We start from the raw sequence: 57,671 nt of genomic DNA, 5'->3' as shown, positions 1-57,671 counted from the left end.
CGGATTCAACGAGTCGGGGTTGTAGGCAATCCAGACCGCACCGTGCTCGAGTGAATGCACCGCATTCTCAGTGCGTATCGGCTCCGGGTAGACGATGCCTGTGCATGTCGCCCAGTACTGATCGTGCGCTCCTCCCAAGGGGGGAGTTTGATCGTATGCAACGCGCTGAGGCGCTTGAATATGATTGCCGGCCGCGTATTCGATTTCGGTTACCCCTTCGATGGACAGCGAGGGGTCCGGGTTGTCCGCGCTCGGAGCGTATTTTTGTGCTTCGGTCCTCTCGATGGCCTTGGGCACCATGTTGTAGGCGATGACCGAGACCAGGCCGGCGATAATCAGGACTGCGATCGATATCGACCACGGAAAACTTCGGCCACCGGGCACCCCACCGCCGCGGGGGCGGGGTGTGTTCTTCTTGCGGTTCTTCGACATTGGTGGACTCGTTCCCTTGCGCGCTGGCACCGACACTGAATTACTATCAATCATAGTAATTCATGGTTTCGTTCTTCTGCCGAGACAGAAGCGGTACGCGCCCCCGAAGAGAGATGCGGCAGCGAGAGAAAGGACGATCACCGCCAGGGCGATCTCGGGAACCGCGCCCAGACGTGTTGCCGGTGTGAGATCGGAACGCAGGGCGATCTCGTCGGTCAATGCCTGTGCTGTGAAGATCTCGCTCTGTTGGCGTACCTCTCCCGTCGGCGTGATGATCGCACTGACACCGCTGGTCGCGGCGATCAACACAGTGCGACCGTGCTCGACTGCCCGCACCCGCGACATGGCCAATTGCTGAAAGGTCATCTCCGTCCGGCCGAAGGTCGCATTGTTGGTGGGAACCGCGATGACGGTGGCTCCCGCCTGGACCGACTCGGTCACCAGATCGTCGAAGGCCACCTCGTAACACGTGGCAACAGCTACCTGAACTCCGTTGAGGTCGACGACACCGTTCCCATTCCCGGCAACGAAATTGCCCGCAGAATCGGCGTACGACGACACTGCACGAATGATCGGTCGGAGCGGCAGGTACTCCCCGAACGGCACGAGTTGTCGTTTGATGTGTTGCTGGCCAGGGCCATCCGTGGGATCCCACACCATGACACTGTTGATCGATGTGCTCGCTTCACCTACGAGAACCGTACCGACCAGGATTGGTGCCCCGATCGAACGGGCTGCTCGGTCCAGTCGCTCTGCCGCATCCCGATTCACCAAAGGATCTATATCCGAAGCATTTTCGGGCCAGATAACAAGCCGTGGCCGGGCTGCGCGACCCGCCGCGACATCGGCAGCGAGCTGCTCGGTGCGGGCAACATGATTATCGAGCACCGCTCGGCGTTGGGCGTTGAAATCGAGGCCGAGTCGCGGCACGTTGCCCTGAACGACGGCAGCAGTGACGACCTCGTCAGGGGCGGCACCGGGAGAACTTGTCACCAATGCACTCACAAAGATGAGGACGACGGCAACGCCACCCTTCGCCAATGCTTGCCATCGAACACGGGAGGGTCCGGCCAGTGACCAGGCGATGAGAGTTCCGGTCAGTGCAGTCACGAAGGAAAGACCTGGCGCCCCTGCGATCGAAGCCAACGGCAGCAGCGGACTGTCCGCCTGCCCGAAGGCCAAACGCCCCCACGGGAAACCGCCGAACGGAATTCGGCTACGAAGTGCTTCGGCGGTGACCCATGCACCCGCAATCCACACCGGGGAAAGGGGAGCGCGACCGACGGCCACTGCCAGTACGCCGAACACGCCGAACGCGAGCGCTTCAATCGCCGCCAACGCCAACCAAGGCGTTGCACCGACATACGCTCCGACCCACGGCAGCAAGGGAACGAAGAATCCCAGTCCCGCGGCATAGCCGAATCCGAAACCCGCACGGAGACTGCGACCCTGGAGAACGGCGGTCAGCAGGGCGATGGCGACAGGGGCCAGAAACCACAGCGTGCGCGGCGGAAAACTGAGAAATAGCAGCCACCCAGCGCCCACCGAAAGCGCGAGACGCAAAGCGTTCCCACCGTAAAGCCGTTTGGGGCGACCACTCTTCAGGCATGCATCGAGTTCACCGTCGGCAGTGAGTGCACGTTCGGACGAAGGGACCCTCACAGGCCCGCTCCCGTAGAAGGAGAACTGTGCTGGTCCGTCCACAATTTCTCACAAAGATCGTCGAATTCGCCGCCCCACCCTGCATGATCGGTCCTCGCGAGGCCTCCGAGTTCGAGATCGACCTGCTCCGGTGCTGCCCCCGGGCGTAAACGGATCCACACGCGCCGCCTCCTGATCACGAGCGAGGTCAGAAGTCCGAGCATCATCGTGATCGCAAAGACGAGAACCCACTGTTGCGCAGGGTCGTACGACACCTGTAGATTGGCGAATTCCTTGGCCCCGTCGAACCGAACCTGTGTTCCGTCAGAGAGAGTCCGCGTCTCTCCCGGTCGAAGGTTCACACGATCTTGTTTGACCAGCCTTCCTTGGTTGATCATCTCCGTATTCAACGAGAAGATCGATTGCGGAATGCCGGTATCCAGACCCGTATCGCCCTTGTAGATGTCGATCGCGACCGCAGGATCACGTGCGTCGGGAAACGACGAAGTCAGGAGCGTCCCACTGAAGGCCGCGGTCGGCGCGAAGAGTCCCTCGATGGCAATCTGATTCTTCCGGCGCTCGTTCGGATCGGGGAACGAACCGCCGGGTGGATCGAAACGCAACGCCCCACTGCTGAGAAACGTCACCGCGTCGTCCGGTTGAAACTGCATTGTCTCGGTACGGGACTGGCCATCGGGGAAAGTGACGGTGAACTGCGGCGCGTACCCGTGGCCGGTCAGATAGACGCGGGCGCCATCGGTACGCAACGGTTCGTTGACTCGAAGACGGTAGTCCTTCCACGTATTGGTCGCGATGTCCTGCCCGCTCTGGTATGAGATGTTGGAGGTGAACATTTCGGCCTGACCAGTATCGAGATAGTCCGCGGAAAAATCGTTGACCTTGATGCAGAACGGTGCGAGACCAGTTCCGTCAGTTGCACTTCCAGCGCGAAATGAGTCGTACACAGCGGGTGAGGTGTTGCAGAATCCAGGACCACCGTCGGCAATGACGATGACCGAACCCTCGTACCCCACCAGCTTGCCGATGGCGACGGTGACGAGCAACCCGATCAACGAGAAGTGGAAAACCAGATTCCCGGCCTCGCGCAGATATCCCTTCTCCGCCGAAACCGATACTCCGGAATCATTTTCGGGATTGACTGCGATGCGCCAACCCTTGAGAGACCGGCGCACTCTCGTCAAGGCCTCGTCGTGAGAGATATCTACCTCGCCGCGGAAATGGTGCGGCAACCGGGACAGATTCCGAGGTGCCCGCACAGGCTGGCTCCTGAGTGCGCCGAGATGCGCCCGCAAGCGTGGAAACAGGCAGCCGATGAGAGAGAGAAACAGGAGAACGTAGATTGCGGTGAACCAGAAACTGGAAAAGACGTCGAACAACTCCAGCTTGTCGAACAGTGGGCCAAGGGTTGGTTGGGCCGCAATGTACTGGGACACTTTCTGCACGTTGAGATTTCGCTGAGGCAGCATTGCTCCGGGGAGTGCTGCCAGCGCCAAGAGGAACAGGAGCACGAGCGCGGTACTCATCGACGTCAATCTGCGCCAGTACTGGCGCAGCATTCGAATGCTTTCTCGGATAATCAGTCTCGGGAGGCGACGGATGCGAGCTCCCGTGGGGACACTCTCTGTCATATCGGCAACACGACCGAACTGACAAACTCGTTGCGCAACCAGCCGATGAACACGCCCCACACACCGGTGACCAGTGCCAGACCGACAGCGACGAGCATTATTCCGCCGACGATCTGAATCGTTCGTGAATGGCGTTTGAGCCATCCGACGCCTCGGAGCGCTTTCACCGACCCGAACGCCAGCACGATAAACGGTAATCCAAGTCCTAGACAGTAGGCGACGATCAGCAGCACCCCGCGCGCTGCCGTCGTGCCTTGAGTTCCGGCCGCCACCGAAAGAACCCCTGCGAGAGTGGGGCCGAGACATGGTGTCCAGCCCAACGCGAACACGCCCCCCAACAAAGGTGCGCCGGCAAGGGAGGAGATTCGTCGCGGCGCGAATCGTGCGTCTTTCTGCAGGGCAGGAATAAGGCCGATGAATGTCAACCCCATCACGATGGTGATCACCCCGCCCACACGTTGGAGCAGCGCTTCGTTGATGCGCAGGGTGCTGATCACGCCGAATACCGATGCGGTGGCGAAAACGAACACCACCGTGAATCCCGCGACGAACATCGTTGCCGCGCCTGTCACCCGCCATCTGCCTGCTGCGGGTCTCGTGGTCGCGTCTTCAGGGGTCACCGCCGGAGAATCAGCTCCGGAAATGCCGGCTAGATACGACAGGTATCCGGGAACCAGTGGCACCACGCACGGTGAGGCGAAAGAGACCAGACCGGCCAAAACGCACGCCGCTACGGCGAGCAGCAACGGACCGCTCGAGGCGGCGGTCTGGAAGCTGGACCCGATGCCTTGGGCAAAGTCGTTCACCGTTCGGCCGCCACACGCTCGATGACAGGCTGTAGATCCTCAGTGAGAAGTGCACGAAGGAACACTGCGGCGACGCGATGCTGACGATCCAACACCAACGTGGAGGGAATCACGCTCGTCGGATAGTTTCCGCCGAGCGCTATCAAGGTCCTCATCGACGGGTCGTAGATCGAGGGGTAGCTCACGTTGTTGTCGACGACGAAGTCCTGAGCTTTGTCACGTTGAGGATCTCGAACATTGATCCCGAGAAACTGAACGCCGAGGTCTTTGGTTGCTTCGTAGGCGCGTTCGAGATCGTCGGCCTCGGAGCGGCATGGGGCGCACCATTGTCCCCACAGATTGATCACGACGATCTGATCTGCGTAGTCAGTCAGTGAGATATCGTTACCGTCGGTCATAAGGTCAGGCCCGGCCAATGCGCCGATTCTATTTCGCGACTCGGGTGGGTCGTACAAGATATCGGTTTGCCCCCCAGGCGAGACGAAATCGAAGTTCGCACCCGAAGCGACCGCGTCGGTACCGCTCGCGCACCCACTTGCGGCGACGACCACCGCGGTGAGGATAGCAATGAGTGAGAGGGGATGGGCATGCGCTCGGGGGGTGCGGTGCATCCGTTGTCGCGTGGGTGTGGGGACTGTCATTTCATCAACTCACTTACGGCGGAGCGTATTTGGTCCGTGTTTTCGAAAACCATGGGGGCTGTGACCTGGTCGACGGACCCGTCACGTTGGACGAGGAAGCTCAGCGGCAGAACTGGCGGCGCCGACAGTGCAATTCCGACGTCGTCGATGGCGGCGAACGAGGGATAGCGCACGCCGGCGTCCGTGAGAAGTGCTAGTGCTGCTGACATGTCGTCCTGGACATTGACGCCGACCACACGGATGGCGCCGGGGCTGCCTGCGTAATCGTTCAGAACCGGGATCTCCGATCGACACGGCCCACACCACGAAGCCCAGAGATTGATCAAGGTGGGTTCCCCGGACAGCGCTGCGCCGAGGTCGACTTCAGTGCTCTCGCCAAGACACGTCGCTTTGATTCCCCGGAGTTTTCCGTTCACGGGCGGTGCCGCCGGGGCCGCAGGGCAGGAAACCTTCGCTGCTGCGGTCGCAGATGTGAAGCTCGGGTCGAGAGCTTCGCCGTCGTCTTGGGATGCGGCCGGGGGCATTTGCGGTCGGGTTGGGGAGTGGGATTCGGTTGGTTCGGATCGAGGCCAGATTGCCACGACAAGGAGGGCGATCACGGCCAAGAAGAACATGAGCCATCGCGACCGTGCCTGCATACACTTCCTCCAAGTATGGTGCGGCGAATCGGGGAACAACACTGAACTACTATTGTGCATAGTAGCTATATTGGTTCTTCCACCGGCCCTCGCTCAGCAGCGGCAGGGGCCCGAGTCCAACTATTGAATCGAGCACTGTGAAACGTCAATCCGCCCCGGAGGGTCGTCCCAGCTCGTCGGCCCGCCCCGAAATTCCAGCACTGGATTCACATCAAGGGCCGCCGACGCGAATGACACGAATCGCACGGTCGAAGCTTGTGCGATTGATGGTGTACTACACCGCAGCTCGACTCGCCCTGATCGCTGGGCTCGCAGTGATCGTCATGGGAATCAACGCCGTATTCGACCTCGAAATCCCCGGCGCTTTGTCACTGTTCGGGGCCTTGCTGCTCGGATTCGCCATCTCTGCGATCGCATTCCGATCGTTGCGACGCCGGATCAACGACGAGGTGATGGTCGTAGATGAGAGGCGTCGCGCGTCGCGCACCGCGTGAAGAAGTTTCCCGCGGCCACGCCGGCATAGATGAAGCCTCCTTCATCCCCCGGTGTCACCCGGGAAGGGGCTAGGTCGCGGCGATCGCTGCTGCCGAAGCCGAATTCGGAGCAGCAGTCAACGACTGTCCACGTTGGTCAATCCATTCCGAATGCTCTCCTCAGCGCCGACACAGTAGGAGCGCCGTCGACAGCGCCCGCGGCATCGCGATAGAGCCTGCAGGACACGCTCGGGATCTGATTTGACTCGGCTAAGGGATCGTGGCCGTCGACGAGCAACGTCGGAGACCCGGCCATACCCGCGAGTGCTGCTGATTGGGAATCCTCGATGACCAGGTGGCGCAGTTCCCATTCGATCGATACACCCGCGAGAGCTTGCTCGATTCGTTGTTCGAGGAGCGGCACGTTGGGGCAGTCCAGGACTTGCAAAATTTCGAGTTGAATCATGGTGTTCCTTCGTCGGTGTGCAATGTCTGGAGCATGGGGCAGTGCCGGTCAGCTCGCGGTAGTGCACAGGTGGAAGCGAATTCGGTCAATGAGGCCCGCATGCATTGCAGATCTCGGATCTTTTCGTCGAGCTCGGCGATCTTCTTCTGGGCGAGTCTCCGCGCTGCGTCGCAATCGTCCGGTCCGCCACCGTAGAGGTGGAGAAGTTCGTTGATCTCCTCGAGGCTGAAGCCGTGTTCCTGGGTGCGTTTGACGAACCGGATAATCTCGACCGCCTCATCCCGGATATGAGCGGTATCCCGAGGCGGATCGTGGAGGCTGCTGCAGGAGTCCGCGCCGTTCGTAGTACCGCAACGTCTGCACATTCACCCGTGAGGGTGGCCAGTTCACTGCTACGCATGTTGCCATTGTGAACCCTGTACCCGGCTACGGAGTCAAGTTGTTCTGCCCGGCGGCAGGACATCGTCGACGGTGACCACGCCGACGACTGGGATTGTCGCGAGTTTATAGTCGGCCATCAGTACCACGACCACGACGAGGAAGCGCAGCATCCGAACCCGCGAGCCCTGCGATCGGTGCTGAATCTCCGACTACCACCGCACGCAGGCAAACCTGCTGCAGCGTCCGCGGGACGTTCCGGTCCGCACCGCGATCGGCGCGATGGTCATCGCGTTCTACCTGGTCTGACGATCCCCTGCGTCAACGACATCATTGCGTACAAGTTCAACATCTCGCTGAACGCGATGATGTGGATCGGCCGAATCGGCATGGTGCTGCTGCCCCCCGATCGCGTTCTTCGTCACCTACCGGTTCTGCCTGGGTCTGCGGCGCAGCGACCGTGAGGTTCTCGAGCACGGCATCGAGACCGGCATCCCGCGTGGTGGTGACTCCCGAGCTGCTGGTACTCGCACTCTCATTTGGCTGCGGCTCGGCATCCTATCGGCTGCCGAGTTGAATAGCCTTGACCACGAGAAGTATCGCGCCGATGACGAGGTAGCCCCGCAAGGCCAGCATGCCCAGTTTCGTTCCGGAGGACCACACGACCGGTTCGAGCAGCGTCAGCGGCGGCATCCGCCACTGCATCTTTGCCTCTCGCCCGACGTCAGGGGGCAGAGCGGTGACTACGCCGCGGCGCCGGTCGAGCCACCGCACGCCAACTGTTGCGACGATGCCAGCGACGACCAACGCTATCCCTAGGTATATTGAGGCGGTCACCACGTTGAGGTCGGGAAAAACGGTGGTGGCCATGAGGATTCCCGAGAGCATCAGCAGGACCGCGACGATCAGCCCGGCGACGAGGTTGAGCCAGCGCGGATTAATCCAGGGTCCGAGTACTTGCCGGTCGTTGCACAGCAGCAACAGGAACACGCTCGCGCTGGGCAGGAGCAGTCCGGCAAGAGCCTGCACGGCGGTAGTGATCAGTCCAAGCGGTGCGCCGGGGATCAGCACGATCCCCGCGGCAAGGAGGACCATGGCACCGTATGAGAGGTAGAAGGGTTTGGCCTCCTTGAACCCTCGGTGTAGCGAGTGGCTGATCCCGAACACGTCACCGAAGGCGTAGCTGGTCGACAGAGTGACCGCAGCGGCACCGATGATCGAGGCGTCGAGAAGCACGATCGCGAAGATCGGGCCGAGGACGGAACCATTCGCGCTGAGTAGGCGCGCGATGTCGCCGGCGTCCACGAATTCTCCGACACTGCCAGTTGAGCGGGCGGCGTAGTCGGCGGTCATCATCAATGCCGCTGCGCCGGCGACGACGACCAGCGCCCCGAGGACGGTGTCGGCTCGTTCGTAGCTGATGAACCGCGGGGTGATCCGTTTGTCGATGATGTTGGACTGTTGGAAGAACAGTTGCCACGGCGCGACAGTGGTGCCGACGATTGCGATAATCAACAACACCGCGTCCGAGGTGATCCCGCCTCGGACGCCCGGAATCGCGAAGTCTCGGGCAGCGCGACCCCAGTCTGGGTGTGAGAGCAGCAGCATCGGGATCTGTACCGCCGTGACGGCGATGAAGACGAACATCGCACGTTCCCAGCGGCGGAAGCTGCCGGTGGCCATGATCGCGATCAACGCGACCGCAGCGGTCGGCACGACGATGTACCGTGAGACGCCGAAGTAGCTGGCGGCCAGTGAAACTCCGATGAACTCGGCGACGATGGTCAGGAAGTTCAATACGAACAGATCGCCGACCGAGAACCAGCCCCACCCGCGGCCGAAGCGCTCGTTTATCAGCCGGGCATGCCCCACCCCGGTCACCGCCCCGAGTCGGACAACCATCTCCTGGTTGACGATCAGCACTGGAATCAACAATAGCAACACCCAAAGCAGCGAGTACCCGTAGTTCTGGCCGGCCTGCGCGTAGGTGGCAACACCGCCGGCGTCGTTGTCACCGACCATGACGATGAGGCCAGGCCCGACGATCGCCAACATGGTCAGCATCCGAGCCTTGAAAGTGCGGCGAGATTCCTTGTCGGACAAACTGATTCTTCCGAGCGCCCCCTCGATGTCGCCGAGGTGCGCGGAATCGAGGACTGCGGACGGTCGCGGTTCAGGCATACCGACAGGCGTATGTGCCGGGGTGGCGTCGGTGATCTCGGGTTCAGCCACGGTCATCACCGCCTGGATCTGTGGAGGTGGTGTTGGTCGTAGGGTGGTCGGTGGCGCGCTCGACGATGGGCCTCGGTGCAGGTTCTCGCCGTCGCCAGTCGTCGGGGATGGAGGCCTCGAGGACATCGTCGACGGTGACCACGCCGACGACGTGGTCGGCATCGTCGACGACTGGGATCGTCGCGAGGTTATAGTCGGCCATCAGCACCGCCACCTCGGTTAGGTCCGCCACGGGGGTCACGCGCACAGGGTCGGTGTCCATGATGTCGACGATCGGGGTCACCGACTCCGATTGCAGCAGCCGGATGACCGACGCCACCCCGATCAGCCGGCCGGCGTCGGTGAGCACGTGCACCTTCAGCAGAGCCTCGGGCTGCATGGACCGTGCTGCTGAGATTGCCGACAGGGCCTGCGCCGCAGTGGCGGTGGCGGCGCAGGAGATGACGTCGACGCTCATCAGGCCGCCGGCGCTGGACGAATTGAACCCCATTAGTGTGATCACCTTCGTGCGTTGGCCGGCCGGCATCAGATCGAGCACTCGTCGACGGCGGGACTGTCGTAACTCTGCGACTGCGTCGGCGGCGTCGTCTGCGCGCATGAGACCAAGCACACCGGCCACCTCGACGTCGCTCATGTCGGCGAGCAGCTTGTTGGCCTTGCCCGGGTCGAGCTCTTCGAAAACGTCCGCCTCAAGCTCGGGGTCGGTGTGGACGCGGTCAAGGATTTCCCCACCCTCGCGCTTGTCTGCGCCCTCGAGCAGATCTGCAATCTGCGCCGGTTTAAGGGTGCCGACTCGCCCGCCGACCCGCCGCACTACCATGCTGTGTTTGTGGCCGATCAAGGGTTCGAACGCTTTCCAATCCCGACTGGCGTGTCCTCCATGGGATTTGATTAAGCCGAAGAACCGGGCCGGGCGGCGAGTGTCGAGCCGTGCGAGTACCCACCCGTGACCGGGGTTCTCGAGTTCGATGTCGTAGGCGTGCACCAGCTCCGCGGCCGGGACGTCGATCAGCCGATGGCCAAGGACGTCGGAACGCAGCAGTACCTCGCCCTCGCGGCGCTCGAACCCGCGCAGGTCCACCTTGTTCTGCGCCAGCATCACCCGGTCCCCGTCGAGGTGCTCGATCCGTTCGACAGAAACGTACACTCGCCGACCACCGACATTGACTACCAGCCCGGATACCGTCGGGTAGGTGTCCACGCCGAGCAATCGCACGATCAGATCGTCTAGGGCGCCGACGATGTCCCCATTCCGTGCGATCACTGGTCGCTTCAGTAGCTGTGAGAGATGGATCACCGGATGCGTGGGGGCTCCGTCGGTCGCTGACTCGGTCATCGGCACTCCTCGCGTCGGTGGGTGGTGGGACGAGCCACGCAGGATGCGCACACTCGCGCGACGGCTATTGATGTCCGATTGAAAGGTCGGTGGACGGACAAGCGTGGCCTAAGTTCGGCGCGGCTCGGTCAGTTGCGACTCAGTTCGCCGGTGACGACGCATCTGCATGGTTGAAACTCGCGACCAAAACTTCAAGCACGCCACCTTCTCGCTTCGCGGACAAGCCTTCCCGCTCCGGTATTGTTACATGCGCACCTATGCATGTAAAGTCCGGTTTGGGAGCCGTTTGGGGCGACTCTCAAGCTCGGCGACTTCTGGCGTAGCGGTTCGGGTTGTGAGGTTGTCGGAGCAGAGGCTCAATGCGGATGCACGGTCGACCCCGCCTTTGGTGAGCGTATTCATACATCCGCCCATCTATCGCGCACGTGGTCCAGTGCACCTAGAAGCGTTGCCGTGAGCGCGAAGTCGCGTCCCCGGAGGGTCGGTCAGCAGATCAATGCGTCAACGTGTTCGCTCGGTGACATGGCAATGTTCGTTGCGTCAGCGAGCCCTTGCGCCCTGAGGGGTTTGGCATATCACTCAGCGCCGCGGAACGCGGTATCCGACGGCAGCCTCATTTTCCGGGTGACTCCCCGTTGAGCCACACAACATTGACTACTATCGGGCATAGTAGTCAATATGTGCCCTCGCCGACCTCTACGGGCATGCTGATCTGAACGGACGACTGATCGAAACCGCAGTGCGCCGAGGTCGGGCAATGACGCGTACGGCGGGTCCGGCGCATCCCAGACGGAATTGTAGGTTGTGCGATTCTGCCAAGTCTGCGGCACGGATTAATGGACCACGAATGACGTACGAGTAGTAGAAACTCGCTGGACGGGTGCGGCCGCATCTGATCTGAGAACCCGGATGGCTCAGGAGAGGACCCACCGTGCCCATCAACCAAACCATTGCCAGGCTGAGTGACCTGTCGTTCCAGTCGGCCTTCGCCGTGTATCTGTTAGCCCTCGTGTTGCTGATCTGGCACTACGCCGCGACACGCACCGACCACGTCCACCGGTTCGAGTTGGGGAGCAGGAAGCTTGTGGCGGCAGGGGGAGTCTCGGCGCCGTCGCCGGAAGTGCCCGGACGGATCGTTTCGGCTCCGCCGAAGCCAGTGCCCGAGCGTCTCGGCAACATGGGTGCCGCGGTTCTCGTCGTGGGCTTGGGACTGCACCTTGTGTCGATCGTGTTGCGTGGCTTCGCAACCGGACGTTTCCCGTTGGGCAACATGTACGAGTTCGTCACCATGGCCACCGCGGCCGCAACGGCGACTGGCATCGTGTTTCTGCGTGGGCAGACATACCGCGCGATGTGGGTTTTTCTTCTGGCGCCGGTCCTAATCCTGATGTTCGTTGCGGCAACCCTGCTCTACGCCGACGCAGCGCCTGTCGTTCCGGCTCTGCAGTCCTACTGGCTTCCGATCCATGTCACAATCGTCAGCATCGGCAGCGGCGTCTTCCTGGTTTCCGGCGTGGCCAGCCTCGCGTTCCTACTACGGATCCGACAGCCCGCCGGCGCGGAGCGCCGCGGGCCTGTAGGTTCGATGGCTCGTCGTTTGCCCGACGCCCAGACACTCGACCGGTTGGCCTACAGAACCGTCATCGTCGGCTTCCCTCTCTTTGGTATCGGAGTCATCCTCGGCGCGATCTGGGCGGAGGCAGCCTGGGGTCGGTTCTGGGGGTGGGATCCCAAAGAGACGATGTCGTTTATCGCCTGGGTGATTTACGCCGCCTACCTCCACGCCCGAGCGACCGCAGGTTGGCGCGAGACCAAAGCCGCTTGGATAAACATCGCAGGATTCGTCTCGATGCTGTTCAATCTGTTCATCATCAACATGGTCGTGTCCGGATTGCACTCCTACGCCGGTCTGAGCTGAGCGATTCGTGATCGAATTGAAGCTCGACGGGCACGTCCACGGTGGCGTTCGAAGCGAAGACAACGTATGAGTGCCCAAAGAATGATCTTCGTAGGCTACGTCGCGGGGCGCGACTGGTGCGTTCGAGGCGGCGGGGGGTTCCTTCGTGTCTTGCCTTCCTGCTGCTTGTTTGAATGCAGTCACGGGTTTGGTTATAGGTTATTCGGGTGAGGGCGTGACGGAAGGCGAGGTTCGAGTGCCGGTGGAGGGTGGTCTTACTGCTGGAAGCCGGTGGGATTCGCCGACTCGGCGGATTTGTCAGAACTGCCCCTGCTCGGTAGTTGTCGCGAGTATGCCCTGGGTGCTGGTGAGCCGTACGGAACCTGGGGTGGCATGACCGAAGCCGATCGAAAGCTGGGATCATCCTTTGACCCCGTCGGAGACAGGTGTGTAATTGTCCCGTGGGTCAACCGCAAATCCACGTTGCGAAGTCCGCTCGGCCGGGGAATGGTCTTCGAGATTCTCTTGCGGCGCCGCTGTATCAAGGAGGCGATTCGATGACGAATGACGAGGCGCCTCTGTCGGTTTACCGAATGACGGGCGATGACCTGGTCGCGGAGTACCAATACTTGTACGACAGGTTTGATCGCCACACCCCGAATCAAAAGGCGCGGTTCTACTATGTGAACGGGGAAATGAAAGCTCGTGGGCTCGAACATGGCATGCCAACTCCCGCTGCGCGCGATCACGACGATGCCTGGGATGGAGAGATCCGAGATTCGCGTGTTACGCGAATAACTGCACTGCATGGCTTCCCGGTCGATTTTACGGTGTCGAATCGGTGCGCAATACACACTCATCAAGGGCCTGGGATCAACGAGCACTGAGGCGGTCGCTGAAACCACTCACGCCCGCGGACTCAGGCGTTTGACGGATCACGGTGATGCTCCCTCTTCGGGTGTGGTGTCATCAGGTTCTCCTGACTGTATTGCGTAGAGGTTCGGCTTGCACTGGACTGCTTTTCGGCGGCTAGCGCACAGATAATCGAAGTTACAGATTGGAAAACTTGCGCTGCAGGCGTAGCACCGACCGTCTTGACTTTGCGACACGGCGAAAAATGCTGTGGTGGCATGGAGTTCGCTTTCGGACTGATCTCGTGAGGTCCTCCGTGCCGTTCGTGGTTCTCTGGCCGAGATCGACGAGTGAGAGCGAGCTTTCGGTGCAACTGCGAGATTGGGCCGTGCATCATTGCAGGACCATATGTGCTCTACCCAACCGATGGGGCGCTGACGCCGGGAGGGCAGTCTCGACGACCATACAAGGCAGAGGACCGATGAGACCGGTAGATGCCGGCGCCCGCTCCCGGACGTGTACGACTAGGCCGTACGCTTCGCGGGCGGTCGAGGTGAGGTTTGTCCTGTTTGCCGTGGTGCTTTGCCCCACTCTCCTCATTTCGGAAAATGCTGCCATGCACTCGCGAGTGAAACGCGACGCGATCGCACGGGTACGTGCTGAGCACACGTCGACACCATCAATCCATGTCTGCCACCATGGGGGTCGCGTAGACGAGTGTGTGTTCTAGGCGTTGCCCCCGGCCAGGCGTTGCGGCAAGATCGAAGGTTCCTAGGCGCTGTCCGGGGTGAAATTCTTCTGTACCCATGTTTTCGGCGGCCGAGCGAGGGTATGTGTTTTCGCCAGTTGGGGGGACACAGTTCCACCGTGGTTCACCAGGTCAGGGTGAGACGTCCGACCTGATGGGCCGTGCGGCCCGGTGTCAGGGTCGACGGGCGCGCAGTCAGAGGCGGCCCACCGAATTTTCGGCCTGCGCGACATCGCGTTCGGTGGGCCGAGTGCAACGCCACGTCGGGATGGTGCTGCATTGATCGACTGTAGCGAAAGCATTGTCTGCGTTCGACTCCTGACGTTTCCGCTCGGACAGATCCGCCCTGTGAAGATGCAGTCCGCGAAGGTGGGTGTGGTGGCGTAGCGGAGAGTATTGGGGGAGGGGTGATGTCGGAGGTGCTGGGCGTATTCGGGTGATGCGCCGGGTCCGCTTTCTTGCTGTTGAAGTTCGGTGTTGATGCGGCGGGCTTCCGCGAGTTGGTCTTCGAGGAAGATAATGCCTCACGCCTCGTAGAGGGCGGTGCCGGCGGCGACCAGTTTGGGCCGTTCAGTAGTAGACATCGCATCGTCGACACAAATGGTGTGACGAGATCGGTGAATCGTGGTGGGCGACAGCATCCTCGGCGGCAACGACGAAGTAATCGGTAGTGCCGGTCTTTACATAGACGTCACCGAAACGCTCGACCGCATGGGTCAGGGAGTCGGTCGACGAGTTGGTCGATGAGATCAGTAGCTCCCGTGGAGCGATCGAGCAGGCCAAAGTGATGCTGATGATCGTGTACGGAATTTCCGCGGAGCGGGCCTTCGACATTCTCATCTGGCGCTTGGAGCAGAAGAACGTCAAACTCCGCCAGGTGTCCGAGCAGTTGAGCGCCCGTGTTCGCGCAGACTTCGCTCTACTCGGTGGGTTGCGTTCGCAATTCGATCAGCTGCTGCTCGGTTTGTGACCGATGACAGACTGAATCGCGTTGTGGTCGGCACCTGCGGCTGACTGCTTAACCACAGGCACCTCGCCGACAGCACCCATTACGGCTGTCGGCTTCAATCCATTTCTACCCGTCACCGGCGGGCACAGAAACGGTATTGCCCGGACGGAGGCCGAGAAGAGGCGCAATGGACCCGATGCCCCGGATCGAACTGAAGACGAAACAACCGCTGGGTACACATCTAGGGTGATGAGATGCGCACACATTTCGCCGACAGCCTCGACGACCTCTCGTGTGGCCTGGCGTCGATGTGCGGGCTCACCGTGACAGCGATGTCGGAGGCAACGGCAGCCCTCCTCGATGCCGACCTTCGCACCGCCGAGCGAGTACTCGACGCGAACACCGACCTCGAGCGGGCCGCCTCCGACTGGGAACACAAGTCATTCTCACTTCTCGCCTTACAAGCCCCTGTGGCACATGACCTCCGATTTACCGTTGGCGGTTTGCACATCGCCGCAAGTCTGCAACGTATGGGCGCACTGGCCGTCCACATCGCCAAGATCGCGCGCCTGCGCCACCCGACGTCGGCCGTACCGCCCGAAGCGCGGGCAGTCGTAGCGGACATGGGAAGGACAGCAGTGGCTCGGGCGACCGAAACCCAGGTAATACTGCGGCACGTCGATTCTGCTCACGCGCAAGAGCTTGTGGCCGCCGACACGGTCATGGACGAACTGCACCGGCGCCTGTTCACCGTCACCCAAGCCCAACAATGGCCGCACGGAGTGCAAGCTGCTGTCGACATCACCCTGCTCGGACGGTTCTACGAACGATTCTGCGACCACACTGTGGAAATCGGACGACGCATCATCTTCCTCGAAACCGGTCGACTCCCCGCCCGACCCGACGCGCTCCTTCCGTAGGTTGAAGCTTGCCGGGATGTCAGGAGGGGAGATGACGCATTCCGGCCCCGATGTGGAAGCCGGCTGTCTGGTCAGTCGGAAGACGTGGACAGTGTGATGAGATCCGATTTGGTGTTGCGTTGGGAGTTCGATTCTCGCGCCCGACCTTGGCTGCACGACGTCGCCTCTCCCGAGGAAGGATCTTGACCCCACGTCCGTGGTCCCGCTCGTGGTTGCGAGATGAGATGCAGCACGAGTGTATCGGCGGTGAGCATGGTCGATGCCGTGCCGGGCTACTGTGCGGCGTTCTCCGAATTGAGTCGACTGATCTCCGCGCGCATGCGTCGCATCGGTCGGTCAACTCGGCTCTTTCTCTCGTTGCCCGCGGTCATCAGTCCAATTATGGCGGCCATTCCTGCTGGAATTCCGAGAACTACGACGAGGAACGGCGCCAAGCTCATGGAGTTCTCCTATGCTCGGATCGAGCGGTCTGGGACAGTGTCGATCAACAACCTACTATCGTCAATAGTAGATTGCTCATGGCGGGTGGTCCATTGACGGCGTCCCGCGGCAAAACTCGCGGGTTCCCTTCGCCACTACGTAGCGCGCAGGCAATCGAAGGCGGACGACCTTTGCTTGGGAGATGTACCTCTTCTCTAGATGGATCGAGCCCGGCGCCACCCGAGGTTGCCTGTCTCGTAGCGCCACGCGCGTTGGGAAAGTAGTCGCATTCCGTTGAGTCCGACGATGACGGTGGAGCCTTCGTGTCCGGCGACGCCGAGGGGTAACGGTAAGTGCCCGAACAGGTCCCACAGGACGAGGGTGGTGATGAAGGTGGCGGCGATCGCGAGGTTGGCGATCACGATGCGCCGGGCACGGCGTGAGAGGGCGATCACGCGCGCGATGGTGGCGAGTTCGTCACGGACGATGACGGCGTCGGCGGTGTCGAGTGCGAGGTCGGATCCGGCGCGGCCCATGGCGATGCCGGTGTGCGCGGCGGCGAGTGCGGGGGCGTCGTTGACACCGTCACCGACCAGTAGCACTTTCGCGCCGCTGCGTTCGAGGTCGGCGACGGCGGTGACCTTGTCCTCGGGGAGGAGTCCGGCTCGCATGTCGGTGATCCCGACCTGTGCGGCGAGCGCAGCGGCGGCGCGGGGATTGTCGCCGGTCAGTAGAACCGGAGTGTGTCCGGTGAGGGTGGTCAGTTCGTCGACGACGTCGCGGGCGCCGTCGCGGAGTTGATCGGCCAGTCCGAGTACTCCGATCGGTGCGGCGTCGACAATCACCACGATCGCGGTCTTTCCGCCGGCTTCCATTTCGGCGGCCGCAGACATCGCTTGCGCCGTGGCACGGTCCGCGATCGCGGCCGACGCCGCTGGAAGCAGGTGTGCGGGGCTGCCGACCTGAATCCGGCGACCGTTCAGGCGTGCTCGCACTCCCCGGCCGGGGGCGGAGTCGAACTCTTCGACAGGGGGCACCTGCAACCCGCGTTGGCGGGCAGCGGCGACGACCGCGTCAGCGAGCGGGTGCTCACTGGGATGCTCGGCCGCGGCGGCGAACGTGAGCAGCTCGTCGGCGGCGAGGTTCGCCCCGCTCATCGGCCGGATGTCCGTCAGGGCCGGGGACCCCTTGGTGAGGGTTCCGGTTTTGTCGAATGCGACGGTGGTGACCGAACCGAGCTGCTCCATCACGACGGCGGATTTGACCAACACGCCGTTGCGGCCGGCGTTGGCCATCGCCGCCAGTAGCGGCGGCATCGTGGCCAGCACGACTGCGCACGGGGAGGCGACGATCATGAACGTCATCGCTCGCAGCAGCGACGGTTGCAGGGCGCCGCCGAGCGCGAACGGGATGAAGAACACTGCGAGGGTCGCGGCCACGACTCCGACCGAGTAGTACTGCTCGACCTTCTCGATGAACAGCTGCGACTTCGCTTTGGTGGCGGACGCTTCTTCGACCATCGCCACGATCCGCGCGACGACCGTCTCCGATGCCGCGTGATCGATCCGGATTCGCAGAGTGCCGGTCCCGTTGAGGGTTCCGGCGAACACCTCGTCATCGCGATGTTTTGCCACTGGTAGGGGTTCTCCTGTGATCGAGGCCTGATCGACATCGCTGCTTCCGGAGATGATCCGGCCGTCGCCGCCGATCCGCTCGCCCGGCCGGACGACGATCACATCACCTGCCGTCAACGACGCCGCATCCACCATGGTTTCGTGCCCGTCAGGGCCGATGACGGTGGCACGTTCGGGAGCAAGATCGAGCAGGCTGCGCACCGAGTCGGCGGTGCGCTGGGTCAGGAATGCTTCCAACGCGCCGGAGGTGGCGAAGATGACGATCAGCAGGCCGCCGTCGAGGACCTGGCCGATCGCCGCGGCGCCGATCGCGGCGACGATCATGAGCAGGTCGACGTCGAGGGTTTTCTCTCGAAGCGCCTGCAAGCCCGCCAGTGCGGGCTCCCACCCGCCGGTGACGTAGCAGCCCAGATACAGCGTCCACCACAGCCAGGTCGGGGCACCGCCGAACTGAGCGGCAAGCCCGAGGACGAACAGCCCGGTCGCGATGGCTGCCCACCGCACTTCCGGGAGTGCGAACGGCCGGGTGCGGACGGCGGTTGCGGCCCGGGGCGCCGCGGGCTCGGTGTGTGGATCGCTGCGTACAGGGGTGGTCATGGCACGGCTTCCGGCTGGGGGCAGGGGGGTAGGAACGAACGCCACGATACAGGAAAACATGAAGACCTCTTCATGTAATCATGATGGGTAAGATGCTTCACATGGGTCACGGAGTCGAAGGCACGTCCACACCGCCCGCGCAGCTCGATGCGGAGTCGGCCGCGACGGTGGCTGCCACGTTGCAGGCGTTGGCGACGCCGAGTCGACTGCGGATGTTGACTCGGCTGCGGCACGGGGCGTGTTCTGTGGGTGACCTGGTGGAGGCGGTGGGGATGGAGCAGTCCGCTGTCTCGCATCAACTGCGACTGCTGCGTGCGATGGGGTTGGTGACGGGGACGCGGCAGGGCCGCAACGTCGTGTACAGCCTGTACGACAATCATGTGGCGATGCTTCTCGACGAAGCGGTCTATCACATCGAACATCTCGGGCTCGGAATCGCCGACGACCCGATCCCTGCCCTGTAAAGAGCTCACCCCATATGTGGCCAATCGACGCCGGAGTCCCTCGGCGGCGCGTCCGACGACCAGGTGATCAGTGCGTGCGGCGACACACTCGCTGAAGCTCATGCTGCAGTGGTGTTACCAACCTCGATCTACTCGCTGGGGCGAGATGAATGTGTTGATCAATCGGCAATCTCCTGATCGGGCTACCCTTCATTTCGACCCCTGACATCTCCTCCCTTGGTCGGTGGAACAAAGAAAGCGATCCAACCCGATGGATATTCGCAGTCTGCCTCGGTACATGACGGTGGCGGCTGTGGTCGCCGCCGCCGTGACATCACTCACGGCCTGCACGAACAGCGGTACCGATAGTGCGGAGCCTTCCCTTCAGTCATCGTCGAGCAAGGCCGGCGAACCCTCGGCAGTGATGAATGGGCTCGAGTCCAGCACCTCCGATATGGCGCTGATTACTGATGATTCGATGATTCCCGCCGGTCAAGCCACGACGTGGAGATTCCGAATCGACGATTCAGGGGGTGGCGCGGTAACCGAGTACGAGGCAGAGCAAGGCCAGCTCATGCATCTGTATTTCATTCGGGATGACTCGACGAGATTCGCGCATCTGCATCCGATCATGGCTGGCGACGGCACGTGGAGCGCCCCGATCTCAGGCCTCGTACCCGGGAGATACCGCGTATACGCCCAGTTTAGGGCTCTTAGCGGGAAAACCTCTGAAACGCAGGTGCTTTCGCAGCTGGTCACAGTTCCTGGGGAGGGGACTCCGGAAAGGCTTCCACACGCCATGCCGTCGACCTCGGTCGACGGCTACACGCTCACGGTCGCGGGGAAACTCACACCCGGCCAGTCGGGAGAGCTCACGGTGGACATTGCCGGAGGCGACGAGCAGGGATCCGACGTGCAGCGCTACGAGGGCGCCTATGTCCATGTCACTGCAATCCATGCACAGACTCTCGCCTTTGCTGATCTGACGCCACTGGACAGCGATCAGCGAGGTCCGGAATTCGATGTACCTGCGAAACTCTCGAAATCCGGCGACTGGCGACTGTTCATCGAGTTCCAGACAGGAGGCCAGTTGCACACCGCGGCGATCACCATCGCTCTGTAACGAACCTTCAGCAGGCGCAATGACAATCGGGATGTGCCCGCCGGCGCCTCGTGCGTGCACCCGACATTCCTGAGCAAGGCGGGGTGGCGATTCCACGCAGCGGGTGCGAACGGTCCCGAGGTCAGGAGCATTGCCGTTCTGGTCCAATCCGGTACGACAGCACGGTTAGCCGATCTGTGGTGCGCGAGGGAAACATGTGACGCTTTTTGTCATATGGGGCAGTTGATGATGTTTATCTACTATTGTCCTTAGTACATGGGTGTCGAGCGCAGTTTGAGTCGTCGAGGACGAGGGGTGTTTGTGAGGCAACGGAATCGACTCACGCATGCTCGCACGAGAGTCGCTCACGCCGTCCTTGGTCTGGCTCTCGCCGGATCGATCGTCGCAACCACTCCCGGTATCGCGATGGCGGTTCCGCCGCCGCCACCGAATCCGAGCGATACCGAGTTGCAACAGGCAGACTCACGCGTGGATCAAACTCTGGGCCGTATCGGCGATCTGATCAACGACGTTGCGTCGGCGAATGCGCAACTCGCTGAGATCGCCGCCCAGGTTGCGATCAAGCGGGAGGACGTGAACAAGGCGTTGGTGGACCTTCAGTCATCCCGTGATGTCGCGGTGGCCGCCACTGCTGCTGGGGCAGCTGCACGCACCGACATGGGAGTGGCTGGGCAGGCAATCGAGGTGGCGCAACAGCAGTTCGACGATTTCGTTGCCGCCAGCTACAGACAAGGCAGCACCGCCGGCTCGCTGACCGTCTTCCTCGGAAGCGACAGCCCCGACGATCTCTTGGCCAAAGCTGACCTGGTGCGGATGATTACGAAGAAGCACAACGCGGTCATGGACGAGCTTCAGCGCGCACGAACGGCGCGATCGAACACGGAGTCTGTGGCACGGGCGGCCCAGGCGACCGCCGACGCTGCTGCAGCCAGAGCAGAAGACAACAAAGCCCTCGCAATGGAAGCAATCCAGCGCGTGACGGATGCGCAGAAGTCGGCAACAGAGCAACAGGCAGTGGTCATGAAGGAGCGCGATTCCGCGCAAATCGAGTTGGAGGCAGCGAGAAACAGCGCGACGGGATTGCAGAACCAGCGTCAGGTCTACGACCAGTGGGATACTCAGCGCAGAGCAGAGGAAGCAGCTACCGCTGCGGCGATCGCCGCAGCGCAGCAAGCAGCATCGGAAGCTGCGACCCGGGTTGCTGCGGATCAAATTGCACGTGATCGCGCCGCGGACATTGCCAGCAGACAGCGTCCGCATACCCAGATCAGCGATGATTCCTCGGAGACGAAGGTGCCGTCGGTGACGACTACGCCGTCACCGTCTGCTGCTTCTACAAGGGCTCCCACGTCGGTGACGGCTACGCCGTCACCGCCTGCTTCTCCAACCAAGGCTCCGTCGGTTACGACGGAGCCCGGAGGTGGCGTGAGTGACGACGGTCAGAATTCGGTCACCGGTGACGGTGCCATCGAAACTGTCATCGACCGGGCAATGTCGCAACTCGGTGTCCGCTATTCGTGGGGAGGCGGAGACGCAAACGGGCCGACCGTCGGAATTCGTGACGGCGGAGTCGCGGACACTTTCGGTGATTTCGAAAATGCAGGCTTCGACTGTTCCGGAATCATGATCTATGCGTTTGCTGGTGTGGGAATCTCACTTCCGCACTACTCCGGGTACCAGTACACCGCGGGAAGGCAGGTTCCAGCCTCTCAGATGAAGCGAGGGGATCTGATCTTCTACGGGCCCAACGCAAGTCAGCACGAGGCGCTCTACCTTGGCAACAATCAGATGCTTGAATCCCCGCAGTCCGGCGATGTGGTCAAGGTTTCCCCGGTGCGTTGGGACGGCATGGTGCCCAATGTGACCAGGCTTCTCTAGCTCTTCTCCGTCGGCGGTACGGTTGGCTTCAGAGGTCGGCGAAAATCGTTGCGTACGTCTGTCTCCATAAGAGTTTCGCCGGGCGTGCGCGCGGACATGTGGGGATCGTGGGGTTGGCGTTATCGGGATTGGTGGAAGGGGCAATTGACTTTCGAGTCGCCGATGCTGTTCTCGATCAGTTTCTTGATCACCTTCTTAGTCGATGGTCTTTCGGAGGTGCTTCTGGCCAGACCACCGTTCGATTTTCAGGTCACCGACAGTTACTTCGGCGTGGCACATTTTCACTACGTGGTCTTCGGTACGGTTGTGTTCACCACGTACGCGCGGATCTACTTCTGGTTCCCTAAGATGACTGGCCGAGTGATGGATGAGTGGCTGGGCAAATGGCATTTCTAAGCGGCGTTCGCGGATTCCACATGACCTTCCTCGTGCAGCACTGGCTCGGCGTCGAGGGGATGCCGCGCCGCTAAGCGGATTACCTACCTTTGGACGACTTTGCGGTACTGAACTCCATCTCGACCGTAGAGTCCTTCGTCTTGGGTGCATTCACCATTCACCTTGCCGTTCATCTGGAACGTCTTCAGGAGCTACAGATTTGGTGAAGTCGTCACGGTCGACGATCCGTGGGGCAATGGCAATTCTCTCGAGTGGGCGACCAGCTGTCCGCCGCCACGCCACAACTTCACCGAGCCCCTATCCGCTCCGAGTGTCCGGCGTTCGAGATGCACCACCCACACATGGTGGAACGGATTCGGGCTGAAGCTCACACCGGAAGGTTCCATCCCACAACGAGCACACTGGCGGGAAACGGATCCGAGTGAGCCGTGTCGTCCGCAAACTACGTGTACGCAATATATGTCGCACGTATGACGGGAAGAAGTGAGGACACGAAGTCGCCATGAGTTCGTTCCCAATTTCGGTGATGACTGTGCCGGCGACGGATGAGACTGGCATGACCCCCATCAAGTGACCCGCAAGCTATGAGAATCCTTCCGCCCTGATCAAGGGCATGAAAGGCTGCAACTCATGGCTGGACGCAAACGGCACACGCCCGAACAGATCATCCGAAAACTGCGCCACGGCGACGAACTTGCCGCCACAGGCGCCGACGTCGAGGAAATCGCCCGACAACTCGACGTCTCGGTGCCGACGCTCTACAACTGGCGCAAGCAGTATGGCGGCATGAAAGCCGACGACGCCAAAGAGTTCAAAGAACTCAAGAACGAGAACGCCCTGCTCAAGAAGCTCCTCGCCGAAGCCGAACTCGAAAAGGCTGCACTCAAGGAGATTGCTCGGAAAATTCTGGGTCAGGCCGTTCCGTCAACGGGTTGATTCCATTATCACTGGAAAATTCTGAGCCTGACCGCCAAACGAAACGCTGTCGTCATGCTCCAGGAAACGATGGGGCTCTCACAGCGTTTCGCCTGCAAAATCGTCGGGCAACCGCGATCCACCCAACGAAAAGCGCTTGCGAGAGACACCCCGGACGATCCGGACGCCGATCTGCGGAAGTGGTTGCGAGACTGGGCCAAAGCGAATGCCCGCAAGGGGTTTCGTCGGGCGTGGGCGGACTTGCGTGCCATGGGCTGGGTGATTAACAAAGAAGAAGGTTCAGCGTCTCTGGCGCGAGGAAGGGTTGCGGGTGAAGGTCCGCAAAATCCGCAAACGAGCCGACGCTTCGACCACCCCGATTGCCGAGGCACATGCACCGAAGGTGGTGTGGGCGATCGACTTCCAGTTCGACTTCACCACCGACGAACGGAAGTTCAAGATCGCGTCAATGGTGGACGAGCATTCGCGCCAGTCGGTGCTCAACATGGTCGAGGGATCCATCCCGGCAGAGGATCTCGTCGCCGCCCTGGAGAAAGTGTTCGCGCTCTGGGGCGGCCCGCCACAGGTGTTGCGGTGCGACAACGGACCCGAATTCATCTCCGAGGCGTTGCGGACGTTCTGCGAGGACCGACTGGGAATCGGATATGTTCCCCCTGGTCAGCCGTGGAAGAACGGCTACATCGAATCCTTCAACAACCGAGTCCGTGACGAATGCCTGAACATGAACGAGTTCCACAGCCTCCTCGAAGCCCGGGTGGTCATCGAGGACGGGAAGGAGGACTACAACACCCGACATCGGCATTCATCGCTGGCTTACCGCACTCCGAATGAGTACAGCTGCCAGCTGTATTCACACGCATTGATTCTCTGATAGCGAGTGGCTCACCAAACGGGGTCCTACCAAGACGACAGCCGCACTGACCGATTCGTTGTTACGCGAACTCTTACCGCGCTCACGTTTGTCGGTGCGGGCCTCGGTTGCCCTGCCTCGACGCTGCGCAAACTCCCGCTGTCCCGCGCATCGTATTCGATCGCCGTGGAGACTTCGCTTTCACACACGTGCACCTCGGTGATACCCCTGTCGGGTGGGATGCAAGTCGTTGAAGGATTGCCGTTTCCGGTCGTCTCATACAGTGAACTACTATCTCTTTTAGTAGTTCACTGTATGAGGGAGGGACATCGGCGATGACGAATTGGTCGCTCTGGCGTTGGATTACTGCGTCGGCAGGTGCGGTGGCAGCAGCGCTCATCGTCGGCGTCCCCACCGGGATAGTGCCGACTTCGTTCTACCAGCGGATGACTCCGGTGCTGTGGTGGAACTATCCGGTGTGGATCGCGAACGCGATATTGAGTGGATTGATACTCGCGACGTATGTGCGAACGCAATCCAGTTCTGCAGCACCCTCGCGCGTGGGCATTGGCAGCAATGCGCTGGCTCTGTTGGCCGTCGGCTGTCCGGTGTGCAACAAATTGGTGATCATGACTGTCGGTGTGACGGGTGCGTTGAATCTGTGGGCACCGATACAACCGGTCCTGGGGCTGATTTCACTGGCTTTGATGGCGGGCGCGTTTCGGCAGCGGTTGAAAGGTGAGCGGGCGTGCGGAGTGCGTACTTGTGTGTCGAAGGACTCGATCGGTACTGCGGTCCCCGAACGCTCCTAGTGCGCGATTGGATGTTGTCAAGAAGGATGGGACCCCAAGGAAACGGTCTCCTGTTGACGACGGTTGAAAACTAGTCCAGAAACGACGGGTGGTCTAGTTTTCAACCGTCGTTCACATCTCCTTCATCGCTTGGGTGATCTACGCCGCCTCTCTGCACGCGCGTGCTACTTCTGGTTGGCGCGATACCCGTGCCGCCTGGATAATCATTGCCGGTTTCGTCGCAATGCTGTTCAATCTCTTCATCATCAAGATGGATGTCTCCGGCCTCCATTCGTACGCGGGACTCAACTGAGAGCGAGCGGGTGAGAGTGGCGCGGGGGCATATGGATCAGGGGAGCCCCGCGCCTGCATGCCGGGGGAGTGGCGCAGCCATTCTGATGTGAGTGTGTGAACGTGGTGATCAAACTTGTCAATCATGCGCACTTCCTGCCCTTGCAAGGCGGAAGCCGTTGTGGCGCCGCGTCAGGGAGTTTCTTTTCCCGACATCCTGCGCGACACTCGAGTTCATCGTGTATCAGTGTCAACCTGATGTGGTCGCACCTGCTCAATACCGGCTGGCTTTCGAGTCGGTACGCCTCCGCGATCAACTCGGAGTCGGTCATCCCCCGCCGAACGTCCTGCATCATGACCTCCATGTCGTCTGTTCTCGTTTGCGTACCCGGCCTGTCCCTCGTTAATCGATGGGCTCGGTTTGCGCCTGGACCTGATTGATGCAAATAGATCGGTTCGGTTCAGGCGTGGGTTTTTGTGCACCCGTTCCTACCTCGTGCTGGTGGGTATCCCACGGAGCCTGACCAGAATGTTGAGCCCGACGAATGTGACCGCGCACGCAGGACGGCGCGTGCGGATCTCGGGATATCTTCGGGTGTAATTACCAAACCCTCCAACAAATGAGGTTGCCTCGATAGTGTTCGGTGTCCTCCGGGGTATTGACCTGTCGCCTAGAAGGCTCGGTGCCTCTGCCGAGGTCAATTGTCAAGCAGAGACACCGAGCCGCGTGCGCTCACATCCGACTGAAATCTGAGCAATGAACGCCGGAAGTCGTGATCACAGCGTGGCGAGAATGCCTTCCATCGTGGTGATTTCCTGGTTTTGCGCGCTGATGATGGTCTGCGCCATGGAGATAGCTTCGGGATACTGTCCGGAATCAACTTCAGTTTGCGCCATTGCGACAGCTCCGCGGTGATGGTCGATCATCTGAGCGAGGAACAGTTTCGCGGCATCGGTTCCCTGTGCATTCTGCAGCGCGGTCATGTCATCGGCGGACATCATCCCCTCCATCATTCCCGGCGTCATCCCCATGCTCTCTGAGGGCATCGGCATGTTCATGCTGGTAGAGGGTGTCATGCCTTCCATGCTGTGGGAGGTGGTCGGCATATTCATGCCAGAGGAGGACGAACTCTGTCCCCAGCTGGTCAACCAGGCCTGCAGCTGCTCGATTTCTGGGGCTTGCGCTGCCTTGATCTGTTCTGCCAACGTCGTCACTCGGGGGTCGATACCGTCTTTGGAGAGGAGCATGTCGCTCATCTGGACGGCCTGACTGTGATGCGGGATCATCTGCTCGGCGAATGTCACATCTGCCTGATTGTGAGTGCTCGCGTTCGCCGATGAACTGGATTCGGCACTCATTGACGTTGGCGTGGAGGTAGTTTCATCGGTATTGGAGCTGTTACATGCGGTGAGGACGAATAGTGCTGCAGTTGCTGCAGCACTGATTGCGAGGACCTTCTTCATATCGGGGAATCCCTTTCGCTGGGAGATCGGTTGTCGGGTCATGAGACGTTCTGTGAGGTGGACTTCGTAGTGCTGGGTGAAGGCCGGTGTTGATCTGGGGGAGAAGGGAGGCGTAGCCGCTTCAGCAGTAGTGCATTGACTGCGACGATGAAGCTGGACCCGGACATCGACAGCGCCGCGATCTCGGGGCGAAGTACAAGTCCGAGGGAGGGTTCGAAGACTCCAGCGGCGATGGGGAGGGCGATGACGTTGTACCCGACTGCCCATCCGAGGTTCTGTCTCATCTTGCGGAGGGTGCCTCGCCCGATTTGTAGAGCGACCGGTACGTCGAGTGGGTCCGACCGCATCAGCACGAGGTCCGCTGTTTCGATTGCGACGTCGGTACCTGCGCCGATGGCGATACCGAGGTCCGCTTGTGCGAGCGCGGGAGCATCGTTGACTCCGTCCCCGACCATCGCAACCTTTTTGCCGGCATTTTGCAGCTCGACGATCTTGGCGGCTTTGTCGCCGGGGAGCACTTCCGCGATGACGGTATCGATACCGAGCTGGCCCGCGATGCGCTGTGCGGTGGCTTCGTTGTCGCCGCTGAGCATGACGACTTCGACGCCCAAGTCGTGCAGCGCCGCCACTGCGGCGGCGGAAGTCTCTCGGACAGCGTCGGCGAGTGCGATCACCCCGACGCCCTGTCCGTCGACGGCAACGAGTACTGCTGTGCGCCCGCTGGCCGCGAGGTCGTCGCGTGTACCCATCAATGTGCCGAAGTCGACGTTTTCGGCGATCATCAGTTTGCGGTTGCCCACCGCCACTCGACGACCGTCCACCTCCGCAGCCGCACCATGACCTGGCACATTACGGAAATTTGTGAGGGGAAACTCCGGGGCGCCGCGTTCGGTCGCGTAGCGGACGATCGCGCCGGCGAGGGGGTGTTCGGACTCGCGTTCGACCGCCGCGACGAGGGAAAGGAGTTCATCGGTGCCGATACCGTCGACGACGACGTCGGTGACTTCGGGTTCACCCTTGGTGAGGGTGCCGGTCTTGTCCATCACTACCGTCTCGATGCGCGCCGAGGATTCCAGCGCGGTGGCATTTTTGAACAACACTCCTCGTTGAGCTCCGAGTCCGGTGCCGACCATGATGGCGGTGGGCGTGGCCAAACCGAGAGCGTCGGGGCAGGTGATGACAACGACGGTGATCGCGAACAGAAGCGCGGTCTGCACTCCTGCACCCGCCGCCCACCAGACGAGGAAGGTGCCGGTGCCGCCGATCAAAGCAACAAGGACGAGCCAGAACGCGGCCCGATCAGCGAACCGTTGCCCCGGCGCTTTCGAGTTCTGCGCTTCCTGGACCAACGCCACTATTTGGGACAGGGCGGTGTCGGCACCGACTTTGGTTGCTCGGACGCGAAGTGTGCCCGTCGTGTTGATGGACGCACCGATGACTGTGGATCCCGGTTCTTTGGACACGGGAAGGCTTTCCCCAGTCACCATCGACTCGTCGACTTCGGAAGTTCCGCTCTCGACCGTTCCATCGACCGGGACTTTGCCGCCTGGTCGGATCAGTAACAGGTCTCCGACGACAACGTCGGCGGTGGGAACTTCGACCGGTTCGCCGTCTCTCAACACGATTGCCAATGGCGGGGTCAGTTCGAGCAGTGTGCGAATCGCGTCGTTGGCTCCACCTCTGGCTCGCATCTCGAACCAATGTCCGAGCAGGACGAAGGCCGTCAGCACCGACGCGGCCTCGTAAAAGACCTCGCCGCCGCCGGTGAACGTGACGGCGACGCTGTAGAGCCAACCCGCTCCGACGGCGACGGCAACGAGGACCATCATGTCGAGGGTGCGGGCCTTCAGAGCCCGATAAGCGCCGTCGAAAAAGATCCAGGCCGAATAGAACACCACTGGCAAGCTCAGTATCAGGGTGAATACGTCGTCGCGGAGTCCGAACGGGGCGGGAACTGTGAATCCGAACATGTCGCGCCCCATCGGGGACCACAGCATGATCGGAATGGACAGAACGAGAGCGACGAGAAAGCGATTTCGCATGTCCCGGACCATGTCGTCCATCGACATTCCGGCGTGGGCGCCTCCGTGCCCCATCATGTCCTGTGCAGAGTGTTGAGCATGTGGTTCGTGCGCCGTGTGTTCGCCGTGAGGAGATTCTCCGGGGTGTTCGACCGGTGCGTCGGTTGACGCGCCGGCGTGGTCTGAATGAACGTGGTATTCAGAGGGCGCGGCGCTGGTGCTGTCGTTTGGTTCGGAGAGGGGGTCGCAACTGTGGGAGGGCACCGATCGCCCGGCGCAGTGATAGCCGCAGTCCCGGATCCATTGAGACAGTTCGGGTATCGAGGTTGCAGCCGGGTCGTAGGTGACCGTGGCAGTTTGGTTGAGGACGTTGGCCTCGGCAGAGACGACTCCGCGTCGGCGAAGGAGAGTTGATTCGACTGCGGCTTTCGATGTCGCCCACTGCAATCCTTGTACTTCGAGAACGGTGGTTCGATTCATCTCTGCGCCCTCTCGTTGTGACCGCCATTCTTGCGGCAGCGACTGTACGGATACCTCGGTGGCATGTTCCCGTGTTGTGGCAGATCGTCGGCACCTCTGGGCGTGATGTTGTGGGGTCCACGTGTGTCTCAATACTTGAGCCTGCCGGTGGCGGATATGCCTTGGTTAGCTGTTTGGTGAAGATTCGATGAAGGACCATGGTGTCCCCCGCAGTCGACGACTGCCCTCGTCCGCGATGGTGGTCGTCGTGGAGTGAAACCTTTGGATTCGTTGCGGGTGTAGTGGGACCTCGCCGCGCCTCGCATCCGAAGAGTTCAGGGCAGACGGCAATTACCGGGGCAATCGAATTCGGGACCAAGTCAGTGATCGGAGTTTGTGGCATGACTGGTGAATCGTCGTAGGCGCAAACTGTTCGTGACGACGAAGATGGAGCTGAAAGCCATGGCGGCGCCGGCGATCAGCGGGTTCAACAACCCCAGCGCCGCCAGAGGCAACGCCGCCACGTTGTAGGCGAAGGCCCAGAAAAGGTTCCCTTTGATGGTTTTCAACGTCGATCGCGACAGACGGATCGCATCTGCGGCGGAGCGCAGGTCGCCTCGGACAAGGGTGAGATCGGAGGCTTCGATGGCGACATCGCTGCCGGTGCCCATGGCCAGACCTAAGTCTGCTTGTGCCAGAGCAGCGGCGTCGTTGACGCCGTCACCGACCATAGCGACTGTGTACCCACGGCTTTGGAGGTCTTTGACGGCGTTGACTTTGTCCGCGGGCAAGACTTCGGCGATGACATCGGCGGCTTCGATCCCCACTTGTTTTGCGACGGCGACGGCGGCGCGAGCATTGTCGCCGGTCAGCAGGATGGGACGTAGTCCCAAGGTTCGGAATGCAGTGATGGCCTCTTTCGAGGTGTCCTTGACAGTGTCCGACACGACCACGATTCCGCGGATCGAACCGTCCCACGCAACCCACACCGGGGATTTTCCGTCGGCTTCCGCGGCGTGTGCGGCCACCTCCAGATTCTCGGGTGCGACGAGAGACCAGTCCTGCTCCAACCAGGTTCGCCGACCTATAGCAACGGCTCGGCCGTCTACGACACCGGAGACGCCTCGGCCGTCGTGGTTGGAGAAACCTTCGATTCTCGGCAACGATCGGCCGTCAGCTCGAGCTGCGAGAGTGATGGCCCGGGCGATCGGGTGTTCGGAGCCGTCCTCCAACGCTCCTGCGACAAAAAGCAATTCGTCGATATTCTCGCCATCTGCGGTCACTGTCGAATCGACACTCATGCGCCCGGTGGTGACGGTCCCGGTCTTGTCGAGCACGATGGTGTCGACCTGACGGGTGGATTCGAGAACCTGGGGGCCTTTGATGAGAATCCCCAACTGGGCGCCGCGGCCCGTTCCGACCATCAGAGCCGTCGGTGTGGCCAACCCCAATGCGCAGGGGCACGCGATGATCAGCACGGCAACGGCGGCGGTGAACGCCGCCACCATCGAGTGACCGGTCAAGAGCCACGCACCCAACGTCATCAGTGAGAGAACGATGACGACCGGGACGAAGATTCCGGAGATGCGGTCGGCGAGACGTTGGACCTGAGCCTTGCCGTTCTGTGCATCTTCGACCAGTCGTGCCATCTGAGCGAGCTGAGTGTCGGCGCCGATACGAGTTGCTCGAACGAGGAGTCGCCCTCCAGCGTTGACGGTGGCGCCGACAACGGCGTCGCCAGGGCGCACTTCCACTGGCACGGATTCGCCGGTCAGCATGGAGGCGTCCACCGCAGATGCGCCGTCGGTGACGATGCCGTCGGTCGCGATCTTTTCGCCGGGGCGGACGACGAAGATGTCACCGACCACCAATTGTTCGGTGGGAATTCGGATCTCGGTGCGTTCCCTCAACACCGCTACGTCTTTGGCTCCCATGTCCATCAGTGCGCGTAGGGCTGCACCCGACTGCTTCTTGGCGCGGGCTTCGAAATATCGCCCCGCGAGTATGAAGACGGTGACCGCAGCAGCGACTTCCAGATAGATGTGGTCCGCTCCGCCCTCCTGCTGTGGGAACAGACTGAACTCCATCTTCATGCCGGCCATTCCGGCGTGACCGAAGAACAACGCCCACAGTGACCACAGATAGGCCGCCGACACCCCCACCGAGATCAGAGTGTCCATCGTTGCCGCGCCGTGTCGAGCATTCGTCAGTGCAGCCCGGTGGAAGGGGAGTGCGCCCCAGACGACGACGGGGGAGGCAAGCGTCAAGGCCAGCCACTGCCAGTTCGTGAACTGCAATGGCGGGATCATCGACAATGCGACCACCGGCACAGTCAATGCGAGCGAGACGAGCAGCCGGGTCCGCAGTTGCGAAGCCTCGTCCTGGGTCCGAGTGTTCACCCCGTCGGTAGTGCCGACCTCCCCGGACGAGCCCTTGGGGGCAGGCAAGGTGGCGGTGTATCCCGTTGCCTCTACGGTGGAGATCAAGTCTTCAGGTGCTACCGCACCCGTGAAATCGACCTTCGCCTTTTCGGTCGCGTAGTTCACTGTCGCGGTGACGCCGTCGATCTTGTTGAGCTTCTTTTCGATTCGCGCGGCGCAGGAGGCGCAGGTCATGCCGCCGATGGCCAGTTCGACACTGTGTGCGGACTCGGCAGCGACGGTCGTGTTGTCCAGGGTGCTCATCAGATGTACCTCTCCTGACCTGCCTACGCTGGCGGTGTGGACGCCTGGTCAGATGTTCGCGAGATGATAGTTGCCGGCGTCGTCGAGAGCGGCAGCTACTTGTTCCTCGGTCAGCGGCGCTGAAGCTGTAACGGTCACGGTGGAGACTCCTCCGGCGACGAGATCGATATCCACCTCGCTCACTCCGGGGAGGGCGCGCAGCTCGTCCGTGACGGCGCCGACGCAATGCCCGCAGGTGAGACCGGTGACCGCGAAGGTGTTGTTGGTTGCAGACATGATGTCCTCCGTAGTGGTGGGCGCGGATGTGGTGGGTGATTTCTTCGTCGAGTTGCATCCACAGCCGCGTTGCGTCTTGTCGAGTAGATTCGGCTGCGAGTGGGTCTGACCGCTCATGATTCCCTTCCTGTCTGGTACCCCAGGGGGGTACCAGTTTCTACTATACTCGCGTTCGGAGAAGGTGAGTCAAGGCTGCGCCTCGACTACTTCCGTCGGACATTTGGTCGGATTCTCCCTCGTGTATTCGCCCGCGCAGAGAACGTCGAATTTCGAGCGCCCCGTGGAGTGCCGGCAGGTGTGCACCGGAGCCATGGGCAGTTGCGCTGTTCGCGGGATTTCGATCCCAGTCCAGCGCAGAGGCAGAGGCCGGGGATTCCGGGACGCTGACCCGATGCCGGGGCGGCGCAGTCTCACCTCGCCGAACGAGGCAGGAAGAGGCATCGAATGAGATGCCGGCCCAATCAGGTCGCGCCTCCCGTGCTGGTTCGATCGTGTGTTCGGACGTCTCCACGTGTCAGACGATGTAGTCCAAGCGAGTCATCATACCCGACTCCTGGTGATATCCGTTGTGGCAGTGGAGCATCCAGTCGCCCGGGTTGTCGGCGATGAGATCGACAGCGACAGATTCCATCGGACGAACGATGACTGTGTCCTTGCGAGGTCCGACACCGCCGTCACCTTTGACCACTTGGAAGGTATGCCCGTGCAGATGCATGGGATGCCACATCATCGTCATGTTGGTGAACGTGAGCCGGGCGCGGTCCCCTTCTTTGACGGTCAGAGGTTCGGTTTGGTCGTAGTTCCGACCGTTGATTGTCCATTGGTAGCTCATCATGTCTCCCCCGAGGTCTGCCACGAGATCGACACCGGTGCCATCGCTTCGCGGCAGAACGACACTTTCGGCTGCAGTGAACGTCTCGACCGTGCCCACTCGACCTGCCAATTCCCGAGGGAGGAACGACGCGTCGGGCGCAGCGCCCGAGCCTGTACGCAGCAGCGCCCGAGCCTGAGCGTTCTTACCCTCGGCCGCGGCGATGAGCGGGAATACACCGTCCTTGACCGTGACGATCACGTCGTAGCGCTCACCCATGCCGAGGAGAAGCGCATCGACTTCTGTGGGTACGACCGGAAAGCCGTCCGTATGGGTCACGGACATCACGTGATCGGCAAGGGCGACTCGAAAAGCGGTATCCGCACCCGCGTTGATGATGCGAATTCGCACACGCTGACCGGGAGCGGCCGAGAATGTTGTCGGTGCGGAAGCTATCCGCCCGTTGATCAGATAGTAGGGGTAGCTGACGTCACCCGCGTCCCCGCCGAGCAGAGCGCTGGATGCTGCTGAGCTCGGGCCACCCGAGGTGGGGGGCGGCGTGGTTTCGTTCGACCCGTGGTTCATGCCACCCATGCCGGGCATGTTGCCCATTCCGGATCCGCCCATCGAACCCATGCCGTTTCCGGACTGGAGGTCGGAGAGGATCTGTTGCGGGCTCGTGCCGATTCCATCCGTCCAGTCGTCGAGAACGACGATCCATTCGGCGTCGTAGTCGGCGGGCTCGCGGGGGTCGTCGACGATGATGGGGAGGTAGAGGCCGTAGTCGGTGTCGAGACCGACATGGGGGTGAGCCCAGTACGTTCCCGAATGAGGTACGGAGAAACGGTATGTGAAGTTCTGCCCCGATTCGATGTTCGGGCTTGCCGGCATGGCGCCGTCCATGTCGTTGCGAAGCGCGATGCCGTGCCAATGCACCGATGTCTGATGATCGAGTCTGTTGTTGACGGTGATTGCGAGCTCGTCACCGACATTCGCGCGAATCAAGGGACCGGGAATACTGTCGCCGTATGCCAGGGTGCGCACCTTGATGCCGCCGAGATCGATATCGGCGCCCTGCGGATTGAGCGTGTAGTCCACGGTGCGACCGGTATGCGGGCGCGCTGCCTCAGCGGTCGTGATGGCATTTTTGTCGAACGGCGGGGGGGTCGGGTTGGACGATCCGCTGGTGGTGCATGCGGTCAACGCCAGGCCTCCCGCCCCCGCCGCCGTGGCGGCGAGAAACGTACGTCGACTGAAAGCCGATCCTGTGGACGGCGCAATAGCCATGATTGTGATTGTCCTTGTCTAGTCGTTGTGGAGAAGCGGAACTGATACGCCACCGGGCCCGGGGCGGGCGTCCCAGAGTCAACGACTCTCGTGTCGATGAGAGGATCGATCCAAAGCTTCTCTGCGGGAGCGATACTCGTCATCGTCGATCTCGCCGCGGGCGTAGCGCTCATCCAACAGGTGCTGCGCATTCGTACCACGGAGTTCGCTGCGGTCACTGCGTCTGGGACGAAACAATGCAAGTAGGGCCGCAATGACCAATCCCCAAAATGCGATCATCGCCAGCGCCATCAGAATCCAGCTGACCCAACCCATTCCATAACCCGAATTCTCGCTCCACCACATCATGTCCGTTCACTCTCCTCACCTTCGATAGTGCTCGCCGAACCCTCTGGGATTGGTGTGCTTTCTATGAAGATTCGCTGAAGAGGTGACCGCATACCGTGTATCGCGTGCGCAGCGGCGGCTGAGGAGTCCACGATGGTTGCATGGACAGTACGTCAACACGGTCAACCGACGGTTACGCAGGTTTTCGGGCACTGGTCGTCGATGACGAACGCCCACTGGCCTCGATCATCTCGAGTTACCTCGAACGAGAGTCATTCGAGGTGAGTGTGGCCTACAACGGTTTCGACGCTCTCGCCCTTGCACGTGAGGTCGATCCTGATGTGGTGGTTCTCGATCTCGGGCTCCCCGGTATCGACGGTATCGAGGTGTGCCGGGAACTTCGTACGTTTTCGGATGCATACGTGGTGATGCTGACTGCTCGCAGCGAGGAAGTGGACACCATCGTCGGGCTTTCTGTCGGTGCAGACGATTACATGAGCAAGCCGTTCAGCCCCCGAGAGTTGGTAGCGAGGATCCGCGCGATGATGCGTAGACCCCGCAGCGGAGCCGCGCACAGTACAACCGCGGGAGCGGTAACCCGAGGGGAAGAGAGTCCGCCGATGACGTTCGGGGTGCTCAGGATCGACGTTGCCGGGCGAGAGGTGTGGGTCGACGAGAAACCGGTTCTGCTGACTCGGACGGAGTTCGACGTGTTGGCGGCACTAGCTGCTCGGCCGGGCATGGCATTCAGCCGTCGGCAACTGATCGAAGCGGTATGGGGCCCTGCGTGGACAGGGAATGATCATCTGGTCGATGTTCATATCGGTCATCTGCGCCGCAAACTCGGCGATGATCCCGCCTCGCCCTCGTACGTCAATACCGTGCGCGGCATCGGGTACCGAATGGGTTCCGGAAAATGACTACCCTAGAAGAACTTTCGTCTCATCAGGCGCGTACCCGCCGAGGACTCGGCGTCGGAGTGCGTTTGCTGATGGCCCAAACGCTCGTTGTGGTGGCAGGAGCGGCCACCTCATGGGTCGTTGCCGTCACTGTCGGTCCGAGTTTGTTCCGCGAGCATCTGCGTCGCGCGGGCGTGCCTCCCATGTCTGAGGAGCAAATGCACGCCGAACAGGCATATCGCTCGGCAACCGCGATCTCGTTATCCATGGCGATCGGCGCAGCTGCGTTGTGTGCGCTGGCTGTGACCTGGTATCTCAGTCGTCGGCTGCAGCGATCGGTGACTGCGGTGGCAACTGCCGCCACGGCAGTCTCGGCGGGAAACTACGCGGCCAGGGTCCCGCCGCCTCACCTCGGTGACGACTTCGACGCACTTGCGACTGCCTTCAACGAAATGGCGGTCCGTCTCGAGTCTGCCGAGTCGATGCGTCGACGGTTGCTGGCAGATCTCGCGCACGAGATCCGGACGCCGGTAGCTGTTCTCGAAGCATTCATGGAAGCTCTCGAAGACGGAGTGGAAGCTCTCGATGATCACACCATTGCGATGCTCCGAGATCAGACCCGACGTCTGGCACGGTTTTCCGGCGATGTCTCGGCACTGTCCGATGCCGAGACGAATCGAGCTGCAATCGAACCGACCTGGACCAGACCTGAGGTGCTGATGAGGTCAGCGGTAGCAGCGCACGAAGAACGATACGACACGAAAGCAGTGATTCTCAGCGTGGACGTCCCCGGAAATCTTCCACCCGTGTGGCTGGACCCAGAGCGTATAGGGCAGGTGTTGAGCAATTTACTCGACAACGCACTGCGCCACAGTCGATCACAGAGCACAGTGAAGGTGCGGGGACGGGTGAAAGGGGATCGGTTCATCCTCACACTCACCGACGAAGGCGATGGAGTCGCCGCCGAGCACCTCCCCTATCTGTTCGAGCGTTTCTATCGCGCCGACGCAGCACGCGATCGTGCTCACGGAGGGGCAGGGATCGGACTGTCCATCGCGAAAGCACTCGTCGAAGCACACGGTGGACAGATCACCGCCGCGAGTGACGGAGCCGGGCAAGGCACCACCTTCGTTATCGCGTTGCCAGTGCATTGTCCGAAATAGCGCCACATCGCCTACCGGGAAACTGTCGACGAGTGACATGGCGAGAGATTGGAGGTAAATCGATTCGCTCCGGGAACGCCCGCTGACCCCACCGTTACCGGCATACCTGGTCAAGGACTCCGTGAGGCGAACCGGCGCGGGGACTTACATTTGGATCGCTGTAACGTAGGCGCTCGCGCACACCGAATCGGAGACCAGGAACCAACTGCTCAAGCTCTCATCTGAACTGTGGTACCGCACGGTCACATCGTTTCCCGCGGTGATGGGCGTGCGGTATTCGAGAATCGCCCGGTAGGGGAACGGATTTCGAGATCCGGCCCAATCTTGTATCAGGTCTTCGACAGGCTGCCAATAGGTGGCGTTGTTGACGTGGTGGAACGGATCGATATCGCTCGATCGTAAGGCGAACATTGTTTCCTTCCCATCGTCCGGATGAACGGTGAGCCATGGTTTCCACTTCAATCGGTGATCGTTGGTGGTGGAACCGAGTCCGGCCATGAAGCTCTCTTCGATCCTGGAAGGCATCCCGTTGACCGGATTGAGATTTATCCAGAATCCTTCGGTCTCGATCAGGCCGCCGCAGTCAGATTCGATGCGAACACGCATCGTGCACCACCTGCTCGACAACCCCGAACACCATCTGCGCATGCGCACACGAGCCGGCCAGCTGACCGGACGGATGACATCGATGACAGTGCGGCGCACGACCCACGCCGGGTGGGCGGCCGCTGCTCCGCTCGCATCGAGATCGTCGAAACCGATGTCTTGCAGATGACGTGCCACGCCATCGAGTCGCAGCGTGCCTGAGACGTCGATATCTCCCGTCCGCACTGGCCTGGAGGTTTCGAACACCGTGCCTTTGGTCGGCAAATCCACCAGGCGGTGATTGCGCATCGTGTCAGCTTCCATTTTGCAGATCCCTTAGATGTGATTGTTCGATTCGATACTTTGCACACCCTTGCTGCAACGTATTTGCGATCCCTACGCCCAGTCCTGCATCGGCCGCCGAGTCTGCCGAAGCCGAACCAGATGAACAGCGACGGGCTTCGGAAACGTGGTGGACAAGGCGCGTACCCAGTCTCGCAAACTACTACACCGTCCGCGTGATTGCCGGTTGACGGTCGGTGTCATTTCCGGGAGTCTTCTCGACTGTGCGCAAGATCGTAGCGACACAGAGGATTTCAGTATCCGTTGACTCGACCCGACGCGTTTCGTCTGGCGGCGCAGTGCTCACCGGCACGTTCACGCTCGGCCTCGACCTACTATCCAGGTTCGTAGTTCATCTACTATTGACCTTAGTAGTTCGGTCGGCATCCGCGCCCGCCGAGAGATTGGGGCGACGGTGAGCAAAAAATCAACCAAAACCCGTGCGAAACAGCGGTCTGCGACACCGAGTCGAGCCCGACGTGCCACGTCATCGAACCTGAACGCCACTTCACGGCCGCACGACGATGGCGGCGCAACGCCCAGTAGCAGGCCTAGTCCAGTCGGTAGTGCAGTGGAAGAACTGGCCGCGGCGGCCGCGGCGGCGTATCTGAGTAAAGCAGTGCCGACACCAGCCAGTGCCTTGGCTGAAGCAGCGCCGGCGCAGGGCATCGGCGAGTCGATGCCCACCATGCCGTCGGGCATCGAACGCATTGCCCGGCCACCGAGCGCCGGAGGGGCGACCGCTGCACCGGAGCTCGCTGGGCCTGGCGGTGGGTGCGCGGAAGCCTTCACGCAGATAGAACCACAGGGGCTTGCAGCAACGTACTGGGGGGAATCACCCGAGGTCACTTCCGATCTGTCGATTCTGTTCCGGGGAGCTCGCGACAATCCGGGCGGTGAACAGGAACACTTCGAGAGAGTCACCCACGTCAAAGGTGTTCCAGCGGGTGGTCGGTTCGCGGTGACCGCGAGAATCCGCGGAATCTCCTCTGGTAGTTGGGCTGTCAGTGCAGAGCGCATCGAAACTCCGGATGAAACCACCGGACGGTTCGACATTGCAGTTCCGCAGACCGCGACGGCCTGGACTACCCCAGCGCCATTGGTGCACGGGCCCGGCGTGCGACTCTGGACGTGGCCGCTGTTAGTCGGTTTGGGTGCAGTGTTCGCCATCGTCATGCAGGCGCTGCTCTTGACCCGTATGAACGAGAACGCCACCGCGGCAGTTCTCATTTCGATCCTCGGCTGCCTTCTCGGCTACGTGGGTGCGAAGCTCTGGTACTTGGTACTCCACCGCCAGAGCCTTCGAAAATTCGTCACTGCCGGCGCATGCATACAAGGATTTTTGGTGGTGTCGCTCGCGGTATTGGTGCTCGGTGGAGCAGCTTTCGGTCTGGGTGTCGGTTTGTTGCTGGATGTGACAACACCAGGGTTGTTTCTCGGTATTGCGATTGGGCGCCCGGGATGTTTTTTGACAGGATGCTGTTCGGGTCGACCTACCATGTCGAGATGGGGAATGTGGGCGTCGGACCGGACTCTCGCGGTGCGCCGAATCCCCGTGCAACTGATCGAAGCGTTCGCAGGTTTGCTCATTGGCCTCGCGGCGCTGGGTTTGGTCCTCTACGGTACCGAAAAGCCCTATGACGGAGCAGTATTCGTCGTCGCTGCAGCTATCTACACGTGGGTCCGTCAACTGTTGTTCCCCTACCGCGCGGATCCCCATACTCGGCGCGGGCGGCTTCTGACCAGCGCGGCATGCGGAATTATCATCGTCGCGACGTTTCTGCTGGGTGCGTTGTGATCGGGACCATTAGTAACCCTTTGCGCTTTCGGCTGCTGCCGCGTGCGCAGGAGTGGGTCTCGCGGAAATTGGGATGGTCTCGAATCAAGTTTCGCGAGGGATCGGGTCACATTGATCGGTGCAGCGTTCGGTGGATGAGGCCGGTTCAGTTCGAGGAGGGGGTTGAACCGACCTCAATCACCGGCGCTGCGAGCCGGCCTCTGTCCTTGCCCCGTTTTGCACTGTGTTCATGCTCCTGCTGCGCATGAAGCCATCGCCATCGCACCCAGCAGTGCCAGAAGGGGCGCCGCAGGTAGGACGATCGCCGTTCCGCAGGCAGCAAGGGTGCGGAGGTAGCGAATGGGCGTCGCGTGGTGGGTGCGAGGGGAGGACAAACGATCAAGTCGCAACGCCAGGCAATCCTGCGCTATTCCCAGAGCCGCCACGGGCACGTCGTGGGGCGTCATGCTGCGGAGGGCGCGGTGCACGGATTCGCGCCCATGCTGACGAACGGCTCGGGAGTCGGCTTCGATTTCTACTAACGCACGGACCAATGGGGGCGAAGATCGCATGATCGGAAGCCACGGGAACGCGTAGGCGAGCGTTTGAGCTGCGCTGACGAGTAGATGATGGCGTCCGGTGATGTGTGCTCGTTCATGCGCGAGTACTGCAGCCAGAGCCTCGGTGTCGAGTTGATCTCTCAATCCATCGCTGGCAACTACAAGTGCGGGGCGACCAGCGATACTGTAGGCGAAGGGCGCAGAAACCGGGAGCCAGAGCAGTGATGAGGGCCGCGCACCCCCCAGAATGCGCAGCAACCCGAGGTGTTGCTGGTGTAGCTCGCGGCGTGTACGGGAGAAGTTGAACAGATGGACGGTGGCTCGTACCGCCCCAACGACCAACGCTGACCCACCGAGTACGCCCACCGCGGTCTCGAGTCTGGCCGGAGCATCGTCGTGAAGAGCGAGCCAGCAGCTGTGGGCGAATTCGATCAGCGACGAGACGCCTCCGTGACTGGGCAAAAGGCTCAAGATCACCGGGACGCTGATACTCACCACAGTTCCGAGTACCAGAGCCCCCCACGAGACGAGGACGACATGCGGATCAACGCCGCGACGCATCATCGATCCGAGGAACAATGGGGAGAGCGCGGCAACGAGAAGACCACCGACCGCCCACGCGAGGACGGCTGTCACTTCTTTCCTCGTTCACGCAATCCACGCGCCAGGATCTTCGATTCGACGTCGGAAGTCCCGCGAACAAAATGCAACAGGACCCCGGTTGGGTCCCCGGTGGATTCGAGAAGTGCGCGCAACCCGTCAGCTGCCGCTTCCTCGCGACTTCGCGTGGCTTCGTACCAGTACGCGCGGCCGTTCCGCTTGCGATGCACCCAACCTTTGCGATGAAGATTGTCCATGACGGTCATCACCGTGGTGTACGCCGGTTCACGGTCGTCATCGAGGCCGTCGAGGACGTCGCGAACACGAACCGGTTCGGTGGAGCGCCACAGCACATCCATCACTAGTGCCTCGAGCTCTCCCAGACCTTGCATTTTTTCCTCCTACTAGAGCCACATTCGTCACCGCACCGTGTGAGAGCAAAACCTGCAACCTCCGTCGGGTTCGTGCGGGCGCCCACCAGTGACTGTCTGCTATTCGACAGTCACAGTGATCTGGGACCGCTCGATGGGGGCGTGGTGTCGGCTCTGCACGCTGGAGGTTGCCGAGACGGCGCTCAGTAGCCCCTGTTGAATACTATCTGTTCCGCTTCCCATTGCCGCCCAGATACGGCTACGGTGTCTGGCAACCTCTCCAGCAACGATCCGCAGAACCCTTGTCAGCTCGAAAGTGTCGAAGGTCTTGCCAGCACCTTCGTAGCGACGCTACGAGAGAGTGTCGAGCGCGGAGAATCTGTCAGCGATTCAACATCGCTTTCCGACAGGGCGACGACAAGTCTCACAACGCGCTGCCTTCCGACCATCGGTCCCGCGGCACACTCCAGTCGCCGTTCTGCCACAATTCGAGAGGGGCACCGCCGGTATTGCGTATCTCCACGACATCTCTGGGGAGCGAAAAATCGTAGAACCATTGTGCATCGGCGCGACTGAGGTTCAAGCAACCGTGTAGAACATTGGTGTTGCCCTGCGCCCAAACTGTGTCTTCGAGTTCGTGAAGGTAAATTCCGTCGGTGCTTATTCGCGTGGCGTTGTTGATTTTTCCTTGTACCCCAGCCGAGAATTGACGGGAAGTCCGTAGGTCGTGACGGCAACCGAAAGTCTTCCTCGACGAAGTCACCATCTGCGCCGATCACTTGCCGCCGGACGGTGTAGGTGCCCGGCGACGGAGCCTTCGAGAGCCGGGAAGTGATTGCGGGGCCGCCCTTGGATGACTCTGCCGCATCGGGCTCTCACGGCCAGCATCGTCCAGGACTTTGATTGCATCGATCTGGGGGGTGACTTGTTCGTTGAAGATCAGGGTGATGGTTCGCGGAGGCTCGGAAACGGCAGTCTCCGAGCCAGGTTCGGTAATGAGCAGCGTGGGGTGTGTTTGCGATGCCAGTTCCCAGAAACGCAATGACTCCCGCGACGAGCATGAGTGTGATGCTCTGGAGCGATCGAAGGAACAACGACATGGTTCAGGTCAGTGCAGGGCATACAGTGACTGAGAAGTCGCCGCGTACGCGCTGTCATAACTCGCCGCAGTCAACGCTTCGACAGCTCCGACATTAGCGCGCTTCTCCCAGTCCTTTCCTTCCCTGCTCCGCCATGCGAATCCATCTTGATCGACCCCCCACAATGCATCCGATGCTCCAGCGATCAGCACCAGAGACGGCGCTCCAGTGGCGTCTGTGAAGGTTCGCCCGTCGTTGCTGCTGTACTGCAGCCCTGACGAGGTGACAGCCCACGTCCCGGTGTCGGTGAGAGCGAGGGATGCGACTTCCAGAGCGGCGCCTGATTCCCACGACCTTCCCTCATCCTTCGACGATTTAACTCCGCTGACGCCGTCGAAGCCGACGAGCGTATTGCCATCTGTGGCCAGAGAATGAAAGTCCACTTTCCCCGCGAGTGAGCCATCCGTCCAGGTTCGGCCACCGTCGTTGCTGGTGCGTAGGCCAAGGGGGTTGGCTGCGCTGCTGGACGGTCCCGGATGGCCTGAGGAAAAGAGCGTGTCGCTGCCAGTCGCGCCCGCCAGCCCCATCAAATCGTCGTCGGAATCACCCACTTGCACTGTGTCGCCCGAATCTCCGATAGCGAACAGTCCGCGATGCGTACCCGCCAGGACGGTGCCGTCAGCGTTGACATGCAACCCGTGCAGATGATCAAGTTCGGTTGCGAACTCCACGCCTGGCATGGAGGGGGCGCCGGACTGCCCAGCCTGGTCGTCGCTTACCTGCGTCGAACAAGCCGCGAGAAGGACGGCGATGAGAGTGGCGCCGACGACTCCCACGAGTGGGGACGCTCGCGCACGACGACTATTGGGCATCTGAATGATTCGTCCTGTACTCGATGGATGACAACAATTCCGGTCGACCGGCACCGCAACTACTAAGTGACATAGTAGCTGTGGGGCAGCACGCAGTGAATTGCCTCCTGTGTTTGGGGAATGCTCGCCGTCTAACCTCCCCATCTGATACGGCAGGGGGGTATGATTTGACTATCGACGAATCCACGATCAGGTCCGCGGGAAGATGAGTCCGTCGTCGGCACGAAACCGGCTGGCAGAACATCGAACCAGCACGGGCAGGCCAACCGATTGCCGCCACCACGTCGGCGACACGCTTTTGAATGGTGCCCACTACGGGCGGCGAGCACGAGGAGAATCTCGTGGGTACAACTAATTCTGTTGATCCAGGCCGTCGCGACGATGTGAACCACGGGTACATCAGTGCAAAAGACTTATTTCTCAAGCGCCTCAAGCGCATCGAAGGTCAGTCACGAGGGCTGCAGCGGATGGTTGAGGAGGAAAAGTACTGCATCGATATTCTTACGCAAATATCGGCGATGACGAAAGCGCTGCAGGCGGTGGCGATGGGATTGCTCGAAGACCATCTCAGTCACTGCGTCGTCGATGCCGCTGTAACAGGCGGCCCGGAATCGGATGCCAAGATCAGGGAGGCCGCCGACGCGATCAGGCGACTCGTAAATTCGTAAGGACCCTTCAACTCTGACCTTCAAGGCCATCGAATTCGGGTGCTCAGAACATGATTCGAGCGGTTCGTCCTAGCTGACCCAGGGCTGCTGTCGGCCTTCAGCGCGGCCCCGACGGGCTCGGCCCCGACGGAGTGACCGCTCGCGCTGCTCGATCTGTGCCGACCGCCCTTACGGAGTGTGGCCGGCGATACGGGCAGACGGGTGTCTATCAGCAAGCCTGCCAGCTTTGACCGCCACGCATACCAACGTCACGACCATCCGGGCACGGTTCGGTTGGCCGGACAACGCGTCACCGAGCGACACTGCTGCGGACGGTGCCCGGCAGAGTGCCCACCACCGTAGCCGCAGTGTAGGGCAGTGGGCGCACAGCCGAGAGTCCGGAGCAATAGTTGACCAGGGCGAACGGTGCCGGGGCGATAAGCCGAAGCCACCCGCGTCTGGCCAGTCGGGCATCGATGGTCTTCGCCGGGGGTGTGTCATCCGCGCTTGAACCGCCGTGCGCCCAAGCGCCCGCACCAGCAGCGACGCTAGTACGGCGCTGACCGTCGTGGCGCTAATCGCGGCGGCGACCCCGCCAGTTGGGCCGAACAACAGCCCGGCATTGAGGGCGAACACCCGTTCGCGGGCACCGGAGCGATCGTCAGCACCGACTGGACTAGGAAGAACACCGAATACGAACGCCGGACCCACCGAACTCCGCCCAGTCCTGCGCTAAGGAGATCGACAGGAGGGGGTGAGGGTGGCGGTCGCTGCCAGCACCCGCTGTGGTGACGAGGAATTATGCGCAGGATCATAGGTCTCCGCCGGGGCGGGCGGAGGCGTTGTCGTGGAGTTCCGACGATGTACCCGCGGACAATCGATTCCCTCGCTCCCAGTGACCTTGATGATCGCTACCACGTACTTGTCGATTCAGTCCACAGGTGATCGGTTGCTCGACGGGGTGCCGTGTCCGTCGCCGAAGGACCGGCGGGCAGAACACGTGACGCCGCTGCATTCCCATCCATCCACGGGCATGGGAAGAGATGATGGGGGGCAGGTTCAGTCGTGCCCGGGCTCACCGGTGACGACATGATCGGCGTGGCTCAGGCCCTCGGTGACCAGCCGAGCAAGGTGGCCGTCATGGATCCGGTAGATCACACGGCGGCCCTCTTTGCGGGTATCGACCAAACCGGTGAATCGTAATTTCGCCAGATGCTGGCTGACAGCGGTTCGCGAGGCCTGGCAGGCCTCGGTCAAAGCCGAGACATCGGCCTCCCCGCGGGTGAGCAGCCAGAGGATGTGCAAACGCGTGCGATCGGCGAGCATGCGGAAGGTGCTGGTAGCGGCGTCGAGACGAAGCTGATCCGGGACGAGGTGGTGTTCGAGACTCGGAGCGATCCGGGGCTGCACGTGCGAGATGTTCTCGGTCATCGGTGCTACCTCCCTCCCACGGTTACCGCCTTCGATACCGAGCCCAATGATGCGGGCCACACACGCGAGGCAACTACTGCTGCGAGTGTAGCGAGTGCAGTCAGTGTCCCCGCGGCAACGACCTGACCGCTCCACACGCCCACCCAACCCGCAATCGGATAGGTCAGGAGAAAACATGCGTGCGAGAGCGAGAACTGGGCGGTGAACACGCCGCTGCGGTTCTCCGGGGGGGACTCGTAACGCAGCAGTCGTGCCGACGGGGTGTTGATCAACGAAGTACCCGCGCCGAGAACGATCCAGAGCGTCGCCAACGCGACCCAGCCCATGGCAGACCGTGAGTCGGTCAGCAAGAACAACGACGCCCCTGCCAATCCCAACGGAATGATCGTCGCGCCCGCCAACATCACTCGCCGATCGGAAACCCTCTCGAGCAGGCGCGGGAGCGCCAACGCGACCATCATCGAGCCGCCGCCGAAACATCCCAATGCCACCGCGACCCCGGTATTCGATCCGCCCAGGAGATCTCGCACGTACACCACCGTGTTGACTACCACGAGCGCGGTGGCGGAGGCGACGACCACGTTCAGTGCCAGCAAGCCCCGCAGTACCGGGCTGCTCACCATCACCCGCGCGCCGGCGGTGATGCGAGTGAGCAACGGCACCGAACGATCCACCGGCGTCAGGGACGGCAAGGACGTACTCACCACGAGCGCGGCCGAGACCACGAAACCTGCAACCGTTCCCAGGAACAGCGAGTGGTAGGTGATCATCGTCAACAGTGCCGCGGCCAGTACCGGACTGAGCAATGACTCGAGATCGTAGGCCAGACGTGAGAGAGACAGCGCACGTGTGTACTGCTCTTCCTCGACCAATACCGACGGGATCACAGATTGGAACGCGGGGGTGAAGGTCGCCGACGCCGCCTGCAGCACGAAGATCAGCACATAGATCTGCCACGCCTGATCGACCATCGGCAGCATCATCGCAACCCCCGCACGCACGACGTCGGCGCAGACCAACAGCACTTTGCGGGGAACCCGGTCCGTGACCGCCGAGATCACCGGCGCAACAGCGACATACGCGATCATCTTGATCGCGAGAGCAGTGCCCAGAACTGCGCCGGCATTGCTCCCGGCCAAGTCGTAGGCCAACAGCCCCAAAGCCACCGTGAGCAATCCGGTGCCGACCAGGGCGACGATCTGCGCGGCGAACAACGCGCGGAAGGTGCGGTGACGTAGAACGGTGAGCAAGGCGTTACTCCGCTGATGGTAGGGGCGAACCCACTATAACCCTATATGTGCGCATATAGGCACATATATTGGTCTCGAACCGCCCACACCCCACGACTATCGTCGAAGTAGGGGGAGGGGGAAAGAAAATGTTTGCAGGCCCGAGCATCGAGACCCGCGATCTACGCAGGTGGTGGATTCCCGGCGCGGTGGTCTCGGGAATGGTTGCAGCGCTGACGATTTCCGCGGTCAGAACGGTCGTCGCTGTCACAGCGACCCAGGGCCGGTTTCCTGCCACAAGCCTTTTGAGGTGTCGGACGCTGACTGCGCGCTGATCCGTGCTTCGGTAGCCAACACACTCGCCGGTAGCGCCCTCCCGTCCGCCGACGCCATCAGGATTCCGCCCACGCGCAGGGCCGGCGATGAGGGCAGCGACGACGCTACATCAGCATCTCCGTTATTCCTGGAGGTGGTCTTCGAGAGGTTACCGGGCGTTGTCATGTTTCCAGGGTGTGCGGTTCTCGCTTCGTTGTGGCGTGAGTTATTTCGCGGAGATGTTCGTGCCCCTGTCCACAACGACACATAGCCAACTTCGACTTCACTTCAACGAGAGTCTGCAAGTACGAGAAGGGCAGACGGACGACGCTACCTCGTGCTGGCGGCGATGTACGCGGGGATGTTGCTCGTCCAGCTCGACGTCAACATTCTCGTCAACATTCTCGTCAACATTCTCAATGTTGTATAGCCGCATATATATCGTCCGGGCAATACCGTCTGCCGGAACCGGGCTTGCCCGTAGCTCCGAGCTTGTTCATCTTTCCAGAGTCGACGCACCCTGAAGCTCGACGAGCGGGATCGGGTGACCGTGGACTCCCTCGGGTTGTATTACGACGTGACGACCGCATGGGGGAGTTCGATCAGCGACATGGCGACTTCGTCGAGATGATGGACGAGTTCCTGAGTGATCTGCGTCAGTTCTGCACGCATATGCCGCTTCCCTTCTCATGTCAAATACTACGAAACATAGTATTATCGTACGCGGCAATGCCTACAGTGGTCCTCGTGCCAGGGCCTAGGTAGGACTTTGAATTCAATCGGCCTGGAGGTCGACGCCTCCTCTCTGCCGTGGGAGGAGCACAGGCATTAACAGAATGGCGGATCTGGGTTCCCACGTGGTTTGTGGGGCAAACTGTTGGACGAGTGCAGTACGCGACGGAGCGGGTGATCGCACAGCTACGCTGTGTCGCCGCCTTGTGAGTACGACGCGGTGGTCACAGATTTCTATGGCAGGTGCTCTCGTGTCCGGCGCCGTTAACGGGTCATCCGAAGTCGGTAGCTGATGTCCGTCTCACCGATGGTCTGGCTCATCACCTGCGCGGCGATCCTTGGCCTGTTCGTGTTCGATTTCTTCGCGCACGTGCGCCGCCCGCACGCTCCGACGTTCGGGGAGTCGGCGTTCTGGTCGGCCGTGTACATCGGGGTTGCGATCTCGTTCGGATTCGCCGTCATCTGGATGTGGGGTGGCGCCTACGGCGGTGAGTACTACGCCGGCTACATCACCGAGAAGGCGCTCTCCGTCGACAACCTCTTCGTATTCGCGGTCATCATGTCCAGTTTCGCGGTTCCGCCCGAGTATCAGCAGAAGGTGTTACTCGCCGGAATTCTGATCGCCCTGGTGATGCGGGGACTCTTCATCGCGGTCGGGGCGGCGGCGATCAACGCCTACAGCTGGGTGTTCTACCTGTTCGGCGTCTTCCTCGTCTACACCGCCTACAAACTAATCCGGGAGACCGGCCACGAGAAAGAGGCCGAGGAGAAACGGGAGAGCCGGATCACCGCCACCGCGAAGCGGTTCCTGGCCGCAACCGATGAGTTCGACGGCGACAAACTCACCACCCGGATCGACGGCAAGCGGCTGGCCACGCCCCTGCTGCTGGCGTTGGTGGCGGTGGGGTTCACCGATCTGCTCTTCGCGCTGGACTCGATCCCGGCGATCTACGGTCTCACCAGCGAGCCGTACATCGTCTTCACCGCCAACGCGTTCGCCCTGATGGGACTGCGGCAGCTGTTCTTTCTGATCGGCGGGCTACTCGAGCGCCTGGTGTACCTGTCCTACGGACTTTCGATCATCCTCGCGTTCATCGGCGGGAAGTTGGTGCTTCTCGCGTTGCACGAGAACACACTGCCGTTCGTCAACGGGGGCGATCCGGTCAGCGTGCCCGAGGTCTCGACCGGATTGTCGCTCGGGGTGATCACCGGGGTGTTGGTGGTGACCGCGGTGGTCAGCCTACTCAAGACCGGAACCCGGACCGGGAAGACCTGACCGTGCTAGTGGGTACCGCGGAATCGGCCGGGTTTCCGGCCCGCCGAGGCGATGAAGGACCGTTCTAGTGCTGACGAGAATTGGCGCGGAGAGACAGGAGCGAGGTATGGAACGGTGTGACGTGGGGTCGATGAGTGACGCTCGCGTGTTCTCACGTTTGCGGAACAGGCTGTGGGGCACCATTATTTTGCTCCCCGTTGCGGTGCCCGCGCCCACCCGGGCGGCCGGTCCCGTGGGCGTGTGGAAGGCTGCCGAACGGGGGAGACCCATCAGGGAGCGCGCACCGTGGGGTGTCGGCCATCGCCAGCGGCGCCTGGCGTTCCGGGCCGGGCGGCGATTCCCGCTGACGAGACCGGGTGCGCGGCGGGATGCGACGGGCGGTGGCGGCCGCCGAGGCCTGTTGGCCGGGCGATGGGGCTCGGTGGTTCCCCACCGAGGCCGAGTACCGGTGGGGTGCTGACGTGTCGATCGCCAAGACTGTGGGGAAGCTGGCCGGATGCTCGGCCCTCGGGGGTGTTCTGCTCGCCGGGATGATCTTTCCGCTGGCAGGCGGCGTCGGCTACGTGTCGAACCGTGCGTCCGACACTGTCGACAATTCGGCAGCCGAGGTTGTCGATGGTGTCGCACCGGGGGTGACGACGATGACGGATGTGGCGGGCAATCCCATCGCGTGGTTATATGAGCAGCGCCGGTTCGAGGTGCGCAGTGACCAGATCTCGAACGAGATGAAGTTGGCGATCGTCTCGATCGAGGACAAACGATTCCCGGAACATCGGGGGGTGGACTGGCAGGGCACGATGCGCGCATTCCTGACCAACACCACCACCGGTCAGGTCGAGCAGGGCGCGTCGACCATCGACCAGCAGTACGTGAAAAATTATCTCCTGCATGTGGTCGCCAAGACCGACGCGGAACGCCGCGACGCGATCGAGACCACCCCGGCCCGGAAGGTCCGGGAGATCCGGATGGCCCTGTCGCTGGACAAACAGTTGACGAAGGACGAGATCCTCACCCGGTATCTGAATCTGGTGCCGTTCGGAAACGGCGCGTTCGGTGTCCAGGACGCCGCGCGCACCTACTTCGGCGTCGACGCGAAAGACCTGACTGTGGCGCAGTCGGCGATGCTCGCCGGCATGGTGCAGTCCAACTCCACGCTGAACCCCTATGCCAATCCGGGCGGAGTACGCGACCGCCGAAACGTCGTGCTCGACACGATGATGACCAATATTCCCGAGCGCGCGGACGAGATCCGGGGACTCAAGGAGGCACCGCTCGGAATGCTGCCCTCCCCCAGCATCGTGCCCCGCGGGTGCATCGCCGCCGCGGACCGCGGATTCTTCTGCGACTACGCGCTGCGCTATCTCGAGAACGCCGGACTGCCCCGGGACCAGATCGACAAGGGCGGCTACTCGATCAGGACGACCCTCGATCCGGTGGTCCAGGCTTCGGTGAAGTCGGCGGTCGCCGCCTACGCCGACCCCGGACTCGAGGACGTCGCAAGTGTGATGAACGTCGTGCAGCCCGGCCAGAGCCAGCACCGGATACTCGCGATGGCGGGCAGCCGCAACTACGGTCTGAACAGTGCGGCCAACGAAACCGTTCAGCCTCTGCCGTACTCGCTCGCAGGGAACGGCGCCGGCTCGATCTTCAAAATCTTCACCACCGCCGCCGCCATGGAGAAGGGCCTCGGCACCGACGCCGTCCTCGACGTCCCCGGCAGGTACGATGCGAGAGGAATGGGCGACGGTGGGGCCCCCGGCTGTCCGCCGACGACGTACTGCGTACAAAATGCGGCACCTTATCCGGCCTCGCTGTCGGTGACCGACGCACTCGCACGATCACCGAACACCGCGTTCGTCAAACTTCTCGAAGAGACAGGGGTCGCAGCGACGGTGGACATGGCGGTGCGACTCGGGATGCGCTCCTACACCGCGCCGGGCACCTCCGGCTTCGGTGACCAGAGCATGGCCGACCTACAAAAAGACCAGAACCTGGGTTCCTTCACGCTGGGCCCGACCTGGATCAACCCGCTCGAGTTGTCGAACGTCGCGGCCACTCTGGCCTCACGAGGCAGGTGGTGCCCGCCGAGTCCGATCGACTCGGTCCTCGATCGCGACGGGCGCCCGGTGCCCCTCACGGAGCAGGCGTGCGAACAGGTCGTCGAACCGGGCCTGGCCGAAACCCTGGCCAATGCGCTGAGCAAGGACGACAAATCGGGCGGCACCGCGGCGACCGCGGCGTCCGGCGCGGGTTGGACGTTGCCCATGTCCGGGAAGACGGGCACCACCGAGTCGAACATGTCCTCCGGATTCCTCGGATTCACCAACAACCTGGCAGGCGCCGTCTATATCTTCGGCGACTCGCCGAACCCCGGGCAGATCTGCACCAGCCCCTTGCGCTCCTGCGCGGACGGCAATCTGTTCGGCGGCACCGAACCGGCACGCACCTGGTTCAAGGCGATGATGCCGATCGTGAACAACTTCGGGCCCACGCAGCTACCGCCGGTCGACCCGAAATACGCCCGCGGATTCCCCGGCGCCCCGCCTCCCCGATAGACGAATCGCACAGCCCCGCGCCGGGTAGCCGATCGCCGCCCCGCGCGGGATCGCTGATCACCCGGGTCAGCCCCGGCCGGCGACTCGATGCAAGAGGGTTGCCGGTCGTCGGGTTGAACCATCGGCACAGTTCCGGTGCGATCCGGCGGTGTCTGAACCGCCTGGACGAGATGGTGGCTCCTGATTCCAACAAGGAGAATGTTGATCATGCCTGCACCGAAGATGTATGACGCCGAGACCCAGGCGCGCGCTGTCCGGGCTTGATGCGGCACCAGCGACCCCGGTCGTCCTCAAAGCCCCGTAGGACATGCCCCGTGGCGGGCAGTGATCCGTCTCGCCGGCGGCGCATTCGGCGTGGGGCTGCCGCCACGACGTCGCCGTTCCCCTCACCGGACGACAGGTGCACCAGCATAGAGACACGCCCAGCGTCGGGGGTCCCGTAGCAACGGGGTCTCACTGGCAACGGGGAGGGATCGGGTCTGCGTTTCCGGGTCAGCTGCTACCGTCTCCGAGCTCCCGGTAGGCGTCACTGTAGGCGTTGAGGCTGGCGACGGCCTCGTCCACCTCGGCGTACAGCAGGGTCGTTTCGGGTCCGCGATGGGCGGCCTCAGCCGCGCGGATCGCGGCGATGGCCCGGTCAGTTGCATCGATGTACTCCCGGGCGCGGGCGGAGAACTCTTGCTGGTCGCGGGCGATTCGACGCTCGTCGCGGGTGATTACCAACGCTGCTAGCGCCCGTTCGAGACGCACGCCGTCGGCGTCGAGTTGGGGAAGCACCATCGGCAGGTCACCGAGATATCCGCCCGAGGTGGCGGAGGCGGCGTCCGCTTGACGGGCCAGCTCCGCCCGGCTCCGGCCGACCTGCGTCTGCAGAGCCGCCAGGTCTCGGCGCGGGCCCGCGGGCAGCGCCTGCACTCCGACGGTCAGCAGGCCCCTCTCGGCCGCCGCCCGGCCCCGGGCGAGCACCCCGCTGCGGCGCATCCGCCGCCACAGCAACCAGCCGGTGACCGCGGCGGCGGCCAGGAACACGACCACCACCACCAGGAGCGTGATCAGCACTCCCGGGGTGAGGAACCCGACGAGATCGACACCCTCCTCCTTGTCAGCCAACCTGTTCGGCCCACTGACAACACCACGGCTCGGGTTCACGACTCACTCCTGTTCCGTGGGAGCCTTGCGAGCGGATCGACCCAGGTCACCTGGACCGATTCGAGGCGGCAGGTGCAGCCGTCTGCTCTCTTTTCACGGTACCCCGCCTGGCTCCAACCCGCCGGGGTCACCGGTTCATGCTCTTGTCGGGAGTGTCTCGTTGATCAGGCCACCGGCGCACGGTCGGGGTCGAGTTCGATGACGCAGGTGGTGGAGACCGCGAGTACCCGTGCGGTGGGAATGTCGAAAAACAGGCCCGCGATGTGGATCCGTCCCTCCGACATCGCCGCGCCGATCAGCGGATGCCGCTGCAGGGTCTGCAGTTGCAGGGCGACATTAACCATGGCGAGTTGATCGACCGCGCTGAATCCGGCGTCGGCAGCCGACCGCGCCACCGGGTGCCCGGAGTGGTATGCGTTCTTGCTCGGTTGGGCGTGCTCGAGCCACTGCTGGACGGCGATGCTGCCGCTGGACTGAGGATACGGACGGTCGGGGTCGGCCAGGAGAGCCTTCATGGCGCCGCACCCGGAGTGGCCGCACACGAGCACGGAGCTGACCTCGAGTTCGTCGAGCGCGAAGGCCAGTGCCGCCTCGACGGAGTCGTCGCGTTGACCGGCGGGAACCAGGTTGCCGATGTTGCGGACGGTGAACAGGTCTCCAGGGCCGCTGCTGGTGATGATGTTAGGGACGACCCGCGAATCCGAGCAGGTCAGAAACAGTGAGTCGGGTCGTTGACCGTCGTGCAAATCGTCCATATGTGGGCGCAGATGCGGTGCGTGCGTGCGGTGGTAGTCGGAGATTCCGGCCAGCACCGATCGCATGGCTCGCGGGTTCGGATGCTGCATTTTGTCGCCCTCTTGGTGGGGGTGGGGTAGGTATTTCTGCCATACCCGCCATGGGGCGAAGCCGCCGCGGCGGCTGAGTTGTGCCGTGCCGTCGGTGGCGCGCGACGGCGGCCCGGCCGCGGCACCGGCCATCTCCGCGGTTCCTCGCTCGTCGATCAGCACAGTTCCGCCGGTGCTCTCATGCTGACGCGACCATTCCTCGATGACCTCGAAGACGGCGTGGTCGAGGAAGTCGACCGTGAGTTCGACGGTGACTTGACTTCCCGGTGGCACCGAGGCGAGCACCCCGGTTAGTCTGGGCAGGGCAAGGAAGCTGCACGAGCCTTCCACCACCACCCGCCACTGCCGCGATTGTGGGGTGCCCACGGGCTCGGCATGGATCGATGCACGAACCACCCGCCACACCACCAGCGCGATCGCCAGGGCCAGCCCGATCAGCACACCCTCAAGTAAATTGAGGAACACCACCGCGGCAACGGTGACCCCGTATACCCACAGGTCCCCGGTGCGGTGCGCGATCCGCAGGTGCGCAAGCTTGATGAGCTGGATACCGATCACGATCAGCAGGCCGGCGAGAACGGACTTCGGGATCTGCTGGACCAGACCGGCGAGCAGCGCCGAGAACACCAGGATCCATACTCCGTGTAGAACCGCGGAGGCCTTGGTGCGGGCGCCGGCGGAGACGTTGGTGGAACTGCGGACGATGACGCCGGTGACCGGTAGGCCGCCGAGGATGCCGGACGTGATGTTCGCGGCCCCTTGGCCGAGCAACTCCCGGTTGAGGTCCGAACGCGGGCCGGTGTGCATCTTGTCCACCGAGACGGCCGAGAGTAGGCTTTCGACGCTCGCGATCAACGCCACGGTCAGGACTCCGGTGGCGACGCCGAGCCACCGACCGTCGGGGAGGGCGGGAAGCGCGATCGCGTCGAACAACGATCCGTCGAGGACGATGCGTTCGACCTCAAGCGGCAAGACCAGTGAGAGGACGGTCGCGGCGACGACCGCCACCAGCGGGCCGGGTACCCGCCGCAGTCTGTCCGGCACGAACTTCCACGCCAGCAGAATGGCGATCACAGTTGCGCCGACGAAGACATCGTAGAGGTGGGCGTCGCCGATCTGGCTCGGCAGTGCAGTCAGGTTGTTCCACGCGGAACTCTGCGAGCTGCCACCGAGCAGCACGTGAACCTGCTGCAGGGCGATGGTGATGCCGATTCCCGCCAACATGGCATGCACCACCATCGGCGAGATCGCCAGCGAGGCGCGGGCCACCCGGCTCAGCCCGAACAGGATTTGCAGCACCCCGGCAGCGACGGTGATCGCACAGGTGACCTTCCACCCGAAGGTGTTGACCAACTCGGCGACCACCACGGTCAAACCCGCCGCCGGGCCGCTGACCTGTAAGGGCGACCCACCCAGCAAACCCGCGACGACCCCGCCGACCACCGCGGCGATTAGTCCGGCCATGATCGGGGCACCCGAGGCGATCGCGATGCCCAACGACAACGGCAACGCAACCAGGAACACCACCAACGACGCGGCCACGTCGTGCCGCAGAATGCGAGATAGTGGTGACTCCGTCGTCGAGCTGTCACCGGCAGTGGCTGGTGGAACGTCGGGCTCCGTGGTGGTCCGGGTCGCTGGCATATGGCTCACTCCTTCACCCCGACCTTCTGCTGCCGGCGCTCTCGTGTTGGACGGCTTCCCTCCGCACTGAGACGAAGACGCATCCCGCAACGCATAAGTTGTTGCGCTGCCAGCCATCTCGTGCGCGGGCTGTCTGGGTCGGAGGGAACTGTGCTCACAGACGCTACTGACGAACCCTTAGAGCAGGCTGAGATCCGACGCCATGTGCGGCGAGGGTCACATATCGAAAACTGTTGTTAGCCAACATAATTAAATTGTCCGGGCATAACCCGGTCGCGCAACGGATGCTCCGTTGCCTACGTTTGATCCCCTCAATGCAACTCGGATCCATGTCCCCGACCTAGACGTGAAACCGCATTAGCGACCCTGGCGATGTGCCGAAGCCCATTAACTACTACGAATCATAGTACTTGGTACGGGTCTTGACCAGGTTGTCGATCCGGGCGTGTGGCGGGCGCATGAGATCGGGTTTGGCGTCTTAAATACTATTTGCTTTTCAGTAACTTTGGGCATCGTTTACCGAGGAAGAATTGTGCAATTGTGCAATTGTGCAATTGTGCGCATGGGCGATTTGGCGAGAATCGAATTCTGTTGTAGCAGTGCCGATTGCGACGTTTCTTGTTTTCTGCTTGTTTGTGGTTTGGGATGGGTCCAGTAGAATGGAGAGCATGATGCCGATAAGATGGCAAACGCGAGTGGGGATAGTGTCGGGCACCCCCACCTAGCGTCGTTTGAGGCTTGGGTCCCGGCTCCTTGATTGCGAACAAAGCCTTTGGTGGCAAAGATATTGAATCGCACCGGCGAGTCCGGAGACTTACTGATTTGAGAACTCCGCAATTCGCGTAGTTCTGTGTTCACCGTAGTGGAACGCCTCGAGTTCGGCCGGTGGAACATCGCCGCAGTGCTCGTAGAGTCGTCGGTGGTTGAACCAGTCCACCCATTCCAACGTCGCGATTTCCACATGTTCGACTGTTCGCCATGGCCCGCGGGGTTTGATCAACTCGGTCTTGTAGAGCCCGTTGATCGTTTCGGCGAGAGCATTGTCGTAGCTCGACCCGGTAGACCCGATCGAGGCATCGATACCCTCCTCAATGAGCTTGTCGGTGAACGCAATTGACGTGTATTGCGATCCGCGGTCGTTGTGGTGAATGAGCCCGGACAGGTCGGCAATTCCCTCTCGGCGTCGGGTCCAGATTGCGTGCTCGATGGCATCGAGCACCAGCGGTGTCGTCATCGTCGTCGCAGTTCGCCATCCGAGGATCCGCCGCGAGTACGCGTCGATGACGAACGCGACGTACACCCAGCCCGACCACGTCGAAACGTAAGTAAAGTCAGCTACCCACAACATGTTTGGCGCGACCGGGTTGAACCTTCGCTGCACCAGATCGTCCGCACGACTGCCTTGTGGATCGGCGATGGTGGTGCGCTTGATCTTTCCTCTTCGTGCCCCTTCGAGCCCGAGGACACCCATCAATCGTTCGACCGTGCACCGCGCTACCTCGATACCCTCTCGCCTCAGCTGAAGCCACACCTTGCGGGCGCCGTAGATCGAATAGTTCTCGGCATGCACCCGGCTGACCTCGGCTTTGAGCTCCTCGTCGCGCAGAGACCGCCGAGATGGGGAACGGTTGCGCGCTTCGTAGTAGGTGGACGGCGCAATGGAGCAGCCGTGCTCGCTGAGCACCCTGCAGATTGGCTCGACGCCGTACTCGCTTTTGTATCGGTTGACGTAGTCGATGATCACTTGTTGTTGCGGTCGAGCTCCGCTGCGAAGAAAACCGATGCCGACTTCAGGATCTCGTTGGCACGCTTGAGTTCCCGATTCTCAGCGCGAAGCTTGCGCATCTCCGCAGCCATTTCGCTCGTCACACCAGGCCGCTCGCCGGCATCAGTTTGCGCTCTCCGAATCCAGTTGAGCAATGTTTGCGCTGTTCCGATACCGAGTTTGTCGGCCACGGATTCGACCGCGGCCCATTCCGACGGATATTCGTGCTGGACCTCGGCGACCATCCGCACCGCACGCTCACGCAACTCGGGCGGGTACCTCTTGTTCGTTGCTGACGACATGACTCCATCTTTCCCAAAGAATGAAGTCCCCGGAAACTCCGGTGCGATTCATATTCGGAATTTTGAGGAGCGGAGGCGTCTCCGTGTTCAGGTGGCGCTGTTCTACGTCGGGCTTGCTGGTCATCGTTCGGTCCGATCGTCGATTGTGGGTTTCGAATCAGTGTCGCATCGGCAATCGCGGAGGCGGATATTCATCTCTGGTTGGTTGCGTGTTGATTCGATATCTGTCAATATCGAAGAATGTCGAATCAAGAGCTGCCGGAGTCAGAGGCTTGCTGCACCCCGCTCGTACGTGAACCGTTGACAGAGGAGTGGGCGGGCGACCTGTCTCGGATGTTCAAAGCGCTCGGCGATCCGGTTCGCCTCCGCTTGCTGAGCTTGGTGGCAAGTCACGAGGGCGGTGAAGCCTGCGTCTGCGACATCTCGGATACGTTCGACCTGTCCCAGTCGACGATCTCGCATCATCTCAAGGTGCTGCGCCAGGCCGGGCTGCTCGACTGTGAACGTCGCGGGACCTGGGTGTACTACTGGGTGATTCCTACTGCACTGCAACAGCTTTCCGCCGTGCTCCTGGTCGAAGGTACGAGCGTGACCGCAGCGGACGCGTGCGCGGAGGTCACCGCATGAGCAACACCGCTGCCACCACCGAACACCCCGCAGTCGTCGGAAAACTCTCCACCCTCGACCGCTATCTGGCGGTCTGGATCGGTGTGGCCATGGTCGTCGGCCTGCTGGTTGGACGCTGGATCCCCGGTGTGAACACTGCCCTGGACAAGGTGCAGATCGA

At 61.8% G+C, this 57,671-nt stretch carries 47 protein-coding genes and 7 pseudogenes (1 of these 54 running past the window's edge); 23 read left to right on the top strand and 31 right to left on the bottom strand.

Translation table 11 applies throughout. The features are described from left to right. The 6 genes in view from AC1Q6C_RS29335 to AC1Q6C_RS29310 are tightly spaced (at most 60 nt apart) and all read right to left on the bottom strand, a layout consistent with a single transcriptional unit that may run on beyond the window. Window positions 1-432, bottom strand: the 5' portion of a protein-coding gene (locus AC1Q6C_RS29335; protein WP_047270598.1) for a thioredoxin-like domain-containing protein. 369 nt of this gene lie to the left of the window's left edge; the window shows 432 of its 801 coding nt (coding positions 1-432); the start codon lies at window positions 430-432; its stop codon lies off the left edge, out of view. Between the two features lie 60 nt (window positions 433-492). Further along, window positions 493-2,094 (bottom strand): apolipoprotein N-acyltransferase, encoded by a 1,602-nt coding sequence (gene lnt / locus AC1Q6C_RS29330; RefSeq protein ID WP_054827437.1) that lies wholly within the window; start codon window positions 2,092-2,094, stop codon window positions 493-495. Further along, window positions 2,091-3,722 carry a cytochrome c biogenesis protein ResB gene (locus AC1Q6C_RS29325; RefSeq protein ID WP_054827427.1) on the bottom strand — a complete coding sequence of 544 codons (1,632 nt, stop codon included), beginning with the start codon at window positions 3,720-3,722 and terminating at the stop codon, window positions 2,091-2,093. The genes lnt and AC1Q6C_RS29325 overlap by 4 nt, the downstream gene beginning before the upstream one ends. Continuing rightward, window positions 3,719-4,528: a cytochrome c biogenesis CcdA family protein gene (locus tag AC1Q6C_RS29320; RefSeq protein ID WP_047270602.1), complete on the bottom strand. Its 810-nt coding sequence runs from the start codon at window positions 4,526-4,528 to the stop codon at window positions 3,719-3,721. Before AC1Q6C_RS29320 ends, AC1Q6C_RS29325 begins: the two co-directional genes overlap by 4 nt. Next, complete coding sequence (locus AC1Q6C_RS29315; RefSeq protein WP_047270604.1) at window positions 4,525-5,139, bottom strand: TlpA disulfide reductase family protein; 615 nt, start codon at window positions 5,137-5,139, stop codon at window positions 4,525-4,527. The genes AC1Q6C_RS29320 and AC1Q6C_RS29315 overlap by 4 nt, the downstream gene beginning before the upstream one ends. A gap of 26 nt (window positions 5,140-5,165) precedes the next feature. Further along, complete coding sequence (locus AC1Q6C_RS29310; RefSeq protein ID WP_442971568.1) at window positions 5,166-5,693, bottom strand: TlpA family protein disulfide reductase; 528 nt, start codon at window positions 5,691-5,693, stop codon at window positions 5,166-5,168. 344 nt (window positions 5,694-6,037) lie between these two features. Between AC1Q6C_RS29310 and AC1Q6C_RS29305 the strand changes: the two genes are divergently transcribed. Further along, a complete protein-coding gene (locus AC1Q6C_RS29305) occupies window positions 6,038-6,301 on the top strand; it encodes a DUF4229 domain-containing protein (RefSeq protein WP_080961187.1) in 264 nt (87 codons plus the stop codon). A gap of 136 nt (window positions 6,302-6,437) precedes the next feature. Here the strand turns inward: AC1Q6C_RS29305 and AC1Q6C_RS29300 are convergent, their stop codons facing one another. The 3 genes from AC1Q6C_RS29300 to AC1Q6C_RS29290 form a co-directional block, all read right to left on the bottom strand. Next, window positions 6,438-6,746 (bottom strand): hypothetical protein, encoded by a 309-nt coding sequence (locus AC1Q6C_RS29300; RefSeq protein ID WP_047270607.1) that lies wholly within the window; start codon window positions 6,744-6,746, stop codon window positions 6,438-6,440. Then, entirely contained in the window at window positions 6,743-6,961 is a 219-nt protein-coding gene (locus AC1Q6C_RS29295; protein WP_256670292.1) for a MerR family DNA-binding protein, read from the bottom strand. The genes AC1Q6C_RS29300 and AC1Q6C_RS29295 overlap by 4 nt, the downstream gene beginning before the upstream one ends. Before the next feature lie 61 nt (window positions 6,962-7,022). Beyond that, the gene (locus AC1Q6C_RS29290; protein WP_223304459.1) at window positions 7,023-7,154 is read right to left on the bottom strand and encodes a MerR family DNA-binding transcriptional regulator; all 132 of its coding nucleotides are present in this window, start codon (window positions 7,152-7,154) and stop codon (window positions 7,023-7,025) included. A gap of 201 nt (window positions 7,155-7,355) precedes the next feature. Here AC1Q6C_RS29290 and AC1Q6C_RS29285 point away from each other — a divergent pair. Continuing rightward, window positions 7,356-7,619: pseudogene (locus tag AC1Q6C_RS29285) on the top strand (cytochrome bc1 complex cytochrome b subunit); the annotation flags it as partial. 63 nt (window positions 7,620-7,682) lie between these two features. Here the strand turns inward: AC1Q6C_RS29285 and AC1Q6C_RS29280 are convergent. Further along, window positions 7,683-9,305 carry an Nramp family divalent metal transporter gene (locus tag AC1Q6C_RS29280; RefSeq protein WP_047270656.1) on the bottom strand — a complete coding sequence of 541 codons (1,623 nt, stop codon included), beginning with the start codon at window positions 9,303-9,305 and terminating at the stop codon, window positions 7,683-7,685. 43 nt (window positions 9,306-9,348) lie between these two features. After that, on the bottom strand, window positions 9,349-10,692 hold the full coding sequence (locus tag AC1Q6C_RS29275) for a magnesium transporter MgtE N-terminal domain-containing protein (RefSeq protein ID WP_047270613.1): 1,344 nt from the start codon (window positions 10,690-10,692) through the stop codon (window positions 9,349-9,351). A gap of 931 nt (window positions 10,693-11,623) precedes the next feature. On the opposite strand from AC1Q6C_RS29275, the gene ccsB reads away from it, so the two are divergent. From ccsB to phoU, 5 genes are all read left to right on the top strand, one after another. Beyond that, entirely contained in the window at window positions 11,624-12,610 is a 987-nt protein-coding gene (gene ccsB, locus AC1Q6C_RS29270) for a c-type cytochrome biogenesis protein CcsB (protein WP_047270614.1), read from the top strand. 270 nt (window positions 12,611-12,880) lie between these two features. Next, window positions 12,881-13,150, top strand: a complete 270-nt coding sequence (locus AC1Q6C_RS29265; protein ID WP_052959928.1) for a WhiB family transcriptional regulator — start codon at window positions 12,881-12,883, stop codon at window positions 13,148-13,150. Next, window positions 13,147-13,476, top strand: coding sequence for a hypothetical protein (locus AC1Q6C_RS29260; protein WP_054827429.1), 330 nt, complete (start codon window positions 13,147-13,149; stop codon window positions 13,474-13,476). The genes AC1Q6C_RS29265 and AC1Q6C_RS29260 overlap by 4 nt, the downstream gene beginning before the upstream one ends. 1,449 nt (window positions 13,477-14,925) lie before the next feature. Next, window positions 14,926-15,159, top strand: coding sequence for an ANTAR domain-containing protein (locus AC1Q6C_RS29255; RefSeq protein WP_054827431.1), 234 nt, complete (start codon window positions 14,926-14,928; stop codon window positions 15,157-15,159). Window positions 15,160-15,392: 233 nt separating this feature from the next. Beyond that, window positions 15,393-16,058, top strand: a complete 666-nt coding sequence (gene phoU / locus AC1Q6C_RS29250) for a phosphate signaling complex protein PhoU (protein WP_047270619.1) — start codon at window positions 15,393-15,395, stop codon at window positions 16,056-16,058. Between the two features lie 272 nt (window positions 16,059-16,330). Here phoU and AC1Q6C_RS29245 read toward each other — a convergent pair whose 3' ends face one another. Both AC1Q6C_RS29245 and AC1Q6C_RS29240 read right to left on the bottom strand, forming a co-directional pair. Continuing rightward, a complete protein-coding gene (locus AC1Q6C_RS29245) occupies window positions 16,331-16,498 on the bottom strand; it encodes a hypothetical protein (RefSeq protein ID WP_155419211.1) in 168 nt (55 codons plus the stop codon). Between the two features lie 195 nt (window positions 16,499-16,693). After that, complete coding sequence (locus AC1Q6C_RS29240) at window positions 16,694-18,709, bottom strand: heavy metal translocating P-type ATPase (protein ID WP_047270622.1); 2,016 nt, start codon at window positions 18,707-18,709, stop codon at window positions 16,694-16,696. A 101-nt stretch (window positions 18,710-18,810) separates the two neighbouring features. Between AC1Q6C_RS29240 and AC1Q6C_RS29235 the strand changes: the two genes are divergently transcribed. The 8 genes and pseudogenes from AC1Q6C_RS29235 to ccsA all read left to right on the top strand — a co-directional run. Then, window positions 18,811-19,173: an ArsR/SmtB family transcription factor gene (locus tag AC1Q6C_RS29235; protein WP_047270658.1), complete on the top strand. Its 363-nt coding sequence runs from the start codon at window positions 18,811-18,813 to the stop codon at window positions 19,171-19,173. 250 nt (window positions 19,174-19,423) lie between these two features. Further along, window positions 19,424-19,867: pseudogene (locus AC1Q6C_RS29230) on the top strand (DUF8832 domain-containing protein); the annotation flags it as partial. 84 nt (window positions 19,868-19,951) lie between these two features. Then, on the top strand, window positions 19,952-20,275 hold the full coding sequence (locus AC1Q6C_RS29225; RefSeq protein ID WP_134929860.1) for a DUF8832 domain-containing protein: 324 nt from the start codon (window positions 19,952-19,954) through the stop codon (window positions 20,273-20,275). 255 nt (window positions 20,276-20,530) lie between these two features. Further along, window positions 20,531-22,153, top strand: a complete 1,623-nt coding sequence (locus tag AC1Q6C_RS29220) for an NlpC/P60 family protein (protein ID WP_081377629.1) — start codon at window positions 20,531-20,533, stop codon at window positions 22,151-22,153. 132 nt (window positions 22,154-22,285) lie between these two features. Next, a pseudogene (locus tag AC1Q6C_RS29215) lies at window positions 22,286-22,974 on the top strand (cytochrome c oxidase subunit I); the annotation flags it as partial. Window positions 22,975-23,179: 205 nt separating this feature from the next. Further along, window positions 23,180-24,356: pseudogene (locus AC1Q6C_RS29210) on the top strand (IS3 family transposase). 314 nt (window positions 24,357-24,670) lie between these two features. Beyond that, a complete protein-coding gene (locus tag AC1Q6C_RS29205) occupies window positions 24,671-25,147 on the top strand; it encodes a hypothetical protein (protein WP_047270626.1) in 477 nt (158 codons plus the stop codon). A 115-nt stretch (window positions 25,148-25,262) separates the two neighbouring features. Further along, window positions 25,263-25,439 (top strand): annotated as a pseudogene (ccsA, locus tag AC1Q6C_RS29200) (cytochrome c biogenesis protein CcsA); the annotation flags it as partial. A gap of 755 nt (window positions 25,440-26,194) precedes the next feature. Here the strand turns inward: ccsA and AC1Q6C_RS29195 are convergent. The 6 genes from AC1Q6C_RS29195 to AC1Q6C_RS29170 form a co-directional block, all read right to left on the bottom strand. Beyond that, window positions 26,195-26,881, bottom strand: a complete 687-nt coding sequence (locus AC1Q6C_RS29195; RefSeq protein WP_047270628.1) for a DUF305 domain-containing protein — start codon at window positions 26,879-26,881, stop codon at window positions 26,195-26,197. 38 nt (window positions 26,882-26,919) lie between these two features. Further along, entirely contained in the window at window positions 26,920-29,382 is a 2,463-nt protein-coding gene (locus AC1Q6C_RS29190) for a heavy metal translocating P-type ATPase (RefSeq protein WP_064113088.1), read from the bottom strand. Window positions 29,383-29,741: 359 nt separating this feature from the next. Then, window positions 29,742-32,045: a heavy metal translocating P-type ATPase gene (locus AC1Q6C_RS29185; RefSeq protein ID WP_182262739.1), complete on the bottom strand. Its 2,304-nt coding sequence runs from the start codon at window positions 32,043-32,045 to the stop codon at window positions 29,742-29,744. Between the two features lie 48 nt (window positions 32,046-32,093). Continuing rightward, window positions 32,094-32,438, bottom strand: coding sequence for a heavy-metal-associated domain-containing protein (locus tag AC1Q6C_RS29180; RefSeq protein WP_231915845.1), 345 nt, complete (start codon window positions 32,436-32,438; stop codon window positions 32,094-32,096). Between the two features lie 397 nt (window positions 32,439-32,835). Further along, window positions 32,836-34,419 (bottom strand): multicopper oxidase family protein, encoded by a 1,584-nt coding sequence (locus AC1Q6C_RS29175; protein ID WP_209923236.1) that lies wholly within the window; start codon window positions 34,417-34,419, stop codon window positions 32,836-32,838. 78 nt (window positions 34,420-34,497) lie between these two features. Then, window positions 34,498-34,767, bottom strand: a complete 270-nt coding sequence (locus AC1Q6C_RS29170) for an SHOCT domain-containing protein (protein WP_064113372.1) — start codon at window positions 34,765-34,767, stop codon at window positions 34,498-34,500. 140 nt (window positions 34,768-34,907) lie between these two features. Here AC1Q6C_RS29170 and AC1Q6C_RS29165 point away from each other — a divergent pair, with 140 nt between their 5' ends. Together AC1Q6C_RS29165 and AC1Q6C_RS29160 are read left to right on the top strand one after the other, a co-directional pair. Then, window positions 34,908-35,666 carry a response regulator gene (locus AC1Q6C_RS29165; protein WP_064113373.1) on the top strand — a complete coding sequence of 253 codons (759 nt, stop codon included), beginning with the start codon at window positions 34,908-34,910 and terminating at the stop codon, window positions 35,664-35,666. After that, window positions 35,663-36,808: a sensor histidine kinase gene (locus tag AC1Q6C_RS29160; protein ID WP_064113374.1), complete on the top strand. Its 1,146-nt coding sequence runs from the start codon at window positions 35,663-35,665 to the stop codon at window positions 36,806-36,808. The genes AC1Q6C_RS29165 and AC1Q6C_RS29160 overlap by 4 nt, the downstream gene beginning before the upstream one ends. 144 nt (window positions 36,809-36,952) lie before the next feature. On the opposite strand, the gene AC1Q6C_RS29155 is transcribed toward AC1Q6C_RS29160, so the two are convergent. After that, entirely contained in the window at window positions 36,953-37,717 is a 765-nt protein-coding gene (locus AC1Q6C_RS29155) for an acyl-[acyl-carrier-protein] thioesterase (RefSeq protein WP_209923233.1), read from the bottom strand. Window positions 37,718-38,306: 589 nt separating this feature from the next. On the opposite strand from AC1Q6C_RS29155, the gene AC1Q6C_RS29150 reads away from it, so the two are divergent. After that, window positions 38,307-39,533, top strand: coding sequence for a prolipoprotein diacylglyceryl transferase family protein (locus tag AC1Q6C_RS29150; protein WP_307807305.1), 1,227 nt, complete (start codon window positions 38,307-38,309; stop codon window positions 39,531-39,533). Between the two features lie 227 nt (window positions 39,534-39,760). Here AC1Q6C_RS29150 and AC1Q6C_RS29145 read toward each other — a convergent pair whose 3' ends face one another. The 5 genes and pseudogenes from AC1Q6C_RS29145 to AC1Q6C_RS29125 form a co-directional block, all read right to left on the bottom strand. Continuing rightward, window positions 39,761-40,708 (bottom strand): M56 family metallopeptidase, encoded by a 948-nt coding sequence (locus AC1Q6C_RS29145; protein WP_082900905.1) that lies wholly within the window; start codon window positions 40,706-40,708, stop codon window positions 39,761-39,763. Next, window positions 40,705-41,064 (bottom strand): BlaI/MecI/CopY family transcriptional regulator, encoded by a 360-nt coding sequence (locus AC1Q6C_RS29140; protein ID WP_064113377.1) that lies wholly within the window; start codon window positions 41,062-41,064, stop codon window positions 40,705-40,707. Before AC1Q6C_RS29140 ends, AC1Q6C_RS29145 begins: the two co-directional genes overlap by 4 nt. 403 nt (window positions 41,065-41,467) lie before the next feature. Then, window positions 41,468-41,772: pseudogene (locus tag AC1Q6C_RS29135) on the bottom strand (L,D-transpeptidase family protein); the annotation flags it as partial. A gap of 46 nt (window positions 41,773-41,818) precedes the next feature. Continuing rightward, on the bottom strand, window positions 41,819-42,085 hold the full coding sequence (locus AC1Q6C_RS29130; protein WP_082900906.1) for a copper resistance protein CopC: 267 nt from the start codon (window positions 42,083-42,085) through the stop codon (window positions 41,819-41,821). A gap of 66 nt (window positions 42,086-42,151) precedes the next feature. Then, the gene (locus tag AC1Q6C_RS29125) at window positions 42,152-42,994 is read right to left on the bottom strand and encodes a F510_1955 family glycosylhydrolase (RefSeq protein ID WP_064113380.1); all 843 of its coding nucleotides are present in this window, start codon (window positions 42,992-42,994) and stop codon (window positions 42,152-42,154) included. Between the two features lie 341 nt (window positions 42,995-43,335). Between AC1Q6C_RS29125 and AC1Q6C_RS29120 the strand changes: the two genes are divergently transcribed. Then, window positions 43,336-43,662, top strand: coding sequence for a metal-sensitive transcriptional regulator (locus AC1Q6C_RS29120; RefSeq protein WP_064113389.1), 327 nt, complete (start codon window positions 43,336-43,338; stop codon window positions 43,660-43,662). Between the two features lie 1,038 nt (window positions 43,663-44,700). Here the strand turns inward: AC1Q6C_RS29120 and AC1Q6C_RS29115 are convergent. From AC1Q6C_RS29115 to AC1Q6C_RS29105, 3 genes are all read right to left on the bottom strand, one after another. Continuing rightward, a complete protein-coding gene (locus tag AC1Q6C_RS29115) occupies window positions 44,701-45,072 on the bottom strand; it encodes an ArsR/SmtB family transcription factor (protein WP_064113381.1) in 372 nt (123 codons plus the stop codon). Window positions 45,073-45,077: 5 nt separating this feature from the next. Then, on the bottom strand, window positions 45,078-46,322 hold the full coding sequence (locus AC1Q6C_RS29110; RefSeq protein WP_064113382.1) for an MFS transporter: 1,245 nt from the start codon (window positions 46,320-46,322) through the stop codon (window positions 45,078-45,080). Window positions 46,323-46,568: 246 nt separating this feature from the next. Further along, entirely contained in the window at window positions 46,569-46,802 is a 234-nt protein-coding gene (locus AC1Q6C_RS29105) for a hypothetical protein (RefSeq protein WP_209923231.1), read from the bottom strand. Between the two features lie 838 nt (window positions 46,803-47,640). Between AC1Q6C_RS29105 and AC1Q6C_RS29100 the strand changes: the two genes are divergently transcribed. Both AC1Q6C_RS29100 and AC1Q6C_RS29095 read left to right on the top strand, forming a co-directional pair. Beyond that, complete coding sequence (locus tag AC1Q6C_RS29100) at window positions 47,641-48,624, top strand: TerC family protein (protein WP_064113384.1); 984 nt, start codon at window positions 47,641-47,643, stop codon at window positions 48,622-48,624. A 530-nt stretch (window positions 48,625-49,154) separates the two neighbouring features. Then, entirely contained in the window at window positions 49,155-51,179 is a 2,025-nt protein-coding gene (locus AC1Q6C_RS29095; protein ID WP_231915847.1) for a transglycosylase domain-containing protein, read from the top strand. A gap of 492 nt (window positions 51,180-51,671) precedes the next feature. On the opposite strand, the gene AC1Q6C_RS29090 is transcribed toward AC1Q6C_RS29095, so the two are convergent. The 3 genes from AC1Q6C_RS29090 to AC1Q6C_RS29080 all read right to left on the bottom strand — a co-directional run bounded on the left by AC1Q6C_RS29090 (window position 51,672) and on the right by AC1Q6C_RS29080 (window position 56,884). After that, window positions 51,672-52,328 carry a hypothetical protein gene (locus AC1Q6C_RS29090; RefSeq protein WP_156519325.1) on the bottom strand — a complete coding sequence of 219 codons (657 nt, stop codon included), beginning with the start codon at window positions 52,326-52,328 and terminating at the stop codon, window positions 51,672-51,674. 164 nt (window positions 52,329-52,492) lie between these two features. Beyond that, window positions 52,493-54,817 carry a SulP family inorganic anion transporter gene (locus tag AC1Q6C_RS29085; RefSeq protein ID WP_209923229.1) on the bottom strand — a complete coding sequence of 775 codons (2,325 nt, stop codon included), beginning with the start codon at window positions 54,815-54,817 and terminating at the stop codon, window positions 52,493-52,495. Window positions 54,818-55,631: 814 nt separating this feature from the next. Next, window positions 55,632-56,884 (bottom strand): IS3 family transposase gene (locus AC1Q6C_RS29080; protein WP_378377626.1). Its coding sequence is split into 2 segments (ribosomal slippage): window positions 55,632-56,596 and window positions 56,596-56,884, totalling 1,254 coding nucleotides; the frame shifts between segments, so codons are not numbered across the junction. A 240-nt stretch (window positions 56,885-57,124) separates the two neighbouring features. Between AC1Q6C_RS29080 and AC1Q6C_RS29075 the strand changes: the two genes are divergently transcribed. Continuing rightward, window positions 57,125-57,511 carry an ArsR/SmtB family transcription factor gene (locus AC1Q6C_RS29075; protein ID WP_064113387.1) on the top strand — a complete coding sequence of 129 codons (387 nt, stop codon included), beginning with the start codon at window positions 57,125-57,127 and terminating at the stop codon, window positions 57,509-57,511. After that, a pseudogene (locus AC1Q6C_RS29070) lies at window positions 57,508-57,671 on the top strand (ACR3 family arsenite efflux transporter); the annotation flags it as partial. The gene AC1Q6C_RS29075 and the pseudogene AC1Q6C_RS29070, both read left to right, overlap by 4 nt.

The sequence above is a fragment of the Rhodococcus sp. MT28 genome (assembly GCF_058792695.1).
The sequence above is the reverse complement of the archived record's forward strand: the minus strand, read 5'-3'. Positions and strand labels throughout refer to the sequence as shown.

Coding starts and splice junctions, on each gene's coding strand:
- AC1Q6C_RS29305 (WP_080961187.1), top strand. CDS start 6,038: ATGACACGAATCGCACGGTCGAAGCTTGTGCGATTGATGGTGTACTAC.
- AC1Q6C_RS29175 (WP_209923236.1), bottom strand. CDS start 34,419: ATGGCTATTGCGCCGTCCACAGGATCGGCTTTCAGTCGACGTACGTTT.
- AC1Q6C_RS29310 (WP_442971568.1), bottom strand. CDS start 5,693: ATGCCCCCGGCCGCATCCCAAGACGACGGCGAAGCTCTCGACCCGAGC.
- AC1Q6C_RS29290 (WP_223304459.1), bottom strand. CDS start 7,154: ATGGCAACATGCGTAGCAGTGAACTGGCCACCCTCACGGGTGAATGTG.
- AC1Q6C_RS29325 (WP_054827427.1), bottom strand. CDS start 3,722: ATGACAGAGAGTGTCCCCACGGGAGCTCGCATCCGTCGCCTCCCGAGA.
- AC1Q6C_RS29155 (WP_209923233.1), bottom strand. CDS start 37,717: ATGGAAGCTGACACGATGCGCAATCACCGCCTGGTGGATTTGCCGACC.
- AC1Q6C_RS29190 (WP_064113088.1), bottom strand. CDS start 29,382: ATGAATCGAACCACCGTTCTCGAAGTACAAGGATTGCAGTGGGCGACA.
- AC1Q6C_RS29100 (WP_064113384.1), top strand. CDS start 47,641: ATGTCCGTCTCACCGATGGTCTGGCTCATCACCTGCGCGGCGATCCTT.
- AC1Q6C_RS29280 (WP_047270656.1), bottom strand. CDS start 9,305: ATGCCTGAACCGCGACCGTCCGCAGTCCTCGATTCCGCGCACCTCGGC.
- AC1Q6C_RS29300 (WP_047270607.1), bottom strand. CDS start 6,746: ATGATTCAACTCGAAATTTTGCAAGTCCTGGACTGCCCCAACGTGCCG.
- AC1Q6C_RS29245 (WP_155419211.1), bottom strand. CDS start 16,498: ATGAGCTTGGCGCCGTTCCTCGTCGTAGTTCTCGGAATTCCAGCAGGA.
- AC1Q6C_RS29170 (WP_064113372.1), bottom strand. CDS start 34,767: ATGATGTGGTGGAGCGAGAATTCGGGTTATGGAATGGGTTGGGTCAGC.
- AC1Q6C_RS29085 (WP_209923229.1), bottom strand. CDS start 54,817: ATGCCAGCGACCCGGACCACCACGGAGCCCGACGTTCCACCAGCCACT.
- AC1Q6C_RS29115 (WP_064113381.1), bottom strand. CDS start 45,072: ATGACCGAGAACATCTCGCACGTGCAGCCCCGGATCGCTCCGAGTCTC.
- AC1Q6C_RS29185 (WP_182262739.1), bottom strand. CDS start 32,045: ATGAGCACCCTGGACAACACGACCGTCGCTGCCGAGTCCGCACACAGT.
- phoU (WP_047270619.1), top strand. CDS start 15,393: ATGCGCACACATTTCGCCGACAGCCTCGACGACCTCTCGTGTGGCCTG.
- AC1Q6C_RS29140 (WP_064113377.1), bottom strand. CDS start 41,064: ATGCAAGGTCTGGGAGAGCTCGAGGCACTAGTGATGGATGTGCTGTGG.
- AC1Q6C_RS29180 (WP_231915845.1), bottom strand. CDS start 32,438: ATGAGCGGTCAGACCCACTCGCAGCCGAATCTACTCGACAAGACGCAA.
- AC1Q6C_RS29235 (WP_047270658.1), top strand. CDS start 18,811: ATGGGTCACGGAGTCGAAGGCACGTCCACACCGCCCGCGCAGCTCGAT.
- AC1Q6C_RS29195 (WP_047270628.1), bottom strand. CDS start 26,881: ATGAAGAAGGTCCTCGCAATCAGTGCTGCAGCAACTGCAGCACTATTC.
- AC1Q6C_RS29315 (WP_047270604.1), bottom strand. CDS start 5,139: ATGCACCGCACCCCCCGAGCGCATGCCCATCCCCTCTCACTCATTGCT.
- AC1Q6C_RS29160 (WP_064113374.1), top strand. CDS start 35,663: ATGACTACCCTAGAAGAACTTTCGTCTCATCAGGCGCGTACCCGCCGA.
- AC1Q6C_RS29220 (WP_081377629.1), top strand. CDS start 20,531: ATGGGTGTCGAGCGCAGTTTGAGTCGTCGAGGACGAGGGGTGTTTGTG.
- AC1Q6C_RS29125 (WP_064113380.1), bottom strand. CDS start 42,994: ATGCCCAATAGTCGTCGTGCGCGAGCGTCCCCACTCGTGGGAGTCGTC.
- AC1Q6C_RS29275 (WP_047270613.1), bottom strand. CDS start 10,692: ATGACCGAGTCAGCGACCGACGGAGCCCCCACGCATCCGGTGATCCAT.
- AC1Q6C_RS29105 (WP_209923231.1), bottom strand. CDS start 46,802: ATGACAACGCCCGGTAACCTCTCGAAGACCACCTCCAGGAATAACGGA.
- AC1Q6C_RS29075 (WP_064113387.1), top strand. CDS start 57,125: ATGTCGAATCAAGAGCTGCCGGAGTCAGAGGCTTGCTGCACCCCGCTC.
- AC1Q6C_RS29225 (WP_134929860.1), top strand. CDS start 19,952: ATGCCGTCGACCTCGGTCGACGGCTACACGCTCACGGTCGCGGGGAAA.
- AC1Q6C_RS29095 (WP_231915847.1), top strand. CDS start 49,155: ATGATCTTTCCGCTGGCAGGCGGCGTCGGCTACGTGTCGAACCGTGCG.
- AC1Q6C_RS29260 (WP_054827429.1), top strand. CDS start 13,147: ATGACGAATGACGAGGCGCCTCTGTCGGTTTACCGAATGACGGGCGAT.
- AC1Q6C_RS29165 (WP_064113373.1), top strand. CDS start 34,908: ATGGACAGTACGTCAACACGGTCAACCGACGGTTACGCAGGTTTTCGG.
- AC1Q6C_RS29240 (WP_047270622.1), bottom strand. CDS start 18,709: ATGACCACCCCTGTACGCAGCGATCCACACACCGAGCCCGCGGCGCCC.
- AC1Q6C_RS29205 (WP_047270626.1), top strand. CDS start 24,671: ATGACGAATTGGTCGCTCTGGCGTTGGATTACTGCGTCGGCAGGTGCG.